The following is a 43,164-nucleotide window of genomic DNA, read 5'->3' on the forward strand; positions in this document are numbered from 1 at the left end:
GCCGGCGCCGTCGCGGCCGATCTCTATCTCGCGCTGCGCGCGATGGTCCGTATCGTCCTTGGCGCCGGTTTGATCCACGCGCGCGACTCCGACGATCTTTTGCGCGACGAGCTGCTCAAAATCGCCGCCGCTTTTTGCGGCGTCGCCACGGTCAGCAAACACCCGCTCATCGCCGGGCTTGAGCGCGCCGCCGTCTCGAGCGCCGCCGGGCTGCCGCCGCGCACCTATGCGAGGCTGTCGGACCTCGTGCTGCCCGCGCTGATCGCCCGCGTCACGCACGATCGGCTTGGCGCGCGCACGGGGCTGGCTGTCTCCATGATCGCGGGCGCCGGCCTTCGCGGTGCCGCGGCGTACGGAACGATGCGCGCGTTTTCGATCCTCGCGCTTTCCCATATCGAGGAGATCGACCGCCTGCACCCCTGGCGGCGGCACGAGGAGCGCGCGCGTCTTTCGAAAATCGACGTCGAGGACCTGGCCCGCGTCGTGCATGCGGTGGCGTGGGCGGATCGGTCGTTTGGCGCGCGCGAACGCGCGATGATCGGTGAAATCCTGAACCCGCTGCGCATCACGGGCGAGATGAAGCTGCGCGTGCGCGATTGGCAAAAATCCCCCGCGCGCCTCGGCGCGGTCCACGCGGACCGCGCGCCCCTGCGCACGCGGGAGCTGATCTACCGCGCCGCGTTCCTCGTGGCGGCCTCGGACGGGCCGGTCAACGCGCGCGAAACGCGCGTCCTGCGCGACGCGGCCAAAAAGCTCGATCTCGCGCCGCCGGTCGTCGAGGAAATCCACGCGGAAACGGTGACATGGTTCGAGTTTTGATTTCGGCGGTACACAGAGGGCACGGAGGAGGCGTGACTTGTCGCTGAGCGGTTTGTCTTTCTGAGCGAAGCGAAGAATCTCCTTCCGCGGTGGCACGGGGCGAGACCCTTCGCTTCGCTCAGGGTGACAAGTCGCGCCCTTTGTGCCCATTGCGTCCCCCTGGTGAATGCGGCCCTGCTACGACCTTCCAGTCTTATCGTTCCTCGGTGTCCTCTGTGTCTCCTTCGTGCCCTCTGTGTTCCGTCGAAAAAACCTGCCGCTCGCCACGCGCCTCCAGCACCCGCAAGCCGCCCAGAAACGCGATCATCGCGTGCTGGTTGAAATCCACGCGCACGTCGTTGTCCACGAGGCCGCCGCGGATGCCGCCGCGCGCGCGTCCCGGGTCACGCGCCAGGTAGTCGATGCGCGGGCCGTACTGGCAGTTCATGATGAAGCGGCACGCGCGCAAAACCGCGTCGCCGTATTGATCGGCGCGCGCGGTTTCGCCGGCCGCGTGCGCCAGGTCAAACGCCGCGGCGAGGGCTTCCGTGCGCGCGGAGGCCGGCGTCGCGCGGGGCGGGCGTGAGTTGTCGAATCCGCCCCATTCGTCACGGTAGCGCACCTTCCGCCCGCCCCCGTGCTGATGCTTCACGTACCAGTCCGCCAATTCAAAACACGCCGTTCGCCATTGGGGGTCCGGGTCAAGACGTGCCAACCTTGAAAGCGCCTGCGTCAGCCAGGCGTCCGGCACGTCGCGCTTCCTGAAGTCGGCGATCTGAAATCGCGCCATCTTTTTCGCCTCGTCCAGAAGCGACGGATCGCGCGCGCGTTCGTAATAGCGGACGAGCGCCAGCAGGCTCTCGCCGGGAAAGTAGAGCACCGGCGGATCGGGCTCCCAGCGCACCAGCCGTTGCGCCCAGGATCCGTACGAACCGCCTGACGGCGCGTTCATCGCGACGAGAAACTTCGCGTAGCGCGCCATGCGCGCCTCGTCCTCGGGAGTCGCCTCCGGTGTTTCCAGGAGCGACAGCAGCCCGAGCGCCGTCGCGCCGAGGAACGACAGTCCGTTCTGGCGCACGCTTTCCAGGCCTTCACCGAAAAGCGGCTCGCGCGAGATCGATACCATGTACGCGAGCGACGAATCGGCCGCCGCGCCGATCGCCGGATCGTTCAGGACCTCGTTGGCCTCGTAAAGGCCATAGACCGTCGCGGCGTGACGAACGACGCCGTAGTAGAAGGAAAGATTCGTCTCGTCGGGGATCGGCTCGTAGATATAGGTAAAGCGCCCATCGTCCTCCATCAGCCTTCTGACGAAATGCGCGGCCTCGGACAGCGCTTCGCGCAATTCCGCGGGGCGTGGATCGCCTTTTTGCGGATCGAGCCCGCGATACAGGCGGCGCGGCGGCGCGCCCGCGGCATCCTGGATGAACGCTCGCGTGCGGAACCTGTAGAGGTTGGCGTTTCGCCAGCCGTTCGATCCGCGCCCGGCCGCCTTCGACAGGCGCGAAAGCCAGCGCGTGTTGCGGCGGTGCGCGCGGTTGCCGCCCTCGGCCACTTCCCAATCGCCCGTCAGGATATCCCACGGCGGCAGCATCACGAGGCGATCGGGAAGTTGCAGGATCACTCCGTCGAGCCCGGCCTCGAGCGCCATGCGTCGCGGCTCGTCGCGCACTCGCAGCTTCTTGCGCTGGTGCAACAGATCGACCTTGATGGCACAGCGGTCGGCGATCGGCCGAAAACGTGCCGCGACCGCCTCGCTTACGCGCAGTTTCGCGGCGGCCTCGCGAAACGCGGCATCCCACGGACCAGGCTCCGATTGCACGAAAACCGGGTCGACCCCCGGCGCGAACAGCGAGACGAAAATCTGCGTTCGGGGGATATCGACCACGGGCGTCGCAACCTCCGCCGCCGGGTCGGCGACGATGCGCCGCAACGCGCCGGCGATTTCGACCATTTCGCTTCCGCTTGGCCGGGCGCGTTCGGAAAAATATCCGAGCTCGTCCAGGTGACGCAGGTCCGGCGCCGGCCACCACGCGACAAGCGCCGCCAACGTCGCCACGGCCAGAATGGCGAGCGCCCCGCGCTTATTTCTTCGCGTCATGTCGCGACCTCAGCCGCCGCGGTTTGTGCGGCGGGGATGATCGGCGCGGCCGCTCCCTGGCCGGCGTCGTAGGCCGCTTCCAGGATCGAATCGATTCTCGAACGCCACCACGCGGCGCCGGCGTCATTCGGGTTCTCGTGCAGTTCCCGCGAGATCGCCGCCACGTCGCGCACGTAGGCCGGCGCGATCAGCCCGCCCGCGTTTTGGGCGCCCGGCGGAAGCGGCATCGCCGCGAGCAGGTCGATGTCGATCTGCGCCATCGCGCGCCCGGTCTCGCCCGCCACGGCGGCGTACAGCGCCGCAAACGGCGCGCTGTTCACGAGCGCCGCGACGAAATGCAGGATCTCGTCGCTGCCGGCAAGCCCGACGTGCAGGTTGTTGGTTGCCCACAATCCGCTTGCGTCCACGGCCGCGCGCGGCCGGTCGCCCGTCTGATTCACCAGGAGCTTCGCGCTCTCGTACCAGCGGGCGTGATATCCGGATTTGTAAAGGGCCGCGTCGCGCCGCGCGAAATGGCCCGCCCAACGCACGTCGAACGCGCGAAGTTCGCGCCCGCTCGCGATGAGCGGGACGAGGTTGTCGGCGTCGTCGCCCGCGCACACCGCTTGGCTGCGTTTGCGGCTCGGACATTGCAACGCCGCATCGCTTTCCCGGTCACGAACCGCGACCGTGAGGGAGCGGGTTTCGTCCGGCGTCACCACAAAACTCGCGCGGCCGTTTTTCGCGACGAGCCCCGACCGGAATTGCACGATGCCGGATAGCGGCGCGCCGGAAAACGCCCGCGTCACCCGGCGCCACGTTGCGTCACATGCGATCGGGGAGAAACGCGTCGCCGGCAAAGCCGCGAATGCGCGCGCGCTTATTTTCGCGGACGCGGCGCCCGTCGCGCCCAGGGCGTCCACGTTTTTCGCGCGCACGATCGTCACCACGCGGCGCGTGCCGCGATCGTCCGGCGACGCGACGAGGACAACCGTGCGTCCGGCGTCGCCCCGCGCGAACGCGCGATCGATGACGGCCAGGCGCTCGACGCGCCCGCCGCGCGCAAGCAGCTCCTCGCGCAAGCGGCGAAAATAACGGCCGGTCAGAAAGCTGTCCGGCAGCACAAGCCCCACGCGGCCGTCCGCGCGCACAAGCCGCAGCGCCAGTTCGACAAACAACGCGGGGATATTGATCTTGTATTCCGCGGACAGCGGAAACCGCGCGCGCAAATCAAGGCTTTTCGCGGCATCGAGCGTCGCCGCGCCGCGCAAGCCGTGGGTGATGTAGGGCGGATTGCCGACGACAACCTCAAACGGCCCCGCGCCCACGCATCCGGGCGCGATTTGGGCATCGGCGAGCGCGCGAATGGTGTCCGGCGCGAGCGCGTCGGCGTCGAGGATGGTCGGCGAGACACGGAACCGGGATTGGGAAGCGAACTTGACCAGCCCCAGCCGCGCGACGATCACCGCCAGCGGGTCGGTGTCCACGCCAACAACGCACTCCGCCGCGCGGGCGCGGGCCTCGTCAACGGGCACGCCGCGCGCGATGGCCGCGTCCGCGATGCGCCGCGCCGCCGCCAGAAGAAAACGCCCGCCGCCGCACGCGGGATCAAGGACGCGCAACGCGAGCGGATCGTCCGCGCGTTCGAGCGCCGGCGCGAGCGCGTGGTCGAGCACGTATTCGACAAGCGGCGCCGGCGTATAGACCGTGCCGCGCGCGCGGCGGTCGTGCGCGTGACCGGGCGCCGCGGCGAGCATGGCGTCGTAGAGATTGTCAAAGCGCACGGGATCGCCCCCGGGGACGCCCCCGGGAACGCCGAGCTCCAGCTCGGCCTCGGGAATGGAAAGCACGTCCTGCCGATCGATCCCGTCTGCTAGGGCGTCGATCGTCTCGCACGGGTGCGTCATAAATTTCCGCATCAACCACGCGGCCGCTTGCGGAAAATCCACGCCGCGCGCCCCGGCGTCGGCGAAAAACGCGCGAAGGCGCTTTTGATCGTCGTTTGGGCGAGGCATGCGTCTGTCCATATCGTCCATCGTGTCCATTCTGTCCATGGTGTGTCCGTACGAACCGCGCACTTGGCGATGTCAGGGCCGCAAATGGAGGCCCCGCTCCGAGCGGGGCCGGAATGCGCGGTCGGCACCGCATTGGCACGATGGATGGCGATCGACAGCGGCGATGCCCGGCGGCGCCGACCGCGCACTCCGCATTCGCTTCGCGAACGCTTCGTTTGCGGCCCTGACGGGGTAACAGGAACGGGTGAGAAGATTGTGATATAAAGCAGACATCGGGAGGAAACATGCAATCGGTACCCGAAAAACGTCGCGGCGACGATTCCGTCGATATCGAAAAAAAGCCGCGCACGAACGGCAACGGCAAGGCCGCGTCGCTCGACCTGACGTTGCGCGTGACGGACCCCGTCGTGGTGGATGCGCTTGCCGAAATCGAGGATCTGGTCGAACGCGAGGAACGTGCGCTCGTGGCGCTGAAGATCGGCGTCCTCGCGCTGCGGCAGGGCGCGGACGAGGCGGGCGCGCTGCGCGTCCGGCACGAGGGCGAACGCCTGCTCGCGGAGCTGGCGACCACCTTCAAGGGCAGCGAATTGACGCTGCGCGAGTCGATCCACCAGACGCTCGCGCCGTTCCTCGACAAGGAGCGCGCCGAAAGCCTGCCGCAGCAGCTTTCGCGCCTTTTCGCGGCGGACGGCGAACTTGCGCGCCTGCTTTCGACGCACGTCGGCAGCGATGGCAGCGTCATCGTGGCGACGCTCGAGAAGCACCTGGGCAAGGACACACCGCTGTTTCGCCTGCTCGATCCGGAGCACACCGACGGCCTGCCGACGCGGATGCAGACGATCGTCGAGGAGGAGCTGGCGGCGCAGCGCAAGCAGATTCTCGCGGCGTTCGATCTGAACGATTCGTCGTCGACGCTGTCGCTGCTTGTCGCGAAGATGAACGAGGCGCAGGGCGATTTTCGCAAAGGCGTCGGCGAGGACATCGACACGCTCAAAAAACAGCTTTCGCTCAACGTCGAGGACTCGGCGATCTCCGTCATGAACAAGGTACTCACGCGCGCGGTGGAGGAGATCGTCAAGAAGCAGTCCGACTTCCAGACGGAAGTACGAGCGCTGCTGGAAAGCGAGAAGACGCGGCGCGAGGTGGAAAAACGCACACCGCTGCACGGCGACGCGTTTGAGGTCGCGGCGGTCGAATTGATCCGGCGCGAGGCGGAGGCGACCGGCGACCTGTTCGAGGCTGTCGGCGCGATTCCGGGCCTCGTCGGCAAGAAGGGCGACGCGCTCGTCATCCTTCCACCCGATCATTCGTGCGCGGGCCAGCGGATCGTTTACGAGATCAAGGACGACAAGTCGTACACGGACCGGAAAGTCCTCACGGAGCTTCAGGACGCCAAGAGGAATCGCGACGCGTCAATCGGCGTTTTCGTCCGCTCGCGTGAAACGGCCGCGAGCGGCGAGCCGCTGCGTCGATTCGGCGAAGACCTTGTCGTCGTCTGGGATCCCGAGGATCCGGCGTCGGACGTGTATCTGAAAGCCGCGGTTTCCGTCGCGCGCGCGCTCGTTCACAAGAAGCGGTTCGCGCATGCCCAGCTCGGCGTGAACGTCGAGGCGATCGATCGCTCGATCGCGCACGTCGAGGAACTGGTGAAGGCGCTCGACGACATCACGACGCTGACCAAGACGATCCGGAACAACTCCGACAAGATTCAAAAGCACGTCGACAAGACACGCGAGTCGATCCTCGAGGCCGTGCGGGATCTCCACGCCCACTTCGCCGGCGTGAAAACGGCGCTGGAGTCGGGCGGGGAGTAGTTTTCCGCGAAACGCGATGTCGGAGCCGCGACCGTCACGGAGCGGGTTTCACCAACGCGCGACGAACCGCGACCGTCAGGGAGCGGGTATTTGCGCGATGGACAAAATGGACATCATGGACCCGATGGACGGACGGGACAGGCCGCACGCGGTGCCACCGGGTGCCCATCGAAACGGCGTGTGCCAATAATCTTCAATCTCCCGTCTTCAATCTTCAATAAAAAAGGGCACGGCCCTGCTCGGTGCAGAGCCGCGCCCTTTGGCGATTCGTTTTCGCGGACGGCTACGGGATGACCGGCAGCAGGTCCGTGAAGATGCCCATGAAGTCGTTGTTCGAACCCATGATGGTCTCGTCAACGAGATACAGGCCGTAACCCGCCACGTCGAACGACGGGATCTGGATTCCGCTCATGAGCTCGCCCAGGAACGGAATGAGCAGTTCGCCGAGGATCGGCGCGACGTTCTCGAACAGCGCGTTATCCCAGTCCATGAGCGGTTCGGCGAAGACGTAAACGGTCATCGTCGGATCGTCGAAGTCCACCCAGAGGGTGTTGTCCGGGAAGGTGATCGAAAGTTCGCCGGGGATGATGATGCCGACCGCCATCTCCAGGAAGAGCGTCTCGTCGGAGCCGTCGTCGACGTACATCGACACGAGCAGGTCGCCGAGCTGGAACTCGATGGGGATGAAGCCGTCGGTTTCGGCCTGGCCGCTCGGCGGCGCCACCACGAGGACCGGCGGCAGCAACGGACGCAGTTTGATGTCCACATCGCCCGGCTTGGCAGCGTGCAGGCCCGGGAACGCGAGTTGCATGAAGACGTTGTCGGTCTCCACGACCGCGTCGAAGTTCTGCGAGATCATGCCCGTGCGGAACAGCAGATACAACGCCTGGTTGATGAGGTCGTCACCGAGCACGACGCCGAATCCGTAGGGGTTCTGCGTGCCGGGGACGTTGGCTCCGATCTCGGTATCCGCCGGCGGAATGCCCGGGGTGTAGAGGGAGCCGCCGAAGTCGGGCACGCCGGGGATGGTGTCGGGCGAGCTGACGCCCATGTTCATCTCGATGGTGCCGCCGTCCTGATCCCACAGCACCGTTTCGATGGCGTAGGTCACACCGAACTCGGCGCCGCCGACATCAAACGAGAAGTCGGTCGGGAGCTGGTTGAGCAACTCCTCGAGCAGATCCGGCACGGTGTCGGAGAGCACGTCGTTGATGACATCTTCCATGAGATCGCTGATGTCGTCCTTGAACCAGTCCTCGAGTTCGTCGGGGAAGTTGTTGATATCAAACGAGAAGCCCTGGATGCTCATGCTGATGTTTTCGATCTCGACGGTGAAGTGGTCGTTTTCGTCCACGTAGATGAACGCGTCCGAATCGAGCCGGATCTCATCCATGTCCACATCGCCGGAAATCGAGTAGCCGATGCCGAGAATGGTGCCGCGCACCTTGAATTCGAGGTGGATGTCGTTGACGCCGGCGACGAGCTTGATGCCGAGGCTCGGCAGAACGTCGAGCGAGAAGAACGGATCGCCGATCGTGACCTGTTGCACCTCCGCGCGCGCGCTGGCGATCGTGATGCCCCAGAATTTCACCTTTTCATCGAAGATCGGGTTCAACGAGTAGAGCAGGTTCGGAATCTGGTCGATGAGCTCGTTGAGGATCGGCATCATGAGATCGATCAACTGGTTGAACCCGCGCTCGTTCATCCGGAAGAACATCGCCGGCTGGATGAGCGCATTGTCGGGAACCTTTGAGCCGTTCATCGTGCTGACGGACGCCTTGGACGTATTGCCCGAGCCGCCCTCGGTGACCGTCAACTCCATGATGTTGAGGCCGTGCTCGAGGTTGTAGTCGTGGCTGAACTGGCACGCGTTCGGCGGGCCGGCGAGGTTTCGGACGGTACCCGGTGAATCCGAATACACGATCGTATCGTTCAGATAGTTGCAGCCGTTCACGATGCCGGAAATCAGGATGGAGTTCTGATCCACCCACAGGCCGCGTTCGGGCGTCCAGATTTCGATATCCGGCGCCGTCACGTCGATGACCTGGATGGTTTCCGTATCCGACAGGCCGCTCCACGGAGGCGCGGCGGTGCCGGTGATGTCGAAGATGCCCTGGTCGTTGAAGGTGATGTCGCCGGCCGCCGGCGTGTCGTCCTGCACCCCATTCGTCGGATTGACCGAAAACGCCGCGTCGACGGTGTCCACGATATTGCCGTACTGGTCCTTGATGACCGCCTCGGGATGCGTGAACTCGCCCTGATTCAGCACGGGGTCGGGAATGAGGATGTCGAGCCGGAACGGATCGCCCGCGAGCACCTCGACGACCTGTTCGGCGAACAGGCCCGTGCCCACCACCGTCGCGCGCACGGTGACGAAGCCCGCGCGGGTGAAGACGAAATACGCCGGGTTGCCCTGCGTGATGGTAACGCCCCACGTGGGGGAGGTCGTCCACAGGACGTTCGCGAAAATTTCCTGATCGTCCTCGTTATACACGGTGGCCGTGCCGGAGATCTGCTCGCCCGCCTGCGTTTGCAGCGCGGACATGTCGATCTCGATCGAGCCGGCCTGGTCCGGGTCCACCCACACGAACGCCTCGCCTTCAACGAACTCGCTGTCGAGAATCGTGGAAAGCGTGATCGTGAAGAAACCGGGCTGCGTGAACAGCACCGTCTGGTTCAGTTCGTTCACCGTCACGCCGTTGGCCGGCAGGACGTCCCAGTCAACCGTGACCTCGTCCGAGCGATCATCGCCGGTCTCGTCGATGACGGCGTAATCCACCGTCACGAATTCGCCGGCCTCGATCTGGTTCTTGTCGAGCGTGACCTGGATGTGCGGTTCGATAAGCTCGATCGAGAAGTAGCTGTAGGCGTCGACGATGCCCTGCGGATTCGAGTCCGGGTCGACGTGGTTCGGATGCGTTCCGTAGATGCGAAGCGTGTAGTCGCCGGGATCGACATACGGAAATTCGCCGCTGACGAATCCGCCGCCGACCGTGAGGTCGCCCGTCCAGTCCGCGTACCCGGAGCCGTTATCCACAAGGACATGAATCGTGCCCGGATCGATGTTGAAATACGTCGCCTGAATGGGGATGTCGCGGTAATTGAAGATCGCACCGGGCTGCGGCTCGATGATTTCGATCTTGCCCATGTCGATGGAGAAATTGACGGAATCCGTATCGCTGCCGCCCGAACCGTCGAAGACGTTCGCGACCAGCGTGTGGCTGCCCGCGTCGATCGCGAAGACGCCGGTGATCTTGGTGGAAGTGACGGTCAGGTACGAGGTGATGTCGTCGCCGTCGAGGGTAACGACCGTCAACCCGACGTTGATATTCGCGACGTTCGCCTCGATATCGAAGGTGTAGCCGTCGAACTCCTGATTGTCGGCCGGCTTCACGAACGCGACGGTGGGGAGGTCGTCATCGTCGTCGTCCGCGTCATCGTCGGAGTCGTCGTCGGAGTCATCGTCCGAGTCGTCGTCCGAATCGTCGTCCGAGTCGTCATCCGAGTCGTCATCCGAGTCGTCGTCCGAGTCGTCGTCGGCGTCGTCGTCCGAATCGTCATCGAAATCGTCGTCCGCGTCGTCGTCCGGGAAGGTGTCGTCGTCGCCGATGTCGTCATCGCCCGGAGGGGGCGGGCTAAAATCGTCGTCGTCATCGCCGACGCGAGAGCCGCCGTTGTCCTCGCCGCCGCCGCAAGAGCACGAGGCCAGCGAAAAGGCGAGCGCCAGTACAAGAAAGACCGTAAGCGCGGTCGACCGATTCCGCGTCATGTTCGGATTCCTCCCAACCCCTAATGGCTTCCCAAATTACGCATCTTGTTCGCATTCGGGGCGAACGCAGTAAAGCGAATTTCTCAGTCGCAAATGATATCCCCTCCCGCCGCGTGGCGTCAACGCGGCACCCACGAAAAAATGCCCCAAATTTCGGGTATTTCAACGAAAATCGTCGGGAAATTGTCACCGCCCTCGCCGGAGAAGCGGGAAAATATCCGCCGCGCGGGGGCTCCGGAGCGAACGGCATCACCGCGCTTGGCGGACCGAAATTCGTGCGTTCCGGATCACGCCATCGCCGCGAAGCCGTTGTCGCTGGCGTTTGGGACGTGTTATTGGGAACAGGAACGCTGGGGTTTTTCCATTGTGGAGGTGATTCATGAGGCGTTTTCCCCGTGCGATTTATTTTCTCATCGCCGCGAGTGCGATCGCGATGTCGCCGTTCGCGGCGTCTTGCTCCTGCTCGGGCGACGATGACGACGACTCGGACACCGGCGATTTGCCCACCGTGGACGATGACGCGGCGGACGACGACGACACCGCGGGTGGCGACGATGACGACGCCGGCGACGACGACGATTCCGCCGGCGACGACGATGCGGGTGATGACGACGATGACGATGACTCCGGTGACGACGACGATGACGATGACACCGGTGACGACGACGACGATCTTGACGACGACACGGGCGATGACGACACGGGCGACGACGACACCGGCGACGACGACACCGGCGACGATGACACGGGCGACGACGACTCCGCCGTGGCTTACGATCACCTGGTCACGATCGACGGCTCCGATGTGGACATCGATCCGCTGAACATCGACGTCGGCGATACGGTGCGTTTCCTGAACGAAGACTCGTTGACGCATCGCCTGATGAGCGGCACGCCGGGCAACCCGGACGGTGAGTTTGACACCGGTAATCTCGGCAACGGCGATTTCTTCGACCACACCTTCGACTCGGTGGATTCGTACACGTACTATTGCTCGCTGCATTCGGGCACGATGTTCGGGTACGTGATCAACGTGTCGGCGGTGAAATAGCGTACACGTTGCCGAGGCGAAAACGGCGGAGTCGCTAGGTGTTCATGCGTTTCTGCAAAAAGTACTGGAGTTCGATCACCATGTCCCTCAAAGTTTTTCCGCCGACGCCCTGAAATTTCAGGAAATTCGCGGCTTCGAATTGCAGGATTTCCTCTATGGTGTGAATTCGGTTCGCCATCAGGATATTGGTGAGTCTTGCGGGGAGTTTCATCGTCCCCAAATGCGTTTTCCGCAGCGGCTCGGGTAATTTCCCGGCCAGCTCTTGCAAAAGGGGGTCGCCCAGCGCGGGGAGCCTCTTTTGCGTCGAAACGATTTTCGCCTCCGACTTCACGATGACGCGAAGGATCCTGGCAGGCGGCCGATCCATGTAGGCCGGTTTCAGACACTCGACGAGCTGCTCCCCCCCGATAGGCTTGGGGCAAGGCCCCAGAATCAAAAGAGCCGCCTCGGGCGTTTCGGGAAGCACCGGTTCATACGTCAGACCCTCGATGTCTTCGCCCAGGCGCCAGAAGCGGTCCGGATCCGTCGAAATCGGCGTTGCCGGCTCCTCAATGGACGCGTGTCCCGGTTCCGCGATGACGGCGGGCGCATCGCCGGAATCGGTTTTCCGCAGTTTTCTCAACGCCTCGATGACCTGTTTCTCGTCGCGCCCCCGCAACGCGAAAATCAAAAACGGGTCGTCGTCGAAGCGGTCGCCGAGAACGTAATACACGGCCGCGATATGCTTGCAGGGATTGGCCCAGTCCGGACAGGAGCACACCGTTTGCAGGTCGTCGATCCTCTTCGGGAACAACGATGCGCCGACCGCGGAGAACGCCTCCTCGATCGCCTGCGGCATCTCCCCCGCCAGCAGTTTTGCCGCGAAAAGGGCTTGCGAGGCCAAGGCCTTGAAGATTTTTTCCCAACTCGCGTCCGACAGGGGCTGGATTTGCAACTTGACCGCATACGGCGTTCTTCGGCTGCCCTGAACCCGCGATCGGACGACGCCGGCGCCGATGTCGATGTCGATCACCTGCCCTCGGCGCGCGTAGGTTCTCCCCCGCGCAAGCCGCGCGCCCATGTCGAAGGACTCCAGCACGCCGATCCACCGGGACGACCACCACGTTCCGCCGATTTTTTTCTCGACCTTCAAGCCGTCCTTGACCTGGCGCGCCAGCTTTTTCTCGAATCGGGGCCTATAGCCGTCGTCGTCCCATCGCCACCCGCCCATTTCAGTCCTCCGCCACGGCTTCCCGGGAAAGCGCGAACATCTCACGCAACCGATCCGTGGACATTTCGGTCAGCATGTTTTCGCCGACGCCGATGACGCTGTCGGCCAACGCCTTTTTTTCGTCGATCATGCGGTCGATCCGCTCCTCGATGGTCCCCTGGCAAACGAATTTGTGGACCTGTACGTTTTTTTTCTGCCCGATGCGGAACGCGCGGTCCGTGGCCTGGTCCTCCACCGCCGGGTTCCACCAGCGATCGAAGTGGAACACGTGGGAAGCCGACGTCAGGTTCAGACCGGTTCCCCCGGCCTTGACCGAGAGAAGGAACAGCGCGGGCCCGCCTGGCGACTGAAATTCGGCGACCATGGCATCCCGTTTTTTCTTGGGCACCGCACCGTGCAGGAATAACGTTTCCCGCCCGGTGGCGTGCTGGAGCGATGTGCGCAACATCGTGCCCATCGCCGCGAATTGCGTGAAGATCAGCGCCTTGTCCCCGGCGTCCAGGATCTCCTCGAGCATCGACAACAGGCGCGTAAGCTTTCCCGACCGCCCGTCGAGGGATCGCTCCGGAACGTCACGCTCCTGAAGGAATTGCGCGGGGTGGTTGCAGATCTGCTTGAGTTTCATCAGCGTGGCCAGCACGAGCCCCTTGCGTTCGATGCCCTCCGCGGAATCGATTTTTTCCATCATCTCGTTGACCACGGCCTGGTAGAGGGTTCCCTGCTCGCGGCTCAGCGGGCAGAAGACCTTCGTCTCGATCTTTTCCGGAAGGTCCGCGATCACGTCGCGATCCGTCTTTAACCGCCGCAGCACGAACGGAGAGATCGCGCGCTTGAGAATCTCGGCGCGCCCGGTGTTGCGATATTTCTCGATCGGGATGGCGAACCCGCGGCGAAACGACTCCGCCTGGCCCAAAAATCCGGGATTCAGGAATTCCATGATGGACCACAATTCGGCAAGCCGGTTTTCGACGGGCGTGCCCGTCAGCGCGGCTCTTCGAGACGCGCCGATCGCCCGGATCGCCCGGGTTTGCCTGGCCTGGCTGTTCTTGATGTTCTGAGCCTCGTCGAGAACCACGCGTCTCCAGGAAAGGGCCTGGAACAACTCGCGATCGCGCAGCGCGAGAGCGTAGGTGGAAAGAACGAGATCGTGTCGTTTCGCGTGGTCGATGAAATCGTCCTTCGTCGAGAGGCGTTGCGGGCCGTGATGGATGGTGACGCGCAGGGACGGGGCAAAACGCAACGCCTCGAGCTTCCAGTTCTCCAGCACGGACATGGGCGCGAAGAGCAGCGTCGGCGGAATACCGGAATCGACGGGGACGCCTTCCCGTTCCAAGAGCAGTAGTGCGAGCAACTGGATCGTCTTCCCAAGGCCCATGTCGTCGGCCAGGCAAGCGCCGAGGCCGAAGCGCTCAAGAAAAGCCAGCCACGAGAGGCCGCGTTCCTGGTAGGGGCGCAAAGTGCCTTTCAAAGATCTGGGCACGGATACCGGCGCCAAGGCTTGCCCCGTGGTCAGACCCTCGAATAGCGGAGCGATGTCGCCGGTCACCTCCACGCCGACTAACGGGAGCCCCGCCGCGTCCGTTTCGTGGAAAAGTCCGGCGCGAAGCGCATCGGACAGCGCCATTTCGCCCCGATCCTGTTTTTTTCGAAAGAATTCCAGCGCCGCTTCGATCTGATCCGCCTTCAATTCCACCCATTGCCCGCGCACTTTCACCAAAGGCTGCTTGAGACGCGCAAGCCGCTCGAACTCGGCCAACGAAAGTTCGGCGTCGCCAAGGGCAATGGACCAGGAAAAGGCGACGATGCCCTCCTCGCCGACCAGTCCCGACGAAACGCCGCCTCCATCCTTTGAGGAGAGCTTCATTTTGACGCCCAATCGGGCGACCGGCTTGCTCCACCAGGGCGGCGTCAGCACCCCCAGCCCCGCCTGCTCCAACAGCGGCGCGGCATGGCGCAGAAAGTCGTAAGCATCCCCCGCGGAAAAGAAAAACCCGGTTGGTGTCGGATCGGACAGGCTTTTTTCGATGGCCGGGGAAAGGCGGGATGCCTTCCCCAAATGTGCAAGCAACCGCTCCTGCGGGTCTTCCCATTTTCGCTTGAGAAAGGTCAAAGTTCGCTTGCTGGTTGTCCAGACATCCGCCGCGTCGAGCACGACGCTGGGGTCGTCCAGAGCCTGCAAGTGGTAGCTGACTCTCCATTCGGCGGAATTCGCTTTTTCGGTGTCCTCGGGCGGTTCAACGCGGCAGCAAAGACGAAAGGAGCCGCCGGTGTCCGCGCCTTGGGTCCAGGCCCGCAAATCGCGCACAAAAGGCGCCCATCGGTCGTCATCCCCCAACAGTATTTCGTTCTCGTCGCCAAGGGACGCCAGCCACGCGTCAAGAGGCGGGGCTTTCAACAACCCGCGCCGGGGAAACGACAAAGGACGGCCTTGGAGCGCCCGGCGTACCCGCGCGTCGAGCAGGGAAGTCACGAAGCCCCGCGTCAACCGATCCGCCGAATGGTTCGCAAGGGAAGGAACGGCCCTGCAAGACGGCGGCATGGCCCGCAACAGGACGGCCAGCCGGCTGTCGTTTTCGAACAGGGGCCGCCATTCCGATACCCACCCGTCGCTTGCCTTGCTGATGGACGGCAAATAGCGCTTGTTCAAAAAAAGTTCGTCCGCCAGTCGGGCCGCCTCCGAAAAAAAGCGCAGGGAGTCGCCAAAAACGACGCCCATGCCGGGGCGCGACGGCAACCGGAGCAAAACGTCCGTTGTGTCCATTCCGGAAAAGCAAAGAGCGGGTACGCGCCAAGCACCAAGCTCGCACGGACTCGTCGCGTCAAGGGATGCGCGATCTTCCAGGATCAACCAGGGCGACGAAACCGGACCCGTGGCCGTGGCCGGTAACAATAATTCGAGAACGTCGTCGTTTCCCGGCGCCGGCAATCCGTCGCCGAGCAGATCCGCGAGCGTTTCCCGCAATGGCCCGCATGCGGCGGCGTGGGGATGCGGCGCGATGGCCGCCACTTTCGCCGTGCGCACTTCGCGCTTTTTCGACGAGGAAACGGAGTCCGTTTCGCCCCAGAGAAAAAAGCCGTTGTCCGGCGACCAATTGGCATGAATGACGATCATGGTTTATTGAACGGCGCTCCGCGTCCGTGGCTCGGCGGATTTTTCGATCAAAACTCAGCAAGTTACAAGACGGGCGGTCGCTCCGGCTTGGCGCGTCTTTCGCGCTTGGCTATGATCGGCTCGTCGTATCCCGGCGCGTCGGGAATCCCACGGTCGAGACAGGAGCATCGTATGGATCGAGCCAGGATCGAGGCCGCGCGCAAGCGCTGGCAGGAGACGGTGGAGAAATCCGCCGCGAAATTCCCCGAACGGCGCACGCCGTTTCGCTCGACGAGCGACTACACGCTGGATGGGGTTTACGATCCGACGAACGCGCCGGATGCGGAATTCGCCGACGAAATCGGCTTTCCCGGCGAATATCCGTACACGCGCGGCGTGCAGCCGACAATGTACCGGAGCCGCTTCTGGACGATGCGGCAATATTCCGGTTTCGGCGACGCGAAACAGACCAACGCGCGCTACAAATACCTTCTCTCGCAGGGCCAGACGGGTCTTTCCGTCGCCTTCGACCTGCCGACGCAGATGGGTTACGACTCCGACGCGCCGCAGGCCGTGGGTGAGGTCGGCAAGGCGGGCGTCGCCATTTCGTCGCTTACGGACATGGAAACGCTGTTCGACGGCATCCCGCTCGACAAGGTCTCAACGTCGATGACGATCAACTCGACGGCGGCGATTCTGCTTTCGCTCTACATCGCCGTCGCGAAAAAGCAGGGCGTGTCGCCGGACAAGCTCAACGGCACGATCCAGAACGATCTGCTCAAGGAATACATGGCGCGCGGCACGTACATCTACCCGCCCGCGGAATCCATGCGGATCATCACGGACATCTTCGCATTCTGTAAGGACAACGTGCCGAACTGGAATTCGATCTCCGTGTCCGGCTACCACATCCGCGAGGCGGGGTGCTCGGCCGTGCAGGAGGTCGCGTTCACGCTTGCCGACGGCATCGCGTACGTGGAAGCGGCGCTTTCCGCGGGGCTGTCCGTGGACGAGTTCGCGCCGCGCATCTCGTTTTTCTTCAACGGCCACAACGACCTTTTCGAGGAGGTCGCCAAGTTCCGCGCCGCGCGCCGCATGTGGGCCAAGATCATGAGGGTGCGATTCAACGCGAAAAGCGCGAAGTCGATGACGATGCGCTTCCACACGCAGACGGCCGGCTCGATGCTGACCGCGCAGCAGCCGGACAACAACATCGTGCGCGTCACGTTGCAGGCGCTCGCGGCGGTCCTCGGCGGAACGCAGCCGCTGCACACCAACTCGAAGGACGAGGCGCTCGCGCTGCCGACCGAACACGCGGCGACGATCGCCCTACGCACGCAGCAGATCATCGCGCACGAGTCCGGCGTGGCGGACACCATCGATCCGCTGGGGGGAAGCTGGTACGTGGAATCGCTGACGAGCGAAATCGAGACGCGCGCGTTCGATTACATCCGCCGCATCGACGAGATGGGCGGCATGGTCGAGGCGATCATGCAGGGCTTCCCGCAGCGCGAGATCCAGAACAAGGCGTACGAGTGGCAAAAGGAGATCGAATCCGGCGAGCGCGTCATTGTGTCCGTCAACAAATTCGAGATGGGCAAGGAACCGCCGATGGATATCCTGAAGATCGACGAGTCGGCCGAACGCGAGCAGTCCGGGCGCCTTTCGGCGCTGCGCGCGCGGCGCGATCCGAAGGCGGTGGACGCGGCGCTTGCCGGCGTTCGCGAGGCGGCCAGGGGCACGGAGAATCTGGTGCCGAAGATCCTCACCGCGGTGGAGGCGTACGCGACGCTCGGCGAGATCGCCAACGCGATGCGCGAGGTGTTCGGCGAGTTCGAGGAAGTGATTGTGATCTGAAGTTTCGAGTGTCGAGTTTCGAGTGGCGAGTGAAACGCCAAATCGCATTCGGCGGAACACGGAGCGTACGGAGGAGACACGGAGGACACGGGGGATTTCGCGCGACGCTGCGGCGTCAGTGCCGCAAACGGAGGCGCGAAGCGCCGGAGTGCGCGGTCAAGTCCGCGTTGTCACGTCGCGTGTTTGGCGCCGCGGCGTCAGTGCCGCAAATGAAGGCGCGACGAAGTCGCGACGGAATACGCGGGTGGCATTCGACAACCAGCACGCAACGCGCCGCCAACTTGTTCGATTCACTCCCCCGCGATCGCGCACGGCTTGTCTGTTCAAAAATTCCCCCTCCGTGTCCTCCGGGTCTCCTCCGTGTTCTCTGTGTACCGTCGGATGCGATTCGCCGGGCACGGGCACGCGCATGCGAATCAATATCCAAAATGCAAAACAGGCCCGGGGTTCCGGGCCTGTTTTGGTTCCCTCTCGGGGAACTCTTCACACAAAAAGGAGAGGCGGCAGGAGCTGACTGGTTAGCTCGTTTCGGAAGGAAATTTTCTGGCCGTTGCGGAACGGCTTAAAGCCGCACCCGAACTTTTCTGAGGATCACAGCGGATTGGGGCGCGCTTCCTGCCTTCTCTGCTCGTTCGTTCGATTGTCAAATTGAATGACGATTCATTCATCCAAGGCCAAATTTAACGCGGTGCGTCGAAGTTGTCAACCCATTTTTTCCCCGGCGCCCGGCGGGGCGCTTTCCCGACCTTGGATACGCATCTGACACCGCCGGCGTTTCCGGGGTTCAGAAGAAATAATTTGTTGCGATTTTCGGCACTTGGCGATGACGATCGCGTCGCGCTTGGGGCGGCCGTCCGCGACGTCGTACGTGTGACGGCTCGCCGGGGGTGATCAGTCCGCCTCCAGGAAATCATCCCCGAATCGGACGTACCATAGGGACTGTTCCCCGCCGTATAAAAGGTGAACCATGGCACTCGCGTCCACGGTAAGATCCATGCCGCTGTTGCTGCCGACATGACCACCCCAGTCCACCACTTTGTCGAGCCAAGTACTGTCTTGCAGAACCATTGCATGCACCTCGCAACACAATGGGTCTATCGGCACAAGGGGGGCATCCGCGTAGGCAACGTACAGGCGCCCATCCGGTCCGAAGGCCACAGCCGTGCTTTCGACACTGATGGACTCCGTCGGGTCCGTCAGATCCTCGATGGTCCACGACCCCTTGCTCCCGGTTGCCAACCGTCCGCCGACCCCCGTGGAGTTCCGGTAACCGTAGGTCACGTAGATCGTGCCGTCCTCGCCCATGACGGCGTCCATGCCGAGTCCGTACTCGGTCTCTGTCGGACCGACCTCGACGTAGTGCCGTTGCCAACCCAGGGGCGTCTTCCACAGCGTCACTAGGAACCGACCGATGGAAAAGAAATTGAAGTACGGGAACGAGCCGATGACGTGCGGGGTGCCGTCCGGAGCCATCAGCAAACGGACATCTGCGTAACCGGTGACCGCAGAGAACCAGTTCCACACATCCGTGTGCCAAGTATCGCCGTCCCCCCAAGACCACGTCACCCCCAGATCACCCCAAGAGACGTCGCCGACGATCCCCGCCGCCACGACGTTCACGACATCATCCGGCGTCAGATCCACGCTGGTTTCGATCTTGTAGGCGGGGTAGCCCGGGTCGTCGGGCGCAGTTTCCACGGTGCGCTCGCGCCAGGCGCCCGTGACGTTGTCGAACAACAGGACGAGGCTGTCTGGCGCGTCGTCCTCGGATGGGTCCGCAGCGCTGATGTATCGGGCACCCGCGGAATCGAGATCGAGGCTGGGACCCTGTCCCGTCCCCACCTTCTCCACCACCCAGCGGTCGTTCTGCCGCCGCGCCGCCCAGATTTCGCCAATGTTACGCCACGTATCCTCATCGATCGGTTGGTAGATGAAGTGCTGAAACGCGACGTCCAAGCGGTCTCCCCAAACAGCGCTGTCGGTGTGGGGATACGACAACGCAAACCCATCTTGCATCTTTGAGCTAACCTGCCAATTCGTACCATCAAACTGCGCGAGGAAAAGCCCAACCGGTGAAGATGAAAATGCAATTTCTGCGAAGTTAGTTTCATTCGCATGTGAAACCGAATAATCAATCAAATATGGAGGTGCCTCCATCGCCTCACCTGCCCATTGGCCGGAAATTTGATGCCAGAGTGTCAGGGCAAAATCCGATCGGGTGACGATCTGTAATTCACCATTCAGTAAACGCACATCTATTAACCGACGAGATTGCGTCTCGATGGGAAGGAGTTCATCAACCCATCCATCATCGGTGCGATGCGTTAACCACACATTATCGTAAATAATTCCATTCTCGATCCAAGCGATGACTGGTTGACCATCGGCGTCTAGGGTCATGTCAATGTAGGGTGACCCCCCATCGCGGGCGGTTTCCATCGTCCAACCCTCTCCCGGTGCCTTTCGCGCGTATCGAAAGACATACCCATCCGTACTAAAGTGGTGAAAGGCGTAATGAACTGTCCCCGTATTATCCACAACCAACGCTTTATTACGATCATAACTACCGATGTTCGTCGTGCCGAACGGGTCCAGCACCTCGAATTCCCAAGCGCCGCTCTCGTTCGTCCCGTAGGAGTACCCGCCCCGAACGGCGTCCTCCAATCCCAGGTGGACGTATCCCATGTCATCCACGTCGACTACGAACTGAACCGCGCCGTTTTCCCGGTACAGAATGTAGTCGCTGATGATTTCGCGCGTCCAAGCGCCGCTCCGGTTCGTCGCGTAAACAAGCTTCGCGCCTCGCAGGTCGAGATATAGCACATGAAGACGGTCGTCCGTGTCGATCGCCACGGCGGGCGACGACGCAAAGTACGCAAGCGTTTCTTTTGCGATTTCCTCCTCGGGCGTGACCTTGTAGTGAACGACACATCGTCCCTGTCCGGCGACCACGTGCCGGTCGCCGTTGCTCGCCAGGACAAAGGCCTCGGACGTCAGATTCGGAAATCCGCCCCATACCCGTTGAAGAAGCAAGCCGTCCTTGTCCCAAAGCGTTTCCGAGGGATCGTCGGGCAGGGCCGTGTCATCGTCCGACTCCGTGTCATCGTCGATGGCCGAATCGTCGTCGAACCCCGTGTCGTCGTCCAGGCCCGTGTCATCGTCATCGATGGAATCGTCATCGGCGTCATCGTCGCTGGAGTTATCAACCGAGTCGTCATCATCGATGGAATCGTCGTCGAGCGCGGTGTCGTCGTCGGCCTGGCCTGCGTTTGACGAAGGGTCGCCGCAAGAGCAACCCGTCACCAAAAACACGCAAACCACCGCGATCAGTAGTAACGCAACCCTGAGGCGGCTTCTCTCGCGCATCGAGACGCTCCAATAATGACGCGAAATCACGATAGGCTTGTCGCCCCAAGTTGTCGATGAAAAATATCTTCATCTTTCCACGCGTATTATCGACGCAGCGCCGCCTTGGTGCATTTGGCGCGCCAGGCCGCGCGCTGGGCGGGGTACATCAGGCAGAAAGTGAGCGCCGCGACAAGGCCGGCGATCATACGCACGCCGATGATGCGCGCGCCGGCCGAAAGGATGGCGATCGCAAAGCACGCCAGCAGCACGCGCCACGCGCGGCGAAGGAACTCGGGGCGCGCGGCGATGCGCCTTCGGAGGGCGTCGAATCGCGGCAGCGTGAGTGCGAGAAGCACGACAACAAGCCCCGCGCGCACCCACTGCGCGGCGGCAAAAGACATGGTCTTGTTAAGAAACGGTGTCGTCACCGTGACAAGGCCGATGAAGATCCAGTGGAAGACGAGGAAGTCGAGAGAATTGACGCCGAAAAATTCGATCGCTCGCGTGAACTTCGTCCGGCGCACTTTCGGGTAGAGATAGCGGAACGTGAACAGCCAGCCGGTGTAAAGGGGCAGGATCTGCATGAGGAACTTGAGATCGGCGCGAAGGACGGGGTGCGTATCGGGGTTGTAGATCATCGTCGGCATGAGGTGCGATGCGAACGCAAGCGCAAGGCAAAACGCGCCCCACGCGACGGCTCTCGCGCCGCGCATGCGCTCGATGAAAACGCCCATCAGCACGAAACCCGACACGGGCAGGCCGCCGAACATCGCGAACAGGTAGGGCGTGGGCCAAAGCGCCTTGAGCCCTTCTTTTGTCATCTCGCCGTGGCCGGCGAATAGGCGCCAGAAGAAATGGTCGCGCACGTCGGGGGCGATCGAAAGGTTCGCGCCGACGGCCAGGTAGTAGCAGGCCAAAAACAGCAGCGCGACGATCGGCAGCAGCCACGTCGGCGTCTTCACGCGCAGGAAGATGTACGTGACAAACACGCCGACGCCGATCGACTGCACGACGCTCATCCAGGGCCCGGTGCCTTCGAGCAGGTTGTAGCTCCAGCCCATGAAGAAAAGGCCCCAAGCGGTGAGCGCGTAGAATTTCGTGATACGGAAAGCCGGGTTCGCCGACATGCGGTCCATGACCAGATCGACGTTGATGCCGGCGAGCATCAGAAAGCCCGCGGAGAAAAGCTCGGCGTACGAGAAAAGGAATAGCCGCATCGTCTCGTCCGCGCGCATCGGCGCGACCGAGTGCATGAGCAAGTGCGCGGCGACCATCTGCACGACGGTGAAACCGCGATAGAAATCGAGGTCGCGCCGGCGCTCGCCCGTGACGGCCGGCATGCCGACAATCGGCGGGCGCTCATTCGCGGCGGCGGATGTGGATGGCGTGTCGATTGTCGTCAACGCGGCTCCGAACGATCGAAAGAAAACGGCTCCCGGTGCCTTACCGGGAGCCGTTTGTCAATTCTGTTTTTATCGAACTGGTCACGAATTGTGACCAGTCATCGCGTCAGCCCGCCTTGGCGTGCGTCTCCGGTTCCTTGGCGGCCTGCTCGCGGCGCTTCAGGATCTCCGGCACGGACAGCGGCGTCATCTGCTCGACCGTGTACGGCACGCCCATCGAGCCCTTTTCGAGCCAGGTGTCCTTGCCTTCCACGATGTCCTTGCCGAGGTTGTACTTGAAGATGTCGTCGTTGTGGAACATGCCGCGCAGAAGCTCGTTCACCTTGCGCGAGGCGTCGCGGCAGAACATGTCGGCGTAGAGCATCGCGCGATCCGCGTCCGGCGCGTTCGCTTTTTTCAGCGCGTGCGCGCGCGTGACGGTCACCGACATAACGAACAGCTCCATCGCGACGTCGACCGCGCGAAACAGGAAGCCCTGCCGGTGTTCAAGTTTCGCCTGATGCACGACCATGCCGTGGAAGATCGAACGCGCGAGCCGGCGCGATCGCCTTTCCACGAAACGCAGGTGCCGCGCCAGCCGCCCGAACTCCTCGTACTTCGGCCAGAAGCCCCAGCCGATCCATCGCGTCGGATACCACCAGGAATAGAAGGCGATCATCTTCGGCAGCGTCGCGAGCTTTTCGCCGACGGACGATTTCGGATTAACGAGCGCACCGGCGACGTCCAGGTGCTTGTCCACGGCCTCGCGCGCCATGAACAGGTGCATGATCTCGCTTGAACCTTCGAAGATGAGGTTGATGCGCGCGTCGCGCAACGCGCGTTCGACGCCGATGCCCACCTCGCCGCGGTTGACGAGCGAGTCCTCCGTCTCGAAACCGCGCCCGCCGCGAATTTGCAGCAGCTCATCGAGCATGTGCCACATGCGCACGGTGTTCCATTCCTTGGCGGCGGCGGCCTCCAGGCGGATGTCGTAGCCCTTGCGGTCGGCGAGGTCCGCGACGAAGTGCGAGACGGATTCCATAGCGAACGCCTGCGCGCCCATGTCGGCGATCTTGTGCGTGATCGCCTCGTGCTTTCCGATGGGAAGGCCCCACTGCACGCGGGCGTTGCTCCACTTGCGCGCGACCTCGATTGCCGTCTTCGCGCCGCCGGCCGTCGCCGCGGGCAGCGAGAGACGCCCGGTGTTCAGCGTGATGAGGGCGATCTTGAGGCCCTCGCCCTCCTTGCCGATGAGGTTTTCCTTCGGCACGACGACGTTGGTAAAGCTGATGTCCGCGTTGGCAAGCGCCTTTAAGCCCATGAAGCGGCAGCGATGGTCGATCTTGATGCCGGGCCAGTTCATCTCGACGATGAAGGCGTTGATGCGGTTGTTTTTCGGGTTGCGGGCCATCACGACGATGACTTCGGCGAGCGTGCCGTTGGTGCACCAGAGTTTTTGCCCGTTCAGGATGTAGCATTTGCCGTCCTCGGTGGGCTCGGCGACGGTCGCAAGCCGGCCGGGGTCCGATCCGACGGCGTGTTCGGTGAGGGCGAACGCGCTGATGGCGCCCTTCGCGCAGCGCGTCAGGTATTCCTTCTTCTGTTCGGGGGTGCCGAAGAGCTTGACCGGATTCGGCACGCCGATCGCCTGGTGCGCGGACAGCAGCGCGGTGATGTTCGCGTCGTAACTTCCGAGCAGCGCCATGGTGCGGACGTATTCGGGATGCGAGAGCCCCAGGCCGCCGTACTCCTTCGGGATTTTCAGGCCAAACGCGCCAAGCTGCGCGAGCCCCTTGACCACCTCCGGCGGATATTCGCCGGTGCGGTCGATCGCGGCGGGATCGACCTTTTCTTCCAGGAAGGTTTTCAGCTTGCCGTAGAACTCCAGGAATTCGGGCCGATCCGGCTCCCCGATGGGGTAGGGGTGAATGAGGCCGAGTTCGAAGTTGCCGAGGAAGATGTCGCGAATGAAGGCGTTGCCGTGCCACTCCTTCTCGCGCGCCTCTTCCGCGATCTCCCGGGCTTTCATCTCTTCCGCGGTCGCCATGGACGTGCTCCTTCTCCGCCGCGGCGGCGTCCAAAGGTCGGACGCGCCAGGCACGCCGACCGCCGCCCGGAGCGTTCGAATGAAAAAAACCGGAGGTCAGGCGCGAGCGAGACGCGCCCGCGCCCGAACACGAATCTCAAAACCTAACGAAACCGCGATACGCTGTCCAGTCAAAACTGAACCACCATTCATCGCCGCGACGCGGGCAAGACGCACGCCGCGCGCGACCGGATCGTCCCCCATCGGCGCCGGCCGTCAGTGCGCGGTTTCCCTCTCGAGCATTTGGCGAAGCTGCTCGCGAAACTCCGGCGTGTCCTTGTGCCCGTGCTTCGAAACCGCATGCTGCACGGCCGCCTCGAGGACTTCGTCCCTTGTTCCGGCGATCGTCAGGGAGCAATTGATATCGCTCGGAAACCTGCGGCAATCGGCGACGTAGCGTTCCTGATTCGGCTGCTCGGCCATGTCGGAATCCTCCTTACGCGGAGCCGGGCTCCGCACCCCGTGGAAAGACGCGCCGTCATTGGCGTTACGGGTGACTCTAGCGCGCGCGTGCGACGGAGGATGGCGGGCGGGGGGAATAATTCGAGTTTTTGTGAGCAGACAAACAACGAAGGCGCAAGTGGCGGTATCAGTTCTCGTCGTGCGAACCGGCGGCGATCGGCGGGCGGACCTCGTCGGGCGCCGCGCGTAAAAGGCAGCCGGGGCCGTCGCCGATCAGGTCGGTGCGGCCCGCTTCGATGAGCGCCTCGTACACGAAACGCGCGTTTTCCGGCTTGTAAAACTGCAGGAGCGCGCGTTGCAACTTGCGTTCGCGGTGCGAGAGCGGACGGTACATCGTCTCACCGGTGTACGGGTCCATGCCCGTGTAATACATGCACGCGCTTGCCGTTCCGGGGATCGGCACGAAGTCGTGGATCTGGCATTGCGCGATGCCGCGCTCATCCATGAACTGCGCAACTTCGAGAGCGTCCTCCATCGTGGAGCCCGGGTGCGACGCCATGAAATACGGCACAAGCTCCACGTCGTCCGCACCGATCTTTTTGAGCGTTTGCGAACAGTTGGCGACAAATCGCTCCGTCGCGTGGTTTGGGTATTTGCGCAATCGGCGGATAACCGCGTCCGAGACGTGCATCGGGCTGCACTTGAACTGCGGGCCGGAAAAGACCTTCAGGATCAGTTCGAGCAACTCCTGCCCGCACGGGTCGCCCTCCAGCAGATCGTAGCGAACGTGCGAGGCCAGGAACGCCTGTTCGACGTTTTCGATGGCAAGGATTTTTTGCAGCAGTTCGAGGTAGGGGCGCTGATCGGTTTTCATGTTCCGGCACGGCTCCGGATACATGCACGAATCCTGGCTGCAACTTTCGCGCTCGCGGCGGCCCGCCACGCGCGAGCATTGCGTCTGATACATATTCGCCATCGGCCCGCCGATGTTGCTGATGACGCCGCGGAAATAACGGAACTTCGAGACCTGATTCGCCTCGTCCAGGATACCCTTTTCGCTGCGCGAGGTGACGTGGTGCCCTTGGTGGAAGTAGATCGGGCAGAAGCTGCATCCGCCAAAGCACCCGCGATGTGTCATCAGCGAAAACTTGACGGTTTCGAACGCGGGAATCGCGCCCTGTTTCTTGTATTTCGGATGCGGCGTACGCACGTAGGGCAATTCGTAGATCTCGTCGAGCTCCTCGGTGGTCATCGGCGGCTGCGGGCGGTTGATGACCAGCCGGTGATCGCCGTATCGCTGCACGAGCGGCCGCGCGGTGTACGGGTCGATGTTCTTGATATCCGCCTTGGCCATGTTGAAGAAATTCATCTTCTCCGCGGCCACGGCATCGAAATCCGGCAGCTCGATCTCGTCGCCGCCGGTGTGCGGGGCGATGTCCTCGTCGTCGCCGGCGCGGAACGCGAGCCCCCGGATGTCGCGGCACCCGCGCGCGCCCTTGCCGCTCACGAACACGCGCACGATTTCGCGCGTGGCCTTTTCGCCCTGGCCGAAGACGAGCAGATCCGCGCCGGACTCCGACAGCGCGCTCATCTTCACCTCGTCGTCGAAATAGTCGTAGTGCGCGAGGCGGCGCAGACTCGCCTCGATTCCGCCGAGCACGACGGGCACGTCGGGGTAGATGCGCTTCAGCGTTGACGCGTACGCGACCACGGCGTGGTCCGGCCGCCGGCCGGGGATCCGCCCCGCGCTGAAGTTATCGAACTTCCGCGGGCGCTTGGTGGGCGAGTAGTTGTTGATCATCGAGTCCGCGCAACCACTTGTGACGCCGAAGAAATAGCGCGGCTTGCCGAGCTGGGTGAAATCGACGACGCGGCTCGGGTGCGGTTGCGCGATGATTCCGACGCGCAGGCCTTCGGCCTCGATCAGGCGCGCGATGACCGCGACGCCGTAGCTGGGGTGGTCGATATAGGCGTCGCCGGTCATGAGCACGACGTCGCAGACGTCCCAGCCCAGGCGCTGCATCTCATACCGCGACATCGGCAAAAACGTGGGGCGTTCCGGCGGCGGGGTTTGATATCTCATCGGATTTTTTTTCTCATGCCTGTGCGCCGGTGAAAACCGGGTTCCGGGATTTCCCCGACGAAAATTTTTCTGATGGCCCCTCGGGCCGGGTCGGCTCCGTCATTCGATCGAATCGGGCACACGCCCCATCCACCGCGCCCGCGGTCCGCGCCCGACGCGCGCCGCGCCGTCAATGTATTTCTCGACGAACGCGCGAGCGCCGCGCGCCGCCGCGACGGGATCGTCACCTCGCGCGAGATGTGCCGCGAGCGCGGAGGCATGGACGCACCCCGTTCCGCGCACGTCGCGCCGGCGCCGTTTTCCGCTTGCGTGCTCCAGGCCATGTCCGCCAAACACAAAGTCGTTCCCGCGAGCGAACGATAGATGTCCGCCCGTCAGGACGACGAACGACAATCCCGCATCATAAAACGATTCGCACGCTTTCGCGATATCCCCGCGATTCTCGATCGAGATGCCGGAAAACGCCTGGGCTTCGTGGGCATTGGGGGTCATCGCGGTCACGATGGGCGCAAGGCCGCGCATCATGGCCCGCCAGCGATGGTCGGGCGCAAGCGCGCCGCCCGAGGAGCTTGTCCGCACGGGATCGACGACAATCGGCACGCCCGCGCCCCGGACCGCTTCGGCCACGGCGCGCGCGAGGGCCGGGGTGCCGAGCATACCGATCTTGATACCCGCGACGGGCATCGTGGCCAGCAGCAGTTCCAACTGCGTGCGCACGAGCCTGGCCGGCACGGGATTGGCCGCGACGAAGCGGTCAAGCGTCTGCGTCGTGAGCGCGGTCGCCACGGCGAGCGGATGAAAGCCGTACGCCGCGAAAACGCGCGCGTCAACGAGAATCCCCGCCGCGCCGGACGGATCGAGGCCGCCGACGGCAAGGAGGCACTTCGGGGCGCCGTCCCGGGAGCGCGGGCGTCCCGCCTGCTTCGATTGCGTTTGAAGATTGAAGATTGAAGATTGAGGATTGACGCGCATCCGTCGTTTTTCCGGCGGCGGGCGGCTCGAACGTCCGCGATGACATTCCAGCTTTCCAGCCTGTTCCCTGTTACAACTGATACCGCTCGCTGATCGGCTCGTCGTCCGGAAGAAGATCCGCGGGCGCCGTTTCCTCGTATTCGTGCGCCTGCTCGAAAAACGCGCGCGTGTGATTCACGAGCGTTTCCGGGTCCACGAACATATGCAGGTCGGCGCGAAAATCGTTGGCGCGATGAAGGCCCCTGGTGAACCAGATGAGGTGCTTGCGCACGTCGCGCACGGCCTTTTCAAGGCCGCGAAACCCGGCGAGCTCCTCCCAGAAGCGGCGCACAACCTCCCACTTTTCCATCGCGCGCGGGCGCGGGGGGACGGGTTCGCCCAGGAGCACGGCGCGCGCCTCGGGGATCAACCACGGGTTGCCAAGCACGCCGCGCGCCAGCATCACGCCGTCGCAGCCGGTCTCGTCGACAAGGCGGCGCACATCGTCGCCGGTCATCACGCCGCCGTTGCCGATGACAGGAACCGACACGGCCTGCTTCACGCGGCGGATGTGCGTCCAGTCGGCGGCCTCGCCGTAGCTTTGCGAGCGGAAACGGCCATGGACGCAAATCGAATCGACGCCCTCGCCCTCGGCGATGCGCGCGATCTCGGCGGCGTTCGCGTTGTCCGGATCCCAGCCCGCGCGAATCTTCACCGTGAACGGCACGCCCGGCGCGGCGGCGCGGATCGCGGCGATGCAGCGTCGCGCGTTTTCCGGCTCGCGCAGAAGTCCGGAGCCCGATCCGTTGCCGGCGACCTTCCGGGTGGGGCAGCCCATGTTGAGATCGACAAGGTCCGCGCCATATTCGACGGCGATCGCGGCGCCGGCGGCGAGCGCGTCGGGAATGCTGCCGAAAAGCTGCACGGCAAACGGCCGCTCGTCCGGCTCCGTCGCGATGATGCGCATCGCGTGCTTGATCTTGCCATTCTTGAACGCGATGAGCGTCGGCCCGGCGATCATCTCGCAGTGCGTCAGGTCCGCGCCAAACCGCCGGCAAAGGCGCCGAAACGGCAGGTCGGTGACGCCGACCATCGGCGAGATCAGCACGCCGAGGCCAAGGTCCAGGTCGCGGATTTTTAGGGCAGGACGCATCGATGAAATACCTTTTCAACGCGCGCCGATCTTCGGCTCGCGCGGGCCGGTATAAATACCACAGCGGCAAACGAATTAAACGGGAAAGCCCGAGGGGCGGTTCGGCTGTCGCCGTAGCGGATTTACCCGTCGGTCAGTGACGAATCGGCGAGTTCGGCCTCGATCTCCTCCACGGACGGCAGACTACCCTTCAATTCATTGGGCAGATTGGCGACAATAAGCGTCTCCCACTGGGCGACGCCGATCGGCTTTTTCAGATTGCGCAGCGCGTATTCGACCACGATCTTTTTCTTCGAACGGCACAATAAAAGGCCGATAGTCGGCCTGTCGTCCGGGTGGCGCAACAGGTCGTCCGCGGCGGAGAGGTAAAGGTTCAACTGCCCGATGAAGGCCGGACTGAAGGGAACGGCCTTGAGCTCGATGACGACGTAGCAACGCAGTTTCAGGTGGTAAAAGAGCAGGTCAATGTAAAAGTCGTCGTCCCCGACTTCAAGCAGCACCTGGCGTCCGACGAACGCGAATCCGGTTCCCAGCTCGAGGAGAAATCGTTGGATGTGATCGACCAGCGCCTGCTCGACCTCGTGCTCCCGCCGGGGATCGGCGGTGCCCAGAAAATCGAACAAATACGGATCCTTGAAAATCTGCGCGGCCATGTCGGAATCCGAGGGCGGCAGCGCGACATCGAAATTCGTGATCGCCTTTCCGTGCCGTTCGTCGGCTCGGGCGTCGATCTGCATCGCGAGGATGTTACGCGACCAGCCGTTTTCGATGGTTTTTTTCATATACCATTCGCGAGTCGGCGCGTCGGCGATTTTGTCCAGAAGGATGCAATTGTGAAACCAGGGTATTTGTGCAGCAAGCTGCTGCACAATTGCCCGGTCCGGCCAGGCGACGGCGAAGGCGCGCATATATTTCAGGTTCCGGGGGGATAGGCCTTTCATCTCGGGGAAGGCTTCGCGCAGGTCGGACGATAGGCGGTCGATGACCTTCGCGCCCCATGCGGCGCGCGCCTGGCGCTCCAGGATCACGCGCCCGATATCCCAGTATAGATTGACCATCGCGGAATTGGCGGACAGCACCGCGCGCAGGCGCTCGTTCGCGATGCGGCGCTTCAGTTCGCCCAGGGTTTCGGCGTAGTCGCGCGGAAGTTCCGAACGCGGCGGCGCGACAGGGAACGCCGCCTCGTCGCGCGCGCGTCCCATCGATCGCCGTGCGGGCGTCTTGTCCGATGCCGGGCCGGCGCTTTTTCGTTTCGTAGTCAAAATCCGATCCAATCGTGTCGTCGCCAACGCGCTCCTTTTTCGTTCATTGCGTTCGCGTTGACAATGTCGGGCCGCCCGTATCCGCCAAATCAATCAAGGTTCGCGACTTCAGGTACGCACGCGCAATACCTTTTCCGAAACGACCTGGGCCACCACGCGCACGTCGCCGGCCAACGCCGATCCGACTAGCGCGATAACGCCCCCGCCAAGGGCGCAATCGCATAAGACGCAGCGGTGCGTCTGCGTGACGTCGGGATCGAACGCGACGGATGTTTCCGCGGCGGCCCAGCCGTCGCGCGCTCCGTCGGGGATGAAGCCCTCGTTGACGAAACCCTCGACATCCTCCGCGAGGGGAAGACGGGAATACGTCACCACCGCGCCGACTCCGTTGCGTACGCAAAGCCGCGCGAGCGCGGCGAGAAGGCCGCGCGCGTCGATGGCTTCCGCGTCGCGGATGTTCTCGGCGTGTTTCAATAGTCCGATATCCAGCGCGCCCGCCATGCGCCCGTACCGCCGCATCGCCTCGGCGTCGCGATGACGCAGCGCGACGTGAGCGGTCACGCCAAGGCCGACGGACTTGGTCAAGATGAACGCGTCTTGGGGCCGCGCGGGGCCGCCGGTAAAGACCGACGGGCCGGTGCCGGTGGCGGTTACGGTGATGAAGCAGCGCGACGCGGGAGAGGCGTCCGCGAGGGCGGCATCCGGTTCGACTTGCGAAAGTTCGCCGACGGACGCGCGGGCGTCGATGGCGGCGGCGGCGAAGCCGGCGGCCATTTCGGAGACGAGGGATTCGGAGAGGGCCGAGCTGGAGCTCGGCGTTCCCAGGGCGGGAGCCGAGAGCGTGGCGGAGAGCGAACGCGGCGCGATGCCGCGGGCGACAAGGCGCGCGATGGCGGCGGACGCGGCGACGTATCCGAGCGCTCGCGCTTCGCGCGTGACAAACGGCACGCGGATCGTGGCGGCGAGGTCGCCGGTCGAATCGTCATGCGCGTATGTCGTGTCGTCGTCGCCGGGAGCGATGTCGCGGACGAGCGCGCGCGGAATCAGGCGCGGGTCGATATCGTCGTCAGCCGCGCGGCGTTTTTTGCGGAAGAGCGGCATGCGGTCAGGCGGTGTGCGTGGCGATGGACGAAATGGACATGATGGACCGAATGGACGCGATGGACGAATAGCTGTCAACAGTCAGCAGTCAGCAGTCAGCAGTCAGCAGTCAGCGATCAGCGTACGTGCCGGTGAGGTGCCGCTCGCTCCCTCAAGGTCGCGGCTCCGTTCGTCGCCATGCCGCTTCCCGTCTATCAGCCTCTTTCTCAACAGCCGCAGCAGCCGCCGTCATCGTCGTCATCGTCGTCATCGTCATCGTCGTCGTCGTCGTCGAGCGGCGAGCCGGAGTCGTCGTCCGACGCGTCGTCATCGCCGGTGTCGTCGTCCATCGAGGTGTCGTCGTCGGCGGTATCGTCGTCGGCGTCGTCGTCCGCGGTGTCGTCATCCATCGTGTCGTCATCCGCGGTATCGTCGTCGATCGACGTATCGTCGTCGGCGGTGTCGTCGTCATCGTCGCCGGGGATCGTGGTCGTCGTGGTGGTTGTCGTGGTCGTCGTGGTCGTTGTCGTGGTGGACGGCGTGTCGGGCCATCCGCGCACGGCGATGTTGTCGAGTCCCCAATACTCCGCGGGGCCGATGCCGGTGACGTACCGGAAACGCACGTACAACGCCGGCTCGTTCGCCGCGTTCGGCAGATCGAATTCGCGTTCGCCCTCGTCGTCCAGGAAGCGGAAGGTCCGCACCACGGTCCAGTTCTGGCCGTCAGTGGAATAGGCGACGTCGCCGGGCTCCGCGAAGCCGGCACTGAAGAAATGATCGAAACGCACCGTGATATCGTGGTGCTCCGAACAGTCGATCGCGGGCGTGATCATCGCGTCATCAAAAGGCACGAGGAAGCCGGCGAATTCCTTGTCCGCGATCGCGAACGTCCCGTCCCAGAATGGCGACGTGCGCGCGCCGGGGTTGTCCGTGCGCCAGGTGTGCGCGGCGCTGCCGCCGTTTTCGATTGTCCAGTCGGACAGGTCGCCGGTCACCGTCTCCCAGTCCTCGAAAAACAGGGTGTCCGGACCGATGGGCATGCCGAGGCGCTCCACCGTGTTCGTTTCCTCGTAACCGAACGCATCCTCGGCGCGCACGACGTAGTAGAACGGCGTGTAGTTTGCGAGGCCGATATCGATGTAAGTGGTCTGCGTCGTGGAGGCGAGCGGCGCGCCGAAGTTTTGCCCGCCCGGCGCAAGCGCGCGGTAGATGTTGTAGGTCACGTTCGTTTGATCGGCCGCCGCGCTCCAGGCAAGCGTGACGGTCGTATCGCCGCCGGTCGCGGACGTAAGTCCGGCGAAGATCGGCGCGGCGCAGTCGATCTCGACCTCGGCGGTTTTTGTCACGTTCGTGCCGCCGTCGCCGTCGTCCGCGTCGATGTAAGTGACCGTCGCGAGGTCGCCGTGCGCGACCTGCAAAACGCCGTCCGTCGCGGGCGCTCCGGTTTCCGCGCTGATGACGCCCTCGTACACGCCGTCCTTCACCTTGGTCAGCGTCACCGTTTCCGGTGTCGTCTCCGTGTCGCTCGTCGCTCCGACATACGCGAAGGCCGCAGTGAGGTCCGCGTCGCGCAGCGTGATATCGATGTCCTGCCCGCAGGTGACGACGGGCGTCGCGTCGACCTTGCCGTCGGAGTTGACCATCAGCGTTTGCAGGAAAAGATAGGCCTCGACCACGTCGATGCGCCCGTTGCCGAATGTGTTGTCCTCGCCGGCGTCGCCGAGATCGACGGCGGTTTCAAAGAGCGCGAACTTGATCTGTTCGGGCGTGGCGTCGGGGAAGGCGTCGCGCAACAGCACGACCGCGCCGGCGACATGCGGCGTGGCCATCGAGGTGCCCGAGAGGTTGCCGTATTGATCGCCCGGCATCGAGGAACGCACGTCCGATCCGACGGCGGAGACCTCGGGCTTGATCGTCACGTCGTCGCAGCCCGAAGGCCCGCGGCTCGAGAATCCGGAGATCGTCGTGCCGTCCTGCAAGAGCGATCCGATCGCGAATGAATTGTACGGCGAGCTGATGCGGTCGCCCGGCGTGCGCAACGTCTTGGCGGCGGAGCCCTCGTTGCCCGCGGCGAACACGACGGTGACGCCCGCGGCTTCGGCGGCGTCGATCGCGCCCCACATCTGCGTGTCGCAGAAGGGCACCCCGTGATACAGAGGGCTGATGCCCCAGGAGTTGTTGATGACGTCCGGCACGTCGTCCATCGTCGCCGGATTGCCGTCCGGGTCGGCGAACCACTGGAACGCGAGGACGGAGTCGTCGATCGTCTGCTGGATGCTCACCCGGTCGATCGTGCCGGCCGCGATCCATTTCGCGCCCGGCGCCATGCCGATCTGATTGCCCGCGCCGTCGTCGCCGACGATGGTGCCGAGCGTGTGCGTTCCGTGGTAGCCGGCATCGAACGGGAAGGTCGTGTTGGTGACCGGATCGAACCATGCCTCGCCTGGATCCACACCCGCGTCGAGGCCGCGCCAACGGTCGCCGAACGCGATGTGATTGCCGTCCGCTCCGGTGTCGCAGTCGCCCGCGATCGCGGTGGACCCGTCGATGCCAAGCGCCCACAGCTCCGGCGCGCGCGTGATGGAAATGCCGTTTTCGATCGCGGCGATCAGGTGGCCGTCGTCAATCACCGGCTCGCCGATCGGCGCGATGTTTTCGATGGGATACGCGAAGGCGATCTCGCTTACGTCATCGCGCCAGGCGAGCTGCTGGATGAACGCGGGCTTCGCCCACACGGTGACGGCGTTCATGATCCAGTACGGCCGGAACTTCGCGACGTGGCCCTCGCGTTCGCCGTCGGCCAGGTGCGCCCGAAGATCGGACTGCGTCGCGGCGGCGGTCTCCTGAAGCGCGGTGATGACCTCGTAGTGCCGGCGGGAAAGGCTTGCGCCGCGCGCCGTGAGTTCGTCGACCATCGCCTGCAAATCGACGCGCCCAGTCAGGATGACGAAGGCGCGCAGATACGCGTCGGGCGCGGCGTTTTCGATCGCCTGCCCGAGGGTGGGGTCAATCTTGTTGTCGGCCGTCGCGCCGGCAAAGGCCGTCCCGGCGCAAATAACGACAACGCACACAAAAACGAACGCCCGCGATAGCGAACGCATGGAGCCCTCCGTTCGTGTCCCGTTCAAGGGAATCACCCAGGAAAAACGCGGGGGGATGTTAGGCGCTTTGCGGGGCGCAAGCAACAACGGGGACGATCGTTTTTTCGGCGAGAGCGCCACGATTTCCCGCCAGGCAGGCGACATCTCCCGGATTCTTGTTTTTCAATTGGCCGTAGGCGCGCGCCGATCGACCAACTACGCCATATACATGCTGGCGTCGGGAATCCGGCCGGTGACGAAATCGTCGATGATCTTTTCGACGGCGCCGGAAATCCACGGCACGACGTGGACGCCGGACTCCTCCAGGCGCGAAGCCAGCGGCGTCGAGACGCCGTTGCAGACCACCCAATCGATGTCGTTGTCGTGGAACCAGCGCGCGCGTTTGGCGCTTGGGCAATCGCACACGTCGATTTCCTCGCGAGCGGTCACCGCGTGATCGTCAACGGTCACGACGATGATGCGCTCCGCGTTGTCGAGGACCTCGTGGATGTTCGCCGCGCCCGCGCCTCCCAGGGGGATTGCGAACCTCATGACGCACCTCTTCATTTTCCCACTTGCTTCCGCGGATCCAAGCAAAAATTATACGCCGATTCAACCCGGCGACAACGAATTTCTTGCGACGCCGCGTCGAAATTTCGGTGACGGGCCGGGCGAAGACGGGATTCGTTTCTGTTTTCTCTTTCTCATCTCAAAGCGCGTACGCATGGTCGTCGGGAATCCGGCCGGTGATGAAGGAATCGATGGCCAGTTCGATCGTTCCCGCGAAGTGGGGAACGACGTGAACGCCCTTTTCCGCGAGGCGCGCCGCGAACGGCGCCGAGATTCCGCCGCAAATCACCCACTGGATTCCGTGGTCGCGAAACCAGCGCGCGCGGCACGCGCTTGGGCACTCGCACACCTGAAGGATTTCGCGCGTGAACGAGCCGTCACCCGCAAGCGAGATGACCATGACCTTTTCCGCGTTGTCGAGAACTTCATGAACCCGCGCCGCGTCCGCGCTCCCGAGCGGTACGGCAAACCTCAACATAATTTCCCCCGAATCATCCCCCACGATTCGACGGGCGCGGTAAGTCCAATGTACGCCGCTTGGCGGGAAAGGCAAATGGCGCGAATCGCGCTCGCCGCCGCTTTGCGCTCGCCGCCTCTTTCCTCTTTCCTCTTTTCTCTTTTCTCGTGTCGCCTCTTTTCTCTTTTGTCCGCTTCGTGGTAATGCTCGCGTGACACCGATTCCACGCGTTTTCCCGGAAGAATTTCCGCTTCATGCCGATCATCTCGATCACGAATCAGAAGGGCGGCGTCGGCAAGACGACGACCGCGATCAACCTCGGCGCGGGCCTCGCCCGGAAGGGCAAGCGCGTGCTGCTCGTGGACCTGGACGCGCAGTGCAATCTGACGCAGGCGCTCTACCGCCGGCTCGATGAACACGAGCGCGGCGTGTGTGAGGTGCTGCTCGACGAGGGCGCCATCGGCGACATCGTCGTGCCGACGAAGGTGGAGAATCTCTATCTCGCGCCCGCGGGCGAAAGCCTCGCGAACGCCGACCTGAACCTCGCGAGCCTGATGGGACGCGAGCGGTATCTGGCGGAGGTGCTGGCCGAGGACGCGAAGAGCTACGACTTCGTCCTCATCGACACGGGGCCCTACCTCGGGCTTTTAACCGTGAATGCGTACGTCGCGAGCGATCACCTCATCGTGCCGGTCTCCTGCGAATATCTGCCGATGCTCGGGCTCAAGCTCCTCATGGAGACGGTCGAGAAGGTGCGCCGCCGGCTGAATCCGGCGCTTTCGGTGCTCGGATTCGTGCTGACGATGTACGACCGGCGCGAGAAAGTGACCTTCACGGTTGAAGAATTGTTGGCGAATCAATATAAAGACCTGCTTTTTTCGACGCGCGTCCGCGTCAACACCAAGCATCGCAGCGCGCCCTCCCAGCAGGAAACGATCTTCGAGTACGAACGTTCGGCCGCCGGCAAGGGCACGCAGGATTTCGATGCGCTCACCGACGAGGTGCTGGCGCGTCTTTCGCGGGAGTGATTATGGCCACGGACAAAGGCAAGCGCGATTCGATCTTCGAGTCCACCGCCGGGGGCGAAAACGCGAAAGCCCCGGGCGGCGAAAACCTCGAACCCACCTCGACGGGCCTGCAATCGCGCAAGACCACGGGCACACGCGTGGCCGTCAAGCGGCCGGGCTCCAAAAAAGAGCCCAAGGCCGAGGCGCCGGCCCCGAAGGCCGCCGCGAAGAAGGTCGAAAAGCCCGAGACCGGCGGCGGCGACGGCGGCGGATCGTCCGGCGACGGCGGCGGCGACGCGAGATTTTCGCCCGACCGCTCGAATACGATGCTGGCCATCCTCCAGACGCACGCGAACGAGATCCTCTACCGCAAGACGAAAGAGGACCGCCTGTTCATCCTCGGCCTGTCGCTTGTCGCCGCGATCGCCGCGTCCGCGTTCCTCATCCGCGGGCTGTCCGGCTGCGGGAGCGGCGGCTGGTTTTTCTGCCTTGTCTACAAGGGATTTTTCGCTCTCGTGACGCTTGCCGTCGGGTTCACGTCCGCGGCGATGGTGGAGTTGAACCGCACGCGCCTGCAGGACCTGCTCGCGATGACCGTGAAGATTCACGACTCGCTCGATTTGTTCGAGGACGGCGCTTACGCAAAAGACGGCGGCGCGTTCCTGCCAAACACCTACAAGTTTGTCGGCAGCATCAACGACGACGAGACGAACTACGTCGTGCTCGTGCTCAAGCTCGGCGCGGTCGCGGCCGCCGCGGCGGTGCTGTTTTTGGCGTAAGAAATTTCACCGCAAAGGCGCAAAGAATCGCAAAGGAACGCAAAGGATTCCTGTTATTTTTCTTGGCGTCTTCGCGTTCCTCTTAGCGCCTTTGCGGTAAGACATGCGCTTCCAATCCGTCCTCATCGCTACTCTTCTCGTTGTCACGGTCGCTCAGGCGTTCCTGCCGCTCATCGGCGACGTGGGCTACGAGGCCGCGCAGCTTCAGACATTCTTCTTCGCGATCGCCGCCGGGCATCTGGCGATCGCGCGTTTTCGCCGGGAGCGCCCGCGCGCGGCGGCGCTGTGGCCGCACATCGCGGGTACGACGGGCGTCCTTCTCGGCGTGCTGGTCGCGAACGTCGCGATCCTCGCTTTCGCCGGCGTGTTCAGGGGATTGTGCGACGTTTCTTCGTCGCTGTTGTGGTTTGCGATCCTGCCCGCGCCGACGATCGCTTACGCCTCCGCGCTCGGCGTGCTGTGCGCCGCGTATTTCCGCCGCGCGCATCGGGCGTATCTGGCCATCGTGCTTCTTCATCTGGGTTGGGAGGTTTGGGTCGTCTGGCAGGAGCCGGTGGTGTTCGCCTTCAACACCCTGCTCGGCTATTTCCCCGGCCCGGTTTACGACCGCGCGGTGCGTATCACCGCCGCGCTTGCGGCAAGCCGCGCGCAGGCGCTCGCACTCGCCGCCGCGTCGGCCGTCGCCGCGCGCCTTGTCCTTCGCCGCGCCGAGGAAGGCGAGGGCGCGCGCTTTCGCCTGACATTCGCCGAAGGACAGCTATTCGCCGCCGCGCTGCTGGCGTTTTTCGTGCTCGCCGCCAGGGGCGAGACGCTTGGCGTTGCGATGACGCGTGCGGTCATCGCCGAGCGCCTGGGCGCCCGATACGAATCCGCGAACGCGACGATCCATTACCCCGAGGACGTGTCCGCTGCTCGCCTGCGCGAGATCGTGCTTGATGTCGAGTTTCGCTTCGCCCAGCAGGCCGCGTTCCTCGGCATCGAGGATCCCGATCCGGTCACCGCGTTTTTCTATCGCGGCGAACGCGAGAAAAAGCGCCTGCAGGGCGCCGGAAGCACGCAATACGCCGACTGCGCGCATCGCGAGATGCACATGAATATCGAACCGCCGCCGCACCGCGTGTTGAAACACGAGATCGTACATGTGCTCGGTTCGGATTGGGGCATCACCGGCCTTGGCTATTCGCCGGTCCTCGGACTGACCGAGGGACTCGCGGTCGCGTCGGAAAAATTTCGCGATGAATACACGATCCCGCAATGGGCCGCGGCGATGAAGCGCGTCGGCCGCCTGCCAGACATCGCCGCGATCTCCGGGCCGACCGGCTTCTGGCGTCTGCAAGGGCGGCGCAGCTACCTCGCGTGGGGAGGATTCGTGACCTGGCTTCTCGACACGCACGGCCTCCCCGCGGTGTCGCGCGTCTATCGCACCGGCGGGTTTGAACGCGCATTCAACAAGCCGCTCGCCGAGCTTGCCGACGAGTGGGAGGCGTCGCTCGACGCGGTCGATGTGCCGCCGCGCCTTTTGCGCATCGCGAATTACGCGTTCTTCCGCCCGTCACTGTTCGAGGAGCGCTGCGCCCGCCGCGTCGCGCGCCTTTCCGAGGATGCCGACAGGGCCGCGCGAAGCGGGCGATACAAAAAGGCGGCGCGCCTTTTCACCGCGGCGTACGAGACGGGCGGCGAACATCCGCGCTATCGGAGCGACATCATGCGCGCGCGGTTCTACGCGGAGGATCTCGATGCGGCGCGCGAGCTTGCCGAGACGATCGTCGCCACCGAGGGCGCGCCCGAAAGTGTTGCAACCGCGGCCGTGGGGGAGCGTGAGCCGGGCGGCACGGACACGGTCCGCCCGCCTCATGGCGACATCCGCGCGATCGCCGAGGCGCGGCTGATCCTCGCCGAAATCGCGTGGCGCTCCGGCGACCTCGACGCGGCGCGCGCACACTATCGGGAATTGCTGGCGCTCGATCTCGTGTCGTCGTACACGCGCGAGGCCGCCATCGCCCTGGCCGCGATGGACGACGAGTTCGTCGAGCCGAACATGCGCCGCTACTTCACCGAGACGCGCGACCTGGACCACACGTTTCTTCTCACGGACGCGCTCAAGTTTCGCCCGCAAGCGGGATATCTGCATTATCTGCTCGGGCGCAGGCTCGCCAACGACCGCCATCCCGTCGATGCGGCCCGCGCGCTGCGCATGGCGCGGCACCACGGCCTGCCGCACGCGGAACTTGAGATCGAGGCTTGGCTGACGCTTGGCGAAACGCTCTACGAGGCGGGCGATTATGAGCAGGCGCGGCGCGTGTTCGCCGAGGAGCCGCCGGCCGATTTGCCGCCGGGGTTGCGGATGCTGGCGGACGAGTGGGCCGAGCGGTGCGCATTCGCGAAGCGGTACGCGGCGGAGCACGAGCTACCATAGCGCAATGGGGAATTGGGAATTGGGAATTGGGAATGCCATCGCACGTGGGTGTTTCTAATTTCGCGATTGCGATGACCTTCCGGACTTTCGGACTGCCGGACTGCCGGACTCACCAAACTTCCAAACTTCCAAACTTTCGGACAATTCCATCGGGCACGGGCACGGGTTGTTTTTGCCGGGGCGGTATCGACCGCACACTCCGCTTCGCTACGTTTGCGGCTCCGATCGCGGCCCTTTCGATTTGACGCACCACGTCAAGAACGCGTAAAATTTGAATAATTTGGCGCACCGTTTGCGCCGATAGGGATGTGGAGGGGCGAAACGCCCGGAGGGTGCATGTCCGTTACGATCGTCGCCAAGAGCGATCCCAACGTCAAAAAGAACAACGCCAAGGTCGCGCTCGTGCTCGCGGGGGGCGCGGTTTCCGGCGGCGCTTACACGCTGGCGGGCCTCAAGGCGCTGAACGACCTGATGGTCAACCGCGACGTGACGGATTTCGACATCTTCGTCGGCCTGTCCGCGGGTGCGTTCCTCGCCGCGCCGATCGCGCACGGCATCGGCGTGGAGGAATTGCTCAAGAGCATCGACGGGCGCGGCTCGCGTTTCAGCCAGCTCAAGCCGCTCGATTTCTACAGCCCGAATCTGTCCGAGTTCGTCTCCAAGCCGCTGCACCTGGTCTTCGACTCGATGACGATGCTTCCACGTTTCGCGGTGAAGTTTCTCTCGAACGTCGTCAATCCGGAGCATCAGTATCCGCAGGCGCTCCTGAAGTTTTTGCGCCGGCCGAACTGGAAGAACGCGGACAACTACATGAAGACGCTCGTGCGTATGACGCTGGCGAGCACGAACGTGCCGAGCCCGCTATCGTACCTGCCCGCGGGCATCTTCGACAACCGCCCGCTCGAGCGCTACCTGCGCGAAAATTTCGAGCGCAACAACCGCAAAAACGATTTCAACGAGCTGTATTTCCGCCGGCGCAAGGAGCTCTACATCACCGCGCTGAACCTCGACACCGCGGAGCGCGCAATCTTCGGCCACGACGAGGACACGTCGCTTTCGATCAGCGAGGCGGTGCAGGCGAGCACCGCGCTTCCGGGGTTTTTCAAGCCCGCGCGCATCCGCGGCGTGGATTACCTGGACGGCGGCGTGACGACCACCGCGAACATCGACGTGGCGGTCGAGCACGGCGCGGACCTGGTCATCGTGTTTAATCCCTTCCGCCCGTTCGTGAACAAGCTGCTGGTGCGTTTTTACAAGGACCTTGGAACGTATGTGCCGGACAAGCCGTACCTGGGCGACGGCGGCGCGCTCGCCGTGCTGAACCAGGCGTTCCGCACGCTTTTGCATTTCCGCCTGCACCACGCGCTCAAGCGATTCGAACAGGACCCGCACTTCAAGGGTGACATCATCCTCATCGAGCCGGACCTCTACGACATCAATTTCTTTGAAATCAATCCGATCGCCTTCTGGGACCGCGCCAAGGCCGCGGAGCACGGCTTCGTCTCCGTCAAGGAGGCGTTCGACACGAACTATTCCGCGATGAAGCGCGTGCTGAACAGCTACGGCATCGAAACGACGATGGTGTTTGTCGAGGAAGATTGCCGCAAGATCCAGGGCACGCCGTACGACGAGACGGTGATCTCGATTTTGGGCAAGGAGCGCATCAAGCGCGACATCCGGCTGGCGATGTAATCGCCAATTGGGAATTGGGAATGCGGAATGGGGAATACCCGTTCCGCGTTGCCACCGGCCTGTCCATCCCGTCCATTCCGTCCATAATGTCCACGATGTCCAATCGGTCCACGGCATGACGCCCGACTTCGGCGATGGCTGGAGCCCGCGCGCGGTCGATCTCCTTTCCGCGCTGGTGCGCGAGCGCGGGCGCGGGTCCGCGTCGTTCGATGCCGCACATCCGCCCGTGGCGGTGTTCGATTTCGACGACACCATGATCGCTGGTGACATCGGCGAGCAGGTGCTGCGCGCGCAGATCGACCGGTTGATCTTCGGCATGACGCCCGACGCGTGGCGCGCGCACATGCCCGTCGATCCCATGGGCGTGACGCACATCGACCCCGCCTGGGGCGGCGCACGCATCGCCGATCTGTCGGCCGACGTTGCCGACGCGTACGCGTGGCTTTTCGAACGCGCCCAGACGCTCGGCGGCGACACGACGGTGGACAAGCTGCGCGACGCGCCGGCGTTCGCGGAGTTTCGCGTCAAGATGAACATCCTTTTCATGGGGCTCGTGGAGACGCACGGCGTCGGCAAGCTGTTCGCGTATCCCTGGTCGAATCAGCTCGACGCGGGCCTTGCGCCGGGCGATCTTTCCTCGCTTGCGCTCGATGTGTATGCGCGCGAGACCGCCGCGCCGCGCCGCGTGGAGACGCTCGCGTGCGCCGGCGAGGGGACGCGCGCGGGCGCGCAGACGGTCAGAATTGCGACGGGCATCCGCGAGACTCCCGCGATGAAACAGGCGGCCCGCGCGCTTTCGGGCGTGGGATTTTCGGTGCACATCGTCACCGCGAGCATGCAGGAGATCGTCGCGCCAATCGTTTCCGATCCGCGATGGGGCTACGGAATCCCCGCCGAAAACGTGCTCGGCATGCGGCTTGTCGTGCGCGGCGGGCGCTACACCGACGAGCTGCTGCGCGAGGGCTACGACGTCACTTACGGCCCCGGCAAGGTGCGCGTCATCGACCAGGTCATCGGCCGCGCGCCGCTATTGGTCGCGGGCGATTCGGACACCGACTACGAGATGCTGAACGACTATTCCGAGACGCGCGTGCGCCTCGTGGTGCATCGCGGCAAGGGCGGCGTGATGGCCGATCTGTACGCGCGCGGCGAGCGCGGCGACGCGGGGTGGTGCGTGCAATATCGGGACGAGGAGACAGGGGAATTGTTGCCGGCTGCGCCCTGCACGCGCTAGCAACCGGGACGAGATTGTTGGCGTTTGCGTGATCGTCTATCATGTCACTCTGCATTTCCGTCTGTCCGGGGCTTCGCGGAGTCGTCGCATGCGTATGTTTGTGCGCGGATATTTCCGGTCAGTCCTTGTTTTCATATTCGTTTTTTTTGGGATTGCCGTCTCGGGTTGCGAATGTTTTGCCATCGTCGGAAGCGAGGATGGCCCCTTTTCAAATGACAACGACCACAACAGCGGTTGCGGTAAGTCGACCGGTGCAAAATGTGTCTATCCCGATGATTACTTTGACGACGACACGGCCGACGATGACACGGCAGACGACGATACGGCAGACGACGATACGTTGCCTGACGACGATACCTTGCCTGACGACGATACGTTCGATGACGACACCGGCACCGACGACGACACGCTGCCGGACGACGACACGACCGACGATGACACGTTGCCGGACGACGATACGGGCACCGACGACGACACCCTCCCGGACGACGACACGG

Annotated in this window: 27 protein-coding genes; 10 read left to right on the top strand and 17 right to left on the bottom strand. The window is 63.7% G+C overall.

Annotated elements, in window-relative coordinates; all coding sequences use genetic code 11:
* On the top strand, positions 1-819 hold an 819-nt coding region (locus K8I61_08925; GenBank protein ID MBZ0272147.1), incomplete at its 5' end, for a TerB family tellurite resistance protein.
* Positions 820-1,012: 193 nt separating this feature from the next.
* Here the strand turns inward: K8I61_08925 and K8I61_08930 are convergent.
* Positions 1,013-2,899, bottom strand: coding sequence for a hypothetical protein (locus K8I61_08930; protein MBZ0272148.1), 1,887 nt, complete (start codon positions 2,897-2,899; stop codon positions 1,013-1,015).
* Positions 2,896-4,893 carry an N-6 DNA methylase gene (locus K8I61_08935; GenBank protein MBZ0272149.1) on the bottom strand — a complete coding sequence of 666 codons (1,998 nt, stop codon included), beginning with the start codon at positions 4,891-4,893 and terminating at the stop codon, positions 2,896-2,898. Before K8I61_08935 ends, K8I61_08930 begins: the two co-directional genes overlap by 4 nt.
* 284 nt (positions 4,894-5,177) lie before the next feature.
* Here K8I61_08935 and K8I61_08940 point away from each other — a divergent pair, with 284 nt between their 5' ends.
* Complete coding sequence (locus K8I61_08940; protein MBZ0272150.1) at positions 5,178-6,707, top strand: hypothetical protein; 1,530 nt, start codon at positions 5,178-5,180, stop codon at positions 6,705-6,707.
* 283 nt (positions 6,708-6,990) lie between these two features.
* Here K8I61_08940 and K8I61_08945 read toward each other — a convergent pair whose 3' ends face one another.
* Complete coding sequence (locus K8I61_08945) at positions 6,991-10,476, bottom strand: hypothetical protein (GenBank protein ID MBZ0272151.1); 3,486 nt, start codon at positions 10,474-10,476, stop codon at positions 6,991-6,993.
* Between the two features lie 379 nt (positions 10,477-10,855).
* Between K8I61_08945 and K8I61_08950 the strand changes: the two genes are divergently transcribed.
* Complete coding sequence (locus K8I61_08950; GenBank protein MBZ0272152.1) at positions 10,856-11,527, top strand: hypothetical protein; 672 nt, start codon at positions 10,856-10,858, stop codon at positions 11,525-11,527.
* 34 nt (positions 11,528-11,561) lie between these two features.
* Here K8I61_08950 and K8I61_08955 read toward each other — a convergent pair whose 3' ends face one another.
* Both K8I61_08955 and K8I61_08960 read right to left on the bottom strand, forming a co-directional pair.
* Complete coding sequence (locus K8I61_08955) at positions 11,562-12,737, bottom strand: SWIM zinc finger family protein (protein MBZ0272153.1); 1,176 nt, start codon at positions 12,735-12,737, stop codon at positions 11,562-11,564.
* Position 12,738: 1 nt separating this feature from the next.
* Positions 12,739-15,042 carry a DEAD/DEAH box helicase gene (locus tag K8I61_08960; protein ID MBZ0272154.1) on the bottom strand — a complete coding sequence of 768 codons (2,304 nt, stop codon included), beginning with the start codon at positions 15,040-15,042 and terminating at the stop codon, positions 12,739-12,741.
* Positions 15,043-16,020: 978 nt separating this feature from the next.
* On the opposite strand from K8I61_08960, the gene K8I61_08965 reads away from it, so the two are divergent.
* The gene (locus K8I61_08965) at positions 16,021-17,685 is read left to right on the top strand and encodes a methylmalonyl-CoA mutase family protein (GenBank protein MBZ0272155.1); all 1,665 of its coding nucleotides are present in this window, start codon (positions 16,021-16,023) and stop codon (positions 17,683-17,685) included.
* A gap of 891 nt (positions 17,686-18,576) precedes the next feature.
* Here K8I61_08965 and K8I61_08970 read toward each other — a convergent pair.
* The 12 genes from K8I61_08970 to K8I61_09025 form a co-directional block, all read right to left on the bottom strand.
* A complete protein-coding gene (locus K8I61_08970; protein MBZ0272156.1) occupies positions 18,577-21,051 on the bottom strand; it encodes a hypothetical protein in 2,475 nt (824 codons plus the stop codon).
* Positions 21,052-21,137: 86 nt separating this feature from the next.
* Positions 21,138-22,436, bottom strand: coding sequence for a hypothetical protein (locus K8I61_08975; GenBank protein ID MBZ0272157.1), 1,299 nt, complete (start codon positions 22,434-22,436; stop codon positions 21,138-21,140).
* Positions 22,437-22,542: 106 nt separating this feature from the next.
* Positions 22,543-24,462: an acyl-CoA dehydrogenase family protein gene (locus K8I61_08980; GenBank protein ID MBZ0272158.1), complete on the bottom strand. Its 1,920-nt coding sequence runs from the start codon at positions 24,460-24,462 to the stop codon at positions 22,543-22,545.
* 255 nt (positions 24,463-24,717) lie between these two features.
* Complete coding sequence (locus K8I61_08985) at positions 24,718-24,924, bottom strand: DUF1059 domain-containing protein (GenBank protein ID MBZ0272159.1); 207 nt, start codon at positions 24,922-24,924, stop codon at positions 24,718-24,720.
* A 166-nt stretch (positions 24,925-25,090) separates the two neighbouring features.
* Positions 25,091-26,986, bottom strand: a complete 1,896-nt coding sequence (locus tag K8I61_08990; GenBank protein ID MBZ0272160.1) for a YgiQ family radical SAM protein — start codon at positions 26,984-26,986, stop codon at positions 25,091-25,093.
* A 99-nt stretch (positions 26,987-27,085) separates the two neighbouring features.
* A complete protein-coding gene (locus K8I61_08995) occupies positions 27,086-27,958 on the bottom strand; it encodes a hydroxymethylpyrimidine/phosphomethylpyrimidine kinase (protein ID MBZ0272161.1) in 873 nt (290 codons plus the stop codon).
* Between the two features lie 70 nt (positions 27,959-28,028).
* Entirely contained in the window at positions 28,029-29,090 is a 1,062-nt protein-coding gene (gene dusB, locus K8I61_09000; GenBank protein ID MBZ0272162.1) for a tRNA dihydrouridine synthase DusB, read from the bottom strand.
* A 122-nt stretch (positions 29,091-29,212) separates the two neighbouring features.
* Entirely contained in the window at positions 29,213-30,292 is a 1,080-nt protein-coding gene (locus K8I61_09005) for a PDDEXK nuclease domain-containing protein (protein MBZ0272163.1), read from the bottom strand.
* A gap of 168 nt (positions 30,293-30,460) precedes the next feature.
* On the bottom strand, positions 30,461-31,453 hold the full coding sequence (locus K8I61_09010; GenBank protein MBZ0272164.1) for a hypothetical protein: 993 nt from the start codon (positions 31,451-31,453) through the stop codon (positions 30,461-30,463).
* 206 nt (positions 31,454-31,659) lie between these two features.
* Positions 31,660-34,533: a S8 family serine peptidase gene (locus tag K8I61_09015; GenBank protein ID MBZ0272165.1), complete on the bottom strand. Its 2,874-nt coding sequence runs from the start codon at positions 34,531-34,533 to the stop codon at positions 31,660-31,662.
* Between the two features lie 195 nt (positions 34,534-34,728).
* The gene (locus K8I61_09020) at positions 34,729-35,064 is read right to left on the bottom strand and encodes a NifB/NifX family molybdenum-iron cluster-binding protein (GenBank protein MBZ0272166.1); all 336 of its coding nucleotides are present in this window, start codon (positions 35,062-35,064) and stop codon (positions 34,729-34,731) included.
* Positions 35,065-35,221: 157 nt separating this feature from the next.
* Complete coding sequence (locus K8I61_09025; protein ID MBZ0272167.1) at positions 35,222-35,560, bottom strand: NifB/NifX family molybdenum-iron cluster-binding protein; 339 nt, start codon at positions 35,558-35,560, stop codon at positions 35,222-35,224.
* Between the two features lie 233 nt (positions 35,561-35,793).
* Between K8I61_09025 and K8I61_09030 the strand changes: the two genes are divergently transcribed.
* The 6 genes from K8I61_09030 to K8I61_09055 form a co-directional block, all read left to right on the top strand.
* Entirely contained in the window at positions 35,794-36,567 is a 774-nt protein-coding gene (locus K8I61_09030; GenBank protein ID MBZ0272168.1) for an AAA family ATPase, read from the top strand.
* 2 nt (positions 36,568-36,569) lie between these two features.
* Positions 36,570-37,325 carry a hypothetical protein gene (locus tag K8I61_09035; GenBank protein ID MBZ0272169.1) on the top strand — a complete coding sequence of 252 codons (756 nt, stop codon included), beginning with the start codon at positions 36,570-36,572 and terminating at the stop codon, positions 37,323-37,325.
* A 103-nt stretch (positions 37,326-37,428) separates the two neighbouring features.
* The gene (locus K8I61_09040; protein ID MBZ0272170.1) at positions 37,429-39,741 is read left to right on the top strand and encodes a hypothetical protein; all 2,313 of its coding nucleotides are present in this window, start codon (positions 37,429-37,431) and stop codon (positions 39,739-39,741) included.
* Positions 39,742-40,077: 336 nt separating this feature from the next.
* Positions 40,078-41,433 (top strand): patatin-like phospholipase family protein, encoded by a 1,356-nt coding sequence (locus K8I61_09045; protein ID MBZ0272171.1) that lies wholly within the window; start codon positions 40,078-40,080, stop codon positions 41,431-41,433.
* A 115-nt stretch (positions 41,434-41,548) separates the two neighbouring features.
* On the top strand, positions 41,549-42,667 hold the full coding sequence (locus tag K8I61_09050; GenBank protein ID MBZ0272172.1) for a haloacid dehalogenase-like hydrolase: 1,119 nt from the start codon (positions 41,549-41,551) through the stop codon (positions 42,665-42,667).
* 88 nt (positions 42,668-42,755) lie between these two features.
* Positions 42,756-43,164: hypothetical protein (locus K8I61_09055; GenBank protein ID MBZ0272173.1), on the top strand; the 409-nt coding region annotated here is incomplete at its 3' end.

It is taken from the genome of bacterium (genome assembly GCA_019912885.1).
Lineage (GTDB): Bacteria > Lernaellota > Lernaellaia > JACKCT01 > JACKCT01 > JAIOHV01.

Excerpts from the sequence above, each read along its gene's own strand:
- K8I61_08930 (MBZ0272148.1), bottom strand. The coding sequence starts at position 2,899 with ATGACGCGAAGAAATAAGCGCGGGGCGCTCGCCATTCTGGCCGTGGCG.
- K8I61_08935 (MBZ0272149.1), bottom strand. The coding sequence starts at position 4,893 with ATGCCTCGCCCAAACGACGATCAAAAGCGCCTTCGCGCGTTTTTCGCC.
- K8I61_08940 (MBZ0272150.1), top strand. The coding sequence starts at position 5,178 with ATGCAATCGGTACCCGAAAAACGTCGCGGCGACGATTCCGTCGATATC.
- K8I61_08945 (MBZ0272151.1), bottom strand. The coding sequence starts at position 10,476 with ATGACGCGGAATCGGTCGACCGCGCTTACGGTCTTTCTTGTACTGGCG.
- K8I61_08950 (MBZ0272152.1), top strand. The coding sequence starts at position 10,856 with ATGAGGCGTTTTCCCCGTGCGATTTATTTTCTCATCGCCGCGAGTGCG.
- K8I61_08955 (MBZ0272153.1), bottom strand. The coding sequence starts at position 12,737 with ATGGGCGGGTGGCGATGGGACGACGACGGCTATAGGCCCCGATTCGAG.
- K8I61_08965 (MBZ0272155.1), top strand. The coding sequence starts at position 16,021 with ATGGATCGAGCCAGGATCGAGGCCGCGCGCAAGCGCTGGCAGGAGACG.
- K8I61_08970 (MBZ0272156.1), bottom strand. The coding sequence starts at position 21,051 with ATGCGCGAGAGAAGCCGCCTCAGGGTTGCGTTACTACTGATCGCGGTG.
- K8I61_08980 (MBZ0272158.1), bottom strand. The coding sequence starts at position 24,462 with ATGGCGACCGCGGAAGAGATGAAAGCCCGGGAGATCGCGGAAGAGGCG.
- K8I61_08985 (MBZ0272159.1), bottom strand. The coding sequence starts at position 24,924 with ATGGCCGAGCAGCCGAATCAGGAACGCTACGTCGCCGATTGCCGCAGG.
- K8I61_08990 (MBZ0272160.1), bottom strand. The coding sequence starts at position 26,986 with ATGAGATATCAAACCCCGCCGCCGGAACGCCCCACGTTTTTGCCGATG.
- K8I61_08995 (MBZ0272161.1), bottom strand. The coding sequence starts at position 27,958 with ATGCGCGTCAATCCTCAATCTTCAATCTTCAATCTTCAAACGCAATCG.
- dusB (MBZ0272162.1), bottom strand. The coding sequence starts at position 29,090 with ATGCGTCCTGCCCTAAAAATCCGCGACCTGGACCTTGGCCTCGGCGTG.
- K8I61_09005 (MBZ0272163.1), bottom strand. The coding sequence starts at position 30,292 with ATGGGACGCGCGCGCGACGAGGCGGCGTTCCCTGTCGCGCCGCCGCGT.
- K8I61_09010 (MBZ0272164.1), bottom strand. The coding sequence starts at position 31,453 with ATGCCGCTCTTCCGCAAAAAACGCCGCGCGGCTGACGACGATATCGAC.
- K8I61_09015 (MBZ0272165.1), bottom strand. The coding sequence starts at position 34,533 with ATGCGTTCGCTATCGCGGGCGTTCGTTTTTGTGTGCGTTGTCGTTATT.
- K8I61_09020 (MBZ0272166.1), bottom strand. The coding sequence starts at position 35,064 with ATGAGGTTCGCAATCCCCCTGGGAGGCGCGGGCGCGGCGAACATCCAC.
- K8I61_09025 (MBZ0272167.1), bottom strand. The coding sequence starts at position 35,560 with ATGTTGAGGTTTGCCGTACCGCTCGGGAGCGCGGACGCGGCGCGGGTT.
- K8I61_09030 (MBZ0272168.1), top strand. The coding sequence starts at position 35,794 with ATGCCGATCATCTCGATCACGAATCAGAAGGGCGGCGTCGGCAAGACG.
- K8I61_09035 (MBZ0272169.1), top strand. The coding sequence starts at position 36,570 with ATGGCCACGGACAAAGGCAAGCGCGATTCGATCTTCGAGTCCACCGCC.
- K8I61_09040 (MBZ0272170.1), top strand. The coding sequence starts at position 37,429 with ATGCGCTTCCAATCCGTCCTCATCGCTACTCTTCTCGTTGTCACGGTC.
- K8I61_09045 (MBZ0272171.1), top strand. The coding sequence starts at position 40,078 with ATGTCCGTTACGATCGTCGCCAAGAGCGATCCCAACGTCAAAAAGAAC.
- K8I61_09050 (MBZ0272172.1), top strand. The coding sequence starts at position 41,549 with ATGACGCCCGACTTCGGCGATGGCTGGAGCCCGCGCGCGGTCGATCTC.